General features: G+C 61.7%; 62 protein-coding genes (2 of these 62 running past the window's edge). 38 read left to right on the plus strand and 24 right to left on the minus strand.

Features of this window, described 5'->3' with window-relative positions:
• The 8 genes in view from flgC to ACR3EK_RS16470 are tightly spaced (at most 24 nt apart) and all read left to right on the plus strand, a layout consistent with a single transcriptional unit that may run on beyond the window.
• Positions 1 to 215, plus strand: the 3' portion of a protein-coding gene (gene flgC / locus ACR3EK_RS16435; protein WP_480633932.1) for a flagellar basal body rod protein FlgC. 172 nt of this gene lie to the left of the window's left edge; 215 of the gene's 387 nt are visible here — the last part of the coding sequence; its start codon lies beyond the left edge, outside the window; the stop codon is at positions 213 to 215.
• A 12-nt stretch (positions 216 to 227) separates the two neighbouring features.
• Positions 228 to 518 carry a flagellar hook-basal body complex protein FliE gene (gene fliE / locus ACR3EK_RS16440; protein WP_170359884.1) on the plus strand — a complete coding sequence of 97 codons (291 nt, stop codon included), beginning with the start codon at positions 228 to 230 and terminating at the stop codon, positions 516 to 518.
• Between the two features lie 3 nt (positions 519 to 521).
• Positions 522 to 794, plus strand: coding sequence for a flagellar biosynthetic protein FliQ (locus tag ACR3EK_RS16445; protein ID WP_093963653.1), 273 nt, complete (start codon positions 522 to 524; stop codon positions 792 to 794).
• Positions 794 to 1,504, plus strand: a complete 711-nt coding sequence (locus tag ACR3EK_RS16450; protein WP_480633933.1) for a flagellar hook-basal body complex protein — start codon at positions 794 to 796, stop codon at positions 1,502 to 1,504. The genes ACR3EK_RS16445 and ACR3EK_RS16450 overlap by 1 nt, the downstream gene beginning before the upstream one ends.
• A gap of 24 nt (positions 1,505 to 1,528) precedes the next feature.
• Positions 1,529 to 2,314 carry a flagellar basal-body rod protein FlgG gene (gene flgG, locus ACR3EK_RS16455; protein WP_170343153.1) on the plus strand — a complete coding sequence of 262 codons (786 nt, stop codon included), beginning with the start codon at positions 1,529 to 1,531 and terminating at the stop codon, positions 2,312 to 2,314.
• A complete protein-coding gene (flgA, locus tag ACR3EK_RS16460) occupies positions 2,314 to 2,730 on the plus strand; it encodes a flagellar basal body P-ring formation chaperone FlgA (RefSeq protein WP_480633934.1) in 417 nt (138 codons plus the stop codon). Before flgG ends, flgA begins: the two co-directional genes overlap by 1 nt.
• A 2-nt stretch (positions 2,731 to 2,732) precedes the next feature.
• Positions 2,733 to 3,461 (plus strand): flagellar basal body L-ring protein FlgH, encoded by a 729-nt coding sequence (gene flgH / locus ACR3EK_RS16465; RefSeq protein ID WP_170367527.1) that lies wholly within the window; start codon positions 2,733 to 2,735, stop codon positions 3,459 to 3,461.
• 12 nt (positions 3,462 to 3,473) lie between these two features.
• Positions 3,474 to 3,992, plus strand: a complete 519-nt coding sequence (locus tag ACR3EK_RS16470; RefSeq protein WP_480633935.1) for a flagellar basal body-associated FliL family protein — start codon at positions 3,474 to 3,476, stop codon at positions 3,990 to 3,992.
• Positions 3,993 to 4,009: 17 nt separating this feature from the next.
• Here the strand turns inward: ACR3EK_RS16470 and ACR3EK_RS16475 are convergent, their stop codons facing one another.
• From ACR3EK_RS16475 to ACR3EK_RS16510, 8 genes are all read right to left on the minus strand, one after another.
• Positions 4,010 to 4,408, minus strand: coding sequence for a hypothetical protein (locus tag ACR3EK_RS16475; RefSeq protein ID WP_480633936.1), 399 nt, complete (start codon positions 4,406 to 4,408; stop codon positions 4,010 to 4,012).
• On the minus strand, positions 4,405 to 5,493 hold the full coding sequence (gene flhB, locus ACR3EK_RS16480) for a flagellar type III secretion system protein FlhB (RefSeq protein ID WP_480633937.1): 1,089 nt from the start codon (positions 5,491 to 5,493) through the stop codon (positions 4,405 to 4,407). The genes ACR3EK_RS16475 and flhB overlap by 4 nt, the downstream gene beginning before the upstream one ends.
• Positions 5,490 to 6,263, minus strand: a complete 774-nt coding sequence (locus ACR3EK_RS16485) for a flagellar biosynthetic protein FliR (protein ID WP_480633938.1) — start codon at positions 6,261 to 6,263, stop codon at positions 5,490 to 5,492. The genes flhB and ACR3EK_RS16485 overlap by 4 nt, the downstream gene beginning before the upstream one ends.
• Entirely contained in the window at positions 6,260 to 8,287 is a 2,028-nt protein-coding gene (flhA, locus tag ACR3EK_RS16490) for a flagellar biosynthesis protein FlhA (protein ID WP_217361050.1), read from the minus strand. The genes ACR3EK_RS16485 and flhA overlap by 4 nt, the downstream gene beginning before the upstream one ends.
• A gap of 63 nt (positions 8,288 to 8,350) precedes the next feature.
• A complete protein-coding gene (locus tag ACR3EK_RS16495) occupies positions 8,351 to 9,055 on the minus strand; it encodes a lytic transglycosylase domain-containing protein (protein WP_480633939.1) in 705 nt (234 codons plus the stop codon).
• Positions 9,056 to 9,127: 72 nt separating this feature from the next.
• The gene (locus tag ACR3EK_RS16500) at positions 9,128 to 9,556 is read right to left on the minus strand and encodes an Lrp/AsnC family transcriptional regulator (protein WP_093963783.1); all 429 of its coding nucleotides are present in this window, start codon (positions 9,554 to 9,556) and stop codon (positions 9,128 to 9,130) included.
• 56 nt (positions 9,557 to 9,612) lie between these two features.
• A complete protein-coding gene (locus ACR3EK_RS16505) occupies positions 9,613 to 10,932 on the minus strand; it encodes an MFS transporter (RefSeq protein WP_480633940.1) in 1,320 nt (439 codons plus the stop codon).
• The gene (locus ACR3EK_RS16510; RefSeq protein WP_170343144.1) at positions 10,932 to 11,186 is read right to left on the minus strand and encodes a metal-sensing transcriptional repressor; all 255 of its coding nucleotides are present in this window, start codon (positions 11,184 to 11,186) and stop codon (positions 10,932 to 10,934) included. Before ACR3EK_RS16510 ends, ACR3EK_RS16505 begins: the two co-directional genes overlap by 1 nt.
• A 132-nt stretch (positions 11,187 to 11,318) precedes the next feature.
• Between ACR3EK_RS16510 and ACR3EK_RS16515 the strand changes: the two genes are divergently transcribed.
• From ACR3EK_RS16515 to ptsN, 7 genes are all read left to right on the plus strand, one after another.
• Entirely contained in the window at positions 11,319 to 11,933 is a 615-nt protein-coding gene (locus ACR3EK_RS16515; RefSeq protein ID WP_480633941.1) for a ribonuclease D, read from the plus strand.
• Complete coding sequence (locus tag ACR3EK_RS16520) at positions 11,930 to 12,898, plus strand: KpsF/GutQ family sugar-phosphate isomerase (protein WP_480633942.1); 969 nt, start codon at positions 11,930 to 11,932, stop codon at positions 12,896 to 12,898. The genes ACR3EK_RS16515 and ACR3EK_RS16520 overlap by 4 nt, the downstream gene beginning before the upstream one ends.
• 12 nt (positions 12,899 to 12,910) lie before the next feature.
• Positions 12,911 to 13,510, plus strand: a complete 600-nt coding sequence (lptC, locus tag ACR3EK_RS16525) for an LPS export ABC transporter periplasmic protein LptC (RefSeq protein WP_480633943.1) — start codon at positions 12,911 to 12,913, stop codon at positions 13,508 to 13,510.
• Between the two features lie 39 nt (positions 13,511 to 13,549).
• A complete protein-coding gene (locus tag ACR3EK_RS16530; protein ID WP_170342617.1) occupies positions 13,550 to 14,005 on the plus strand; it encodes an LptA/OstA family protein in 456 nt (151 codons plus the stop codon).
• Complete coding sequence (gene lptB / locus ACR3EK_RS16535) at positions 14,005 to 14,763, plus strand: LPS export ABC transporter ATP-binding protein (protein ID WP_093963638.1); 759 nt, start codon at positions 14,005 to 14,007, stop codon at positions 14,761 to 14,763. The genes ACR3EK_RS16530 and lptB overlap by 1 nt, the downstream gene beginning before the upstream one ends.
• Before the next feature lie 252 nt (positions 14,764 to 15,015).
• Entirely contained in the window at positions 15,016 to 15,579 is a 564-nt protein-coding gene (hpf, locus tag ACR3EK_RS16540; protein WP_170342438.1) for a ribosome hibernation-promoting factor, HPF/YfiA family, read from the plus strand.
• 56 nt (positions 15,580 to 15,635) lie between these two features.
• Positions 15,636 to 16,100, plus strand: coding sequence for a PTS IIA-like nitrogen regulatory protein PtsN (ptsN, locus tag ACR3EK_RS16545; RefSeq protein ID WP_170343139.1), 465 nt, complete (start codon positions 15,636 to 15,638; stop codon positions 16,098 to 16,100).
• Between the two features lie 60 nt (positions 16,101 to 16,160).
• Here ptsN and dalA read toward each other — a convergent pair whose 3' ends face one another.
• Positions 16,161 to 16,679, minus strand: a complete 519-nt coding sequence (gene dalA / locus ACR3EK_RS16550) for a divisome-associated lipoprotein DalA (RefSeq protein ID WP_093963636.1) — start codon at positions 16,677 to 16,679, stop codon at positions 16,161 to 16,163.
• 169 nt (positions 16,680 to 16,848) lie between these two features.
• Between dalA and ACR3EK_RS16555 the strand changes: the two genes are divergently transcribed.
• Both ACR3EK_RS16555 and ACR3EK_RS16560 read left to right on the plus strand, forming a co-directional pair.
• Complete coding sequence (locus ACR3EK_RS16555) at positions 16,849 to 17,448, plus strand: L,D-transpeptidase (protein WP_170365582.1); 600 nt, start codon at positions 16,849 to 16,851, stop codon at positions 17,446 to 17,448.
• A gap of 138 nt (positions 17,449 to 17,586) precedes the next feature.
• Positions 17,587 to 17,769, plus strand: a complete 183-nt coding sequence (locus tag ACR3EK_RS16560; protein ID WP_005979327.1) for a hypothetical protein — start codon at positions 17,587 to 17,589, stop codon at positions 17,767 to 17,769.
• A gap of 74 nt (positions 17,770 to 17,843) precedes the next feature.
• On the opposite strand, the gene hemH is transcribed toward ACR3EK_RS16560, so the two are convergent.
• The gene (gene hemH, locus ACR3EK_RS16565) at positions 17,844 to 18,893 is read right to left on the minus strand and encodes a ferrochelatase (protein WP_170359912.1); all 1,050 of its coding nucleotides are present in this window, start codon (positions 18,891 to 18,893) and stop codon (positions 17,844 to 17,846) included.
• A gap of 55 nt (positions 18,894 to 18,948) precedes the next feature.
• Positions 18,949 to 19,779, minus strand: a complete 831-nt coding sequence (locus ACR3EK_RS16570; RefSeq protein ID WP_480633944.1) for a methyltransferase domain-containing protein — start codon at positions 19,777 to 19,779, stop codon at positions 18,949 to 18,951.
• A gap of 40 nt (positions 19,780 to 19,819) precedes the next feature.
• Between ACR3EK_RS16570 and ACR3EK_RS16575 the strand changes: the two genes are divergently transcribed.
• Genes ACR3EK_RS16575 through ACR3EK_RS16590 form a run of 4 tightly spaced genes read left to right on the plus strand, consistent with a single transcriptional unit; the run spans position 19,820 to position 22,104 of the window.
• Positions 19,820 to 20,524, plus strand: coding sequence for a double zinc ribbon domain-containing protein (locus tag ACR3EK_RS16575; protein WP_480634045.1), 705 nt, complete (start codon positions 19,820 to 19,822; stop codon positions 20,522 to 20,524).
• 37 nt (positions 20,525 to 20,561) lie between these two features.
• Complete coding sequence (gene grxC / locus ACR3EK_RS16580; RefSeq protein WP_170461159.1) at positions 20,562 to 20,819, plus strand: glutaredoxin 3; 258 nt, start codon at positions 20,562 to 20,564, stop codon at positions 20,817 to 20,819.
• Positions 20,819 to 21,649, plus strand: coding sequence for a carbon-nitrogen hydrolase family protein (locus ACR3EK_RS16585; protein WP_480633945.1), 831 nt, complete (start codon positions 20,819 to 20,821; stop codon positions 21,647 to 21,649). Before grxC ends, ACR3EK_RS16585 begins: the two co-directional genes overlap by 1 nt.
• A gap of 14 nt (positions 21,650 to 21,663) precedes the next feature.
• Positions 21,664 to 22,104, plus strand: coding sequence for a MarR family winged helix-turn-helix transcriptional regulator (locus tag ACR3EK_RS16590; protein WP_170343133.1), 441 nt, complete (start codon positions 21,664 to 21,666; stop codon positions 22,102 to 22,104).
• A gap of 3 nt (positions 22,105 to 22,107) precedes the next feature.
• On the opposite strand, the gene ubiG is transcribed toward ACR3EK_RS16590, so the two are convergent.
• Positions 22,108 to 22,854, minus strand: a complete 747-nt coding sequence (gene ubiG / locus ACR3EK_RS16595; RefSeq protein ID WP_480633946.1) for a bifunctional 2-polyprenyl-6-hydroxyphenol methylase/3-demethylubiquinol 3-O-methyltransferase UbiG — start codon at positions 22,852 to 22,854, stop codon at positions 22,108 to 22,110.
• Between the two features lie 48 nt (positions 22,855 to 22,902).
• On the opposite strand from ubiG, the gene pip reads away from it, so the two are divergent.
• The 6 genes from pip to infB all read left to right on the plus strand — a co-directional run bounded on the left by pip (position 22,903) and on the right by infB (position 30,225).
• Positions 22,903 to 23,880 carry a prolyl aminopeptidase gene (gene pip, locus ACR3EK_RS16600; RefSeq protein WP_480633947.1) on the plus strand — a complete coding sequence of 326 codons (978 nt, stop codon included), beginning with the start codon at positions 22,903 to 22,905 and terminating at the stop codon, positions 23,878 to 23,880.
• Positions 23,877 to 24,698, plus strand: coding sequence for an ABC transporter substrate-binding protein (locus tag ACR3EK_RS16605; protein WP_480633948.1), 822 nt, complete (start codon positions 23,877 to 23,879; stop codon positions 24,696 to 24,698). The genes pip and ACR3EK_RS16605 overlap by 4 nt, the downstream gene beginning before the upstream one ends.
• A gap of 182 nt (positions 24,699 to 24,880) precedes the next feature.
• Complete coding sequence (rimP, locus tag ACR3EK_RS16610) at positions 24,881 to 25,471, plus strand: ribosome maturation factor RimP (RefSeq protein ID WP_170342422.1); 591 nt, start codon at positions 24,881 to 24,883, stop codon at positions 25,469 to 25,471.
• Positions 25,471 to 27,090 carry a transcription termination factor NusA gene (gene nusA / locus ACR3EK_RS16615; protein WP_093963624.1) on the plus strand — a complete coding sequence of 540 codons (1,620 nt, stop codon included), beginning with the start codon at positions 25,471 to 25,473 and terminating at the stop codon, positions 27,088 to 27,090. Before rimP ends, nusA begins: the two co-directional genes overlap by 1 nt.
• A gap of 22 nt (positions 27,091 to 27,112) precedes the next feature.
• Positions 27,113 to 27,736, plus strand: a complete 624-nt coding sequence (locus tag ACR3EK_RS16620; RefSeq protein WP_170343128.1) for an RNA-binding protein — start codon at positions 27,113 to 27,115, stop codon at positions 27,734 to 27,736.
• A gap of 8 nt (positions 27,737 to 27,744) precedes the next feature.
• On the plus strand, positions 27,745 to 30,225 hold the full coding sequence (gene infB / locus ACR3EK_RS16625; protein ID WP_170359920.1) for a translation initiation factor IF-2: 2,481 nt from the start codon (positions 27,745 to 27,747) through the stop codon (positions 30,223 to 30,225).
• Positions 30,226 to 30,276: 51 nt separating this feature from the next.
• Here the strand turns inward: infB and ACR3EK_RS16630 are convergent, their stop codons facing one another.
• The 6 genes from ACR3EK_RS16630 to ACR3EK_RS16655 all read right to left on the minus strand — a co-directional run bounded on the left by ACR3EK_RS16630 (position 30,277) and on the right by ACR3EK_RS16655 (position 35,927).
• Positions 30,277 to 31,104 (minus strand): alpha/beta hydrolase, encoded by an 828-nt coding sequence (locus ACR3EK_RS16630; RefSeq protein ID WP_480633949.1) that lies wholly within the window; start codon positions 31,102 to 31,104, stop codon positions 30,277 to 30,279.
• A 3-nt stretch (positions 31,105 to 31,107) separates the two neighbouring features.
• The gene (locus ACR3EK_RS16635; RefSeq protein WP_480633950.1) at positions 31,108 to 31,995 is read right to left on the minus strand and encodes a tryptophan 2,3-dioxygenase; all 888 of its coding nucleotides are present in this window, start codon (positions 31,993 to 31,995) and stop codon (positions 31,108 to 31,110) included.
• A gap of 64 nt (positions 31,996 to 32,059) precedes the next feature.
• A complete protein-coding gene (tdh, locus tag ACR3EK_RS16640; RefSeq protein WP_480634046.1) occupies positions 32,060 to 33,088 on the minus strand; it encodes an L-threonine 3-dehydrogenase in 1,029 nt (342 codons plus the stop codon).
• 20 nt (positions 33,089 to 33,108) lie between these two features.
• A complete protein-coding gene (locus tag ACR3EK_RS16645; RefSeq protein WP_480633951.1) occupies positions 33,109 to 34,059 on the minus strand; it encodes a PLP-dependent cysteine synthase family protein in 951 nt (316 codons plus the stop codon).
• On the minus strand, positions 34,059 to 35,243 hold the full coding sequence (locus ACR3EK_RS16650; RefSeq protein ID WP_480633952.1) for a glycine C-acetyltransferase: 1,185 nt from the start codon (positions 35,241 to 35,243) through the stop codon (positions 34,059 to 34,061). Before ACR3EK_RS16650 ends, ACR3EK_RS16645 begins: the two co-directional genes overlap by 1 nt.
• A gap of 117 nt (positions 35,244 to 35,360) precedes the next feature.
• Positions 35,361 to 35,927 carry a helix-turn-helix domain-containing protein gene (locus ACR3EK_RS16655; RefSeq protein ID WP_170406960.1) on the minus strand — a complete coding sequence of 189 codons (567 nt, stop codon included), beginning with the start codon at positions 35,925 to 35,927 and terminating at the stop codon, positions 35,361 to 35,363.
• 117 nt (positions 35,928 to 36,044) lie between these two features.
• On the opposite strand from ACR3EK_RS16655, the gene ACR3EK_RS16660 reads away from it, so the two are divergent.
• Positions 36,045 to 37,220: an acetyl-CoA C-acyltransferase family protein gene (locus tag ACR3EK_RS16660; protein WP_170373225.1), complete on the plus strand. Its 1,176-nt coding sequence runs from the start codon at positions 36,045 to 36,047 to the stop codon at positions 37,218 to 37,220.
• 94 nt (positions 37,221 to 37,314) lie between these two features.
• On the opposite strand, the gene ubiB is transcribed toward ACR3EK_RS16660, so the two are convergent.
• Positions 37,315 to 38,844, minus strand: coding sequence for a 2-polyprenylphenol 6-hydroxylase (ubiB, locus tag ACR3EK_RS16665; protein WP_480633953.1), 1,530 nt, complete (start codon positions 38,842 to 38,844; stop codon positions 37,315 to 37,317).
• Positions 38,845 to 38,847: 3 nt separating this feature from the next.
• Positions 38,848 to 39,600 (minus strand): bifunctional demethylmenaquinone methyltransferase/2-methoxy-6-polyprenyl-1,4-benzoquinol methylase UbiE, encoded by a 753-nt coding sequence (gene ubiE, locus ACR3EK_RS16670; RefSeq protein ID WP_480633954.1) that lies wholly within the window; start codon positions 39,598 to 39,600, stop codon positions 38,848 to 38,850.
• Between the two features lie 86 nt (positions 39,601 to 39,686).
• On the opposite strand from ubiE, the gene mutM reads away from it, so the two are divergent.
• The 7 genes from mutM to recF all read left to right on the plus strand — a co-directional run bounded on the left by mutM (position 39,687) and on the right by recF (position 46,312).
• Positions 39,687 to 40,538, plus strand: coding sequence for a bifunctional DNA-formamidopyrimidine glycosylase/DNA-(apurinic or apyrimidinic site) lyase (mutM, locus tag ACR3EK_RS16675; protein WP_170526195.1), 852 nt, complete (start codon positions 39,687 to 39,689; stop codon positions 40,536 to 40,538).
• 66 nt (positions 40,539 to 40,604) lie between these two features.
• Complete coding sequence (locus tag ACR3EK_RS16680) at positions 40,605 to 41,381, plus strand: enoyl-CoA hydratase (protein WP_480633955.1); 777 nt, start codon at positions 40,605 to 40,607, stop codon at positions 41,379 to 41,381.
• A 230-nt stretch (positions 41,382 to 41,611) separates the two neighbouring features.
• Positions 41,612 to 41,875 carry a 30S ribosomal protein S20 gene (gene rpsT / locus ACR3EK_RS16685; RefSeq protein WP_093963612.1) on the plus strand — a complete coding sequence of 88 codons (264 nt, stop codon included), beginning with the start codon at positions 41,612 to 41,614 and terminating at the stop codon, positions 41,873 to 41,875.
• A 238-nt stretch (positions 41,876 to 42,113) separates the two neighbouring features.
• On the plus strand, positions 42,114 to 42,341 hold the full coding sequence (locus tag ACR3EK_RS16690; protein WP_170343116.1) for a hypothetical protein: 228 nt from the start codon (positions 42,114 to 42,116) through the stop codon (positions 42,339 to 42,341).
• 76 nt (positions 42,342 to 42,417) lie between these two features.
• Positions 42,418 to 43,809: a chromosomal replication initiator protein DnaA gene (gene dnaA / locus ACR3EK_RS16695; RefSeq protein WP_170342394.1), complete on the plus strand. Its 1,392-nt coding sequence runs from the start codon at positions 42,418 to 42,420 to the stop codon at positions 43,807 to 43,809.
• A 221-nt stretch (positions 43,810 to 44,030) separates the two neighbouring features.
• Positions 44,031 to 45,152, plus strand: coding sequence for a DNA polymerase III subunit beta (dnaN, locus tag ACR3EK_RS16700; protein ID WP_170342392.1), 1,122 nt, complete (start codon positions 44,031 to 44,033; stop codon positions 45,150 to 45,152).
• A gap of 59 nt (positions 45,153 to 45,211) precedes the next feature.
• Positions 45,212 to 46,312 (plus strand): DNA replication/repair protein RecF, encoded by a 1,101-nt coding sequence (gene recF, locus ACR3EK_RS16705; protein ID WP_480633956.1) that lies wholly within the window; start codon positions 45,212 to 45,214, stop codon positions 46,310 to 46,312.
• A 5-nt stretch (positions 46,313 to 46,317) separates the two neighbouring features.
• Here recF and ACR3EK_RS16710 read toward each other — a convergent pair whose 3' ends face one another.
• Positions 46,318 to 46,884, minus strand: coding sequence for a carboxymuconolactone decarboxylase family protein (locus ACR3EK_RS16710; protein ID WP_170343112.1), 567 nt, complete (start codon positions 46,882 to 46,884; stop codon positions 46,318 to 46,320).
• A gap of 97 nt (positions 46,885 to 46,981) precedes the next feature.
• Here ACR3EK_RS16710 and ACR3EK_RS16715 point away from each other — a divergent pair, with 97 nt between their 5' ends.
• Positions 46,982 to 47,554 carry a TetR/AcrR family transcriptional regulator gene (locus ACR3EK_RS16715; protein WP_170420956.1) on the plus strand — a complete coding sequence of 191 codons (573 nt, stop codon included), beginning with the start codon at positions 46,982 to 46,984 and terminating at the stop codon, positions 47,552 to 47,554.
• Between the two features lie 125 nt (positions 47,555 to 47,679).
• Entirely contained in the window at positions 47,680 to 50,097 is a 2,418-nt protein-coding gene (gene gyrB, locus ACR3EK_RS16720; protein ID WP_170343110.1) for a DNA topoisomerase (ATP-hydrolyzing) subunit B, read from the plus strand.
• Positions 50,098 to 50,274: 177 nt separating this feature from the next.
• On the opposite strand, the gene ACR3EK_RS16725 is transcribed toward gyrB, so the two are convergent.
• A complete protein-coding gene (locus tag ACR3EK_RS16725) occupies positions 50,275 to 51,189 on the minus strand; it encodes an SdiA-regulated domain-containing protein (protein ID WP_480633957.1) in 915 nt (304 codons plus the stop codon).
• Positions 51,190 to 51,384: 195 nt separating this feature from the next.
• Between ACR3EK_RS16725 and ACR3EK_RS16730 the strand changes: the two genes are divergently transcribed.
• Positions 51,385 to 52,143: a DUF4956 domain-containing protein gene (locus tag ACR3EK_RS16730; RefSeq protein WP_480633958.1), complete on the plus strand. Its 759-nt coding sequence runs from the start codon at positions 51,385 to 51,387 to the stop codon at positions 52,141 to 52,143.
• Here ACR3EK_RS16730 and ACR3EK_RS16735 read toward each other — a convergent pair whose 3' ends face one another.
• Complete coding sequence (locus tag ACR3EK_RS16735; RefSeq protein ID WP_480633959.1) at positions 52,144 to 53,085, minus strand: metallophosphoesterase family protein; 942 nt, start codon at positions 53,083 to 53,085, stop codon at positions 52,144 to 52,146.
• Positions 53,075 to 53,993, minus strand: partial view of a hypothetical protein gene (locus tag ACR3EK_RS16740; protein ID WP_480633960.1) — the 3' portion only. Its footprint extends 515 nt past the window's final position; the window shows 919 of its 1,434 coding nt (coding positions 516-1,434); the start codon falls outside the window, past its right edge — the gene reads right to left on this strand; it ends in the stop codon at positions 53,075 to 53,077. Before ACR3EK_RS16740 ends, ACR3EK_RS16735 begins: the two co-directional genes overlap by 11 nt.

A 53,993-nucleotide genomic window follows, 5' to 3' on the forward strand; every position in this document is an offset into this window, starting at 1 on the left:
GTCGGGTCAGGCTGGACCGGCGGGCGTTGCCCCGGATCTATGATCCCAGTCACCCGATGGCGGACGCCAGCGGATACTACGCAGGGTCCAATGTCGATCTTATGGTCGAGATCGCCGACGCGCGTGAAGCGCAACGCAGTTACGAAGCAAACCTCAAGATGTTCGACCAGACCCGACAGATGTCGGCCAGCCTCATGGAATTGTTGAGAAAATAAAGGAAAGCCAGAATGGATATCCGATCGATCACCGCGGCTCAGAGCTATGCGCATGCCCGCCCGGCCACCCAAGCGGATCCGGGAACAAGTGGCGCGGCACAAGGGCTGCGCGCAACTTTTCAGGACTTTGCGGAAACCCTGAAACACAGCGAAGAGGTCGCCAATGCGGCCATGATTGGTCAGGCCGACCCACATGCCCTCGTGCAGGCACTGGCTCAGACCGAACTTGCGGTCGAAACAGCGGTTGTGGTGCGCAATAAGGTCGTTGAGGCCTACCAGGAAATTCTCCGGATGCCGGTCTGAACGATGCTCAGCGAAGGTCTGTTCTATGACGTCGTACGTCAGGCCCTGTGGATTGCCGTGATCACGTCAGTTCCGATTCTGACGGTTGCGCTGGTCACGGGTTTGGCCGTGGGCCTGTTCCAGGCCTTGACATCCATCCAGGAGATGACCCTGACCTTCGTTCCCAAGTTGGTGGCCATCGTCATCGTGTTCTGGGTCTCGATGGGCTTCATGACGCAGACGCTGGTCACATTCTTCACCTCGACACTGGTTCCGCTGATTGCAGGAGGTCGCTGATGGATACAGCCTACGTCACCCTGTCCCGTCAAACCGGGCTGATGAACGAAATGCGTCTGGTCGCGAACAATATCGCCAATGCGCACACGACGGGTTACCGCCAGCAGGGTTTGGTGTTTTCCGAGTTTGTGAGGGACCTTCCCGGCAGCCCCTCTCTGTCCATGAGCCGTGCTCAGGCGCGCAACACGTCTTTTGCGCAGGGCGTGATGACGGAAACCGGTGGGCAATTCGATTTTGCAATCGAAGGCAGTGGGTTTTTCTTGGTTGAAACTCCGTCCGGCAACCGTCTGACCCGGGCGGGCAGCTTTTTACCGGACGCCAATGGCGATCTGGTGACGATGGATGGGCACCGCGTGCTGGACAGCAACGGGGCCCCGGTCTTCATCCCACCGGACGCAGCAACCATTGATGTGGGCGGCGACGGGACGCTCAGCGCGAATGGACAGGCTTTGGGGCAGATCGGGGTGGTTCAGCCCGCGGAAGGCACCGAGTTGGTGCGGGAAGGCAGCACCCTGTTCAAACCGGAAGGCGAGGTCGAGCCGGTCGAGCGACCGGTGGTTCTCAACCGGTTTCTGGAGGGTTCGAACGTCAACGCCATCGGCCAAGTGGGCCGGCTGATCGAAATCCAGCGTGCCTACGAACTGGGGCAGAGTTTTCTGGACGCCGAAGATGAAAGGGTCCGCGGCGCCTTGAAGACCTTGATGCGCTGATCTGAAACTGCAGGAGAAACCGAAATGCGAGCCCTGAAAATTGCCGCGACTGGAATGGCGGCGCAACAAATGCGGGTCGAGACGATCTCGAACAACCTGGCGAACATGTCGACCACGGGCTACAACGCCCGGCGGGCTGAATTTGCGGATCTGCACTATCAGCAGATGGCTCGCGCCGGCACGGTGAACGCCGCGGACGGGACTGTCCTGCCGACGGGAATACAGCTTGGTCTGGGTGTTCGTCCCGCGGCCGTGACCGTCGAGTTGGCCCAAGGCGCGTTGTCCGCGACGGGCAGTGACCTGGACATCGCGATCGAAGGGCGCGGATATCTCGAGGTGGTTCTGCCAAACGGCCAGTCGGCCTATACCCGTGACGGCAGTCTGAAGCGATCGGCCGAAGGCCTCATCGTCACGTCGGACGGGTTTGCGGTTGCCCCCGAAATTACCATCCCGGACGACGCGCGGTCGATTTCCATCAACGCGTCCGGCGAGGTCTACGCCTACTTTGACGACACCGCGGAAGGGCAGCTTCTGGGGGAATTCACACTGGCCAGCTTTTCCAATGCCAAGGGCCTCGAGGCCATCGGCAGCAACCTGTTCAAGGAAACCGAGGCTTCAGGCGCTCCGATCGTGGGCACCCCAGGCGAGGACGGGCTCGGAATGCTGCGTCAAGGCTACTTGGAAGACAGCTCGGTCGATGCGGTACGTGAGGTGACCGATCTGATCGAGGCGCAGCGCGGCTATGAAATGAATGCCAAGGTGATTTCGGCCGTCGACCAGATGATGGGCGCGACGACACAGGTACGCTGATGCGGGTCGTGGGCTTCATATCCCTGTGGCTTCTTCCGGTTGCCGCCTTCGCTGACATAGTCGTGCCGACCAGAACGATCCGGGCCAAGGAGATCATCGAATCCGCTGATCTTCAGGTGAAATCCGGTGAGGCGCCCGGCGCGGTAAATGATCCTGCAGACCTGATCGGGAAGGAAGCCAAAACCGCTTTGTATCCCGGTCGGCCAATTCTGAAGGCAAGTGTCGGCGCTCCCGCCCTGGTCGATCGGAACGATCTGGTGACGCTTGTCTTCGTGAAAGGCGGACTGTCCATCGCGGTCGAAGGGCGCGCGCTGGGCCGCGGAGCCGCCGGTGATCGCATCCGAGTCATGAACCTGTCGTCACGAACGACGGTAACCGGAAAAATCCGTTCCGACGGCCAAATCGAGGTATTTTGATCATGAAACTGTCCAGATCCCTGTTGCTGGCCATCCTGTCCCTTTCCGCCTGCGGGCGTTTGGACCATCTGGGCAAACCGCCCAGCCTGTCGCCAACTACGGAAACTCCGGAACACGTGGCGATGTTGTGGCCGGGTTTGCCGTTGCACACTCAATCTCAGCGCGCCGTGGACGGCGCGTCTCTGTGGAGTGGGGGTCAGCAGTCTCTGCTGGGTGATCAGCGCGCCATCAAGAAGGGCGATATTCTGACTGTCGTGATCGAGCTTGATGAAAAGGCCGAAATCTCGAACGATACAAACCGGTCGCGCGGCAGCTCGGAAGATCTCAAGGTTCCCGGCCTCTTGGGGTTGCCCCAGCGCGCAGCGAAACACCTGCCAGATGGTGCGTCACTGGACGAGGCGGTTTCGATCGATTCCGCGTCAGTCAGCAAGGGCAAGGGGTCGGTGAAACGCAAGGAAAAGCTGACACTGCGCGTCGCCGCAACGGTGATCGATGTCCTGCCGAACGGCGTCCTGTCGATTTCCGGAACACAGGAACTGAGGGTGAATTTCGAACTTCGCGAGCTGCTGGTGTCTGGCTATGTGCGTCCGCAGGACATCTCGCGCCAGAACGAGATTACCTATGACAAGATTGCGTCTGCACGGGTGTCCTATGGCGGCCGCGGCCAGATCACGGATGTTCAGCAGCCACGATACGGGCAACAGGTGCTGGACGCGCTGTTGCCGTTCTAAGGTGTTCAAATGATGAAGAAACTGCTCCCCGTTCTCTTTTTGATTGCAGGTCTCGGGGCCGGCGCTGCGGCTGGGCTATTTTTGACACCGGGACCAGCGGAAACCGTGGCCGATGCCAAAGTACCGGAGCCTCACGCCGAGGAGACCGCCAAGGCAGACAAGGCGAACAAAACCTCCGGCCATAGTGAGACATCGGGCAAGGCTGGTCCCTATGAGTATCTCAAGTTGACCAAACAGTTCGTCGTTCCGGTCGTCGAAGAAAACGAAATCTCTGCTCTGGTGACCATGTCGCTGAGCCTGGAAACCCGGCCGGGCATCTCGGAGGAGTTCTACGAAATCGAACCGAAACTGCGGGACGGGTTTCTTCAAGTGCTGTTTGATCACGCGAATATTGGTGGGTTCGACGGCGAATTCACGCAATCGGACAATCTTGAGGTGCTGCGAAGGTCTCTGTTGGAGGTTGCCCGAAAGGACCTTGGCGATGACGTGTCCCGTGTTTTGATCATGAGCGTGAGCCGCCAGGGCACCTGACGCCAAAAGGGCGGGCTTCAGCTTTCGGTTTGCTGGTTCATCAGTTTCCTGGCGCGTGCAATGCGCAGCGCGGTTTCTTGATCGCGCTGCAACGTCTCAACCGCCTGCTTGCGGCCGAATGCTTGGCGAAGGTCCTCAATCATTGCCAGTTTCCGGGATCTGACGCGCGCCAATTCAGTGTTGAGGTCACGCCGGGTTCTGGACTCCCACCCGTGCCACAAGACGTCCGCGCCAGCGATGTGGTACCCAGGGGTTTGAGCGGCGTCCGACGCCGTTTGGGCGACCTGCGCGTTTAGCGCGTTGATCTGTGCCTGAATGCGGCTTTCGGCCTCAAGTATCGGTTTCAGTTTCTGAAACTCTCTTTCGAAAGAAGCCGCGGTGACCGCCGCTAGATCCCTTAGCTTCGCGCGTGTCATCCGACCGCTCCCTTCGCGCGTTTTCGCATGGCTTCGGCAAATCGGATGGCCGCAGCGACCGGGCGATAAAGGTCTTCCGTTATCTCCTTTCCGATCTCGACGGTCGCATGCAGGGCCCGCGCCGTCGGCGGATCCGAATGAATCGGAACTCCTGACTCCATCGCTGTTCGGCGGATTGTCGCGGCAACTTCGTCAACGCCCTTTGCGACGCAGACGGGTGCGGTTCCACGAGCGCGGGTCCATTTCAATGCCACTGCAAAATGGGTGGGGTTGACGATGACCACGTCGGCCTTTGGAACCTCGGCCATCATCTGGTTGGTCGCAATCTCTTGCGCGCGCTGGCGTCTCTGCTGTTTGACATGCGGATCGCCTTCCGAGTCCTTCGTCTCGTCCTGCAGTTCTTTGCGCGACATTCGATTTTTGCGCATGTGCTCGGAATACTGCCACAGGTAGTCGATGACCCCGATGGTCAGCGTGACGGCGACGACGATGAACAGGAACCGAAACAGTAGGTTCATCATCAGCGGGATGGAGGCTCGTGCGGGGCTGGCTGCAGCCGTCAGGATGTCCGCCAGGTTGGATTTCAAAAACACGGCAAGGCAGATGCTGTAGATCACCAGCTTGATGAAGCTTTTGAGGAACTCAAAAAGTCCGGCACGACCGAACTTGTTCTTGGCATTGGATGGGATTGAAATGCGGGACATCTTCGGCGTCAGTTTGCTTGGGGCAAACACAAGGGCGCGCTGTGCCAAGAGGTTCAGCAACACAAACGCCGCTGGAACCGCCAACAGAATACCCGCGGAAACGGCAACCTTTGTCATCAGCCCGCCGACCGGTGCAGCCGCGCTGCCAGACGTCAACAACAGTGACAGTTCCGGGGCCTGATCAATCAGAACCATCAGGGATGATCCCAAGTGTTCGGTCGAAAACTGCCCGACCGCCAAAAGAGCGATTGTCAGGCCGGAATAGGCGGCAACGGCGGACAGGTCATTTGATTTGACGACCTCACCCTTTTCCCGAGCCTTCTGCAGTTTCTGCGGTGTCGCCTCGAAGGACTTGTCAATGTCGTCGTCCGAGCCGCTCAATCCGGTGCTCCGTTCGGATCTAGCAAGTACTGGAACAGGACGTCAGACCAGACCGCAAGGATGATCGGCGTTCCCGCGAACAAAAGGAACAAACCGGCAAAGGTGATTGCCGGCGCGCCCACAAAGGCGACCATCAGTTGAGGCATGGCCCGGTTGATGACACCCAGAGCCAAGTTGTAGATCAATGATGCAATGACAAACGGCATGGCCAGCCCAAAGGCCAATGCAAAGCTGCGCGATACCTGCGACACCCCCCAACGGGAAAGATCGGTCGCTGTTGGGGCCGCGCCCACCGGGAATAGTGAATAGCTTTCGATCAGGAATTGGGCCGCCCGGATGTGAACGCCCATCAGTGTGGCAAGGGCCAACCCGGACAGGGTCAAAAAATGTCCCATCGCCGGGGCCGGATCGGCAGCCGCGCTACCCAGGATCTGCGATAACGACGTGGCTTGCGCGGCCATCGACCCGGCGGTTTGAAGGGCGAGTACCAGTAGCCGAAGTCCGATCCCCAGGGTCAGGCCGATCAGGATTTCGGTCAGTATCAATTGAACCAGCGGCATCAGGCCACTGTCGGGCTCGGCAATGGAAACCGACGGCGCGACGACCAGCGTGAATGCCATTGCGACCCCCAGCTTTACGCGGGTTGGAATGCTGCGCTCCCCGAAGGCTGGCAGCAGGGAAACCACCGCTGAAACCCTGAGAAAAACCACAAATGAGGACCACAGAACGCCTCCCAGCTGAGCCAGCAAGTCCGGCGGCAGCCCAATCACGCCGGCACCGTTCCGACCAGAGCCGGCCGCGCTTCGAGCCCAATTTCCTCGAACGACAGGACAGGATTCGAGATTCCCCGCGCGTGCATGATGGTACGCAGCAACCTGCGCCGCCGCGTCGAGGTTACCAACGCCGGGAACACACCCTGATCCGCGCTGCGTGTTATCGTCGTGACGACGCCATCGGCCAGTTTGTTGAACAGATTGGGGGGCAGCGCCACATCCAATCCAGCATTCGGAGTGTCGATCTGGTAGGTGGAGAAGGTCTCCTCCCATTCCGGCGCCAACTGGATCAGGGGGATCGAGCCGTCGCCGCGCTTCAGGTCCGCCACCAGTTGGAAGCCCAGTCGCTGGCGCACGATCTCACAGATCGCCTCAGGCTGCGTCGTGGTCATCCGCGCTTCGGCCACGCTTTCCAGGATCAGCGCCATGTTGCGGATCGAAACCCGTTCTTCGAGCAGCAGCCTCAAAACCGCGTGCAAGGTGTCGATCGGAACCTTGTCGGGGATCAGCTCATCCAGCAGCTTTCGGTTCGCCTCGGCCCGGACCGGGTCGCTGAGGCGGGTCATCTCGGACAGGTGCCGACGCAGGGATTTCAGGGTCAGCAGGCGCGGGAAGTTCTGCTTGATGATTTCCAGCAGATGGGTGGCCAGAATCTCGGGCGGGGTTACGATGGTTGCACCGCTCAGGGCGGCGGCCTCTTGATCCTTGGGCAGGATCCATCGGGCGGGTGCGCCGTAGACCGGTTCGGTGACGTCATTGCCTTCCGGCAACAGGTCCAGCCCGTCCTGCACCAGTGCCAGGATCAGGTCGGGGTGAAGCACCCCCCGGGCCTGTTCGACGCCCTGAACACGAATGACGTAAGTGCCCGTCGGCAAGTCGGCCCGGTCTGTCAGCCGGATCTCCGGCAGGATCAATCCAAAGCTCGACGCGACGTAGGTCCGCATGTTGGCGATCCGAGCGTCCAATCCGGTGCCGGGGTTCAACACCATGCTGACCAGATCCGGGGCAAATTCGAGGTGAACGTCGTCGAGGTCAAGGACGTCTCCGATGCCTTGTGTTGCCTTGGGCTCGGCGTCCGAAGCCGGCATATGTGCCGACTCTGTGGCAGCTGATTGTTTTTTGTGAACAACAAAGGCCGCATAACCCAGGATCACGCCGCCGAGAATGAACGGCAGAAAAGGCAGCCCGGGCACCAGCGCAAACAGCACCATCAGGATCGCAACGGTTGCCAGCGCAGCCGGATGACGCCCCAGTTGCGAGAACAAGGCAGTATCGGTTGCACCCTGCGTACCACCGCGGGCCAGCAACAGGGCGGATGCGATAGAGATGATGACCGCCGGTATCTGCGTGACCAACCCGTCACCAACGGTCAGGATCGCATAGGTTTCAAACGCCGAGGCGACCGGCATACTGTGCACGATCACCCCCATGATCAACCCCATCACCAAGTTGAGCAGGGTAATCAGCAGCCCGGCAATTGCATCGCCCTTGACGAATTTGGATGCCCCGTCCAGCGACCCGAAAAAGGTGGTTTCCTGTTGCTCAAGCTCGCGCCGTTCCTTGGCTTGCTGATGGTCGATGGCGCCGGCAGACATGTCGCTGTCGATGGCAAGCTGTTTGCCCGGCATACCGTCAAGGGCAAAGCGGGCCCCGACCTCGGCCATGCGCGCCGCACCTTTGGTAATCACCATGAAATTCACGATCAGCAGCACGCCGAACACCACGAGGCCCAGGAAGATGCTGCCGCTCATGACGAATTGGGCAAAGCCCTCGATGACGTCACCGGCGGCGTTGGGCCCGGTATGACCCTGCCCGATGATCAGCTTTGTCGACGACACGTTGAGCGACAGGCGCAGCATCAGCGAAGCCAGCAGGATCGTTGGAAAGGACGAGAAATCCAGTGGCCGCTCAATGAACAGGGTCAGGGTGAAAATCAGGATGGCCAGCGCGAACGAGGCCGCAAGGCCAATGTCCAGCACCCAGGATGGCATTGGCAGGATCATCATGACGATCACCGTCATCAAGGCCAACGCCAGTAGAACGGTGGGTGAAAACAGGGATCGGGCGTCAAGCTTTGGCACGCGTCACTCCTGATCGAACGCGATGAACGCAGCAGCAGCGGCGGAGGAGGGAACCAATGAGCCCAAGCGGCCCGTCCCGGTTCGGCCACGACCGGGCGGGATCAAAGGCGCGGCCGCCCGGGAAAAAGGATCGCGGCCCGGGGGTCCCGGTTGCGCCAGCCGCACGCCGTCGAGATTGGCGAGGATGGTTTCAAACCGGTCCGTATAAGCCTGTGCGAGGTCCGGCGTGCGCGAGTGATAGGCACCAACCGCATGCCCCCACGAACCATGTTCGGCATGGAGCGTCTTCAGGAACTGCGCGGCGTAGGCTGCGTTCTGATCCGGATCAAACATAGCGTCTATGGACCGGAAAGCTTTGCCATGCCAGCGGTAGTTGATCTGGAAACAGCCTATATCAAAACTGCGCGCACCCGCTTTGAACACGTCGAAGACAAAGGCCTTGGCCTCGGTCTCGGTGGCGAACCAGTACCCTTTGCCCTCGACATTGACGGTCCAGGGCCAGGGTGTCAGGCGGCCGTTCATCTTGCGCCCGGTCTCGGTTCGAGTGACGGCCAACAGGATATCCTGCGGGACACCTTCGGCCACTGCCGCCCGGCGCGCGGCCCGGTCGCAGACTTCAGTCGCGTGGCCATCCGACCATGCCAGGGCAGCAGGCGCGGCGGCGGCCAGCCAAACGGCGATCGAGATGAAAAACTTGAGCTCTGGCATTCTGCCGGTCCGGGGATTCTTGTGTCCGGGCCAAGCTAGCCAGTTTTGGGTTTACAGAGGGTTATCGGGACCTCAGCCCCGATCGATGCGGCGGCCGAACACAACGCTGGTGTTGGTCCGCAGCACTCCCGGGATCGCCGCTAGCTCATCAACCAGAATGTCCAGATCCTCGATCCGCGGCGCTTCGGCGGACAGCAACAGATCGAATTCTCCATTGATCGACAGGCACAGCTTGACCTCTGGATAGGCTTCCAGCCGCTTGATAATGCGGGCGGTTTCTTTCTGCTGTACCTCCAGCAGGACAACGACCTGGACCTTGGGCGTGTCCTCGGCCTGGCGCAGGATCACCGAATATCCGGCGATCACACCGTTTCTCTCCATCCGGCTGATACGTTCATGCACCGTAGTCCGGGCCACCCCGAGCGTTGCCGCGATATGGGTGGTCGAGGCGCGCGCGTTGTGTTGCAGCGCGGCAATGATGCGGCGATCAAGCTGGTCCATCGATGCTCCGTGTTCCGAAGGGATGGTTCGGGTGTATGCCAGTTTGGCGCCTGCGCTCAAGGCTGATGCGGGTATCGGGGGTGAAGGTCGTCGATGATGATCGGGTGGGCGTGCTCTGCCGATCCGGACAGGTGCGGATGGTCGACCGGCAGGTCCGGATGCTGGTGGATGACCGCGCCCGGCTCGGCGCGAGGCCATGCCAACAGAGCTCCGACCAGACCGCACAGTGACAGAACGGTCAACAAAGCCATGGCCACTGTCGCACCGAACGCTGTCATGACCCATCCGGCCAGCGGGTAGAGAACCAACCAGCAGGCATGCGACAGGGTGAATTGGGCGGCGAAGACGGCCGGGCGGTCTTCGGCGTGGGCCGACCGGGTCAGCAGGCGCCCCGACGGGGTCAGGGTTGCCGAGTATCCGAAGCCGACCAGTGCCCAGATTGCGGACAGCCCGGCAAGGTTCAAAGGTACAGCTGCAGACAGGATTGCAGCAAACGCCATGGAAGCGGTGGCAATTGTGGCACCCGCCAGCATCACTTTGCGGTCCTCGAACCGCCGCAAAACCGCCGGCAAGGCAAATGCCGCCAGCATGGACCCGCTCCCAAATCCGGCCAGCGCGATGGCCACGGCACTGTCGGACAGCCCCAGGCTTGCACGCACGATGACGACGGTATTGACCAGGACCATCGCGCTGAGCGCTGCGGCGCTCCAGCTCAAAGCAAGCAACCCCCGAAGGCGCGGTGTGGCCAGATAGATCCGCAGACCGCGGGTCGTGCGGTCGAAGAACTCGCGCGGCCGGACGGGCGTGGGAGAGGGAAGGGTAACCGACATGACCAACAAGGCCGAGGCGACAAAGCCGAGGCTTGTTCCCAGAAACAGGCTGTCGAAGCTGACGAAGATCAGCAGGAACGCGGCCAGCATCGGGCTCACCAGACTTTCCAGATCATAGGCCAGGCGCGACAACGACAGCGCCTTGGTATAGTCCTGCTGGTCGGTAAGAACGTCTGGTATCGTGGCCTGAAACGCCGGGGTGAACCCGGCCGAAGCAGATTGCAGAACGAAGATCAGAACGTAGACCTGCCAGATTTCGGTCACGAACGGCAGGCACAGCGCCACTGCGGCGCGGACGAGGTCCAGCGTCACAAGGAGTTTTCGTCGGTTCAGCCGTTCCGCAAAGGCCGCCGCCACCGGTGCGACCGTAACATAGGCAACCATCTTTATCGTCAGTGCCGTACCCAGAACCAGGGCCGCAGAGCTTCCGGCAAGATCGTAGGCCAGAAGCCCCAGGGCCACCGTGGCAAGACCGGTGCCCGTCAAGGCCACGATTTGCGCAGCAAGCAGGTGACGATAGACCCGGTTTTGCAGAACGCTCAGCATCACAGGTACTTGGTGATGGCCTTGAAGGCGTCGACCGAGTCGGCGTCGCCCGAAGCAAGGCAATGGTCGACATGATCATGGATCAGTGTCCGCTTGGCATTCGTGATCGCCTTTTCCACGGCAAAAAGCTGCTGAGCGATGTCCGGACAGGGCTCCTGGTCGTCCAGCATTGCGATGACCTTGGCCAGATGCCCATGTGCGCGTTTCAGGCGCGCGATGATCTGCGGGTGTGTTGAATGCTTGTGAGGGTTCATGCATTAACCCTATCCCCCCCATGGGGATGCATCAAGCCTGCCGGAGATCAATCGCGGCATCGGTCCGGATGGCGTTGAGTTTGCAGGCCAAACACCCTATTTCGGGGACGATACCGAACGAAGGAAACACGTGTGGCGAACCATCTGTACAAGAACGACCTGCCCGATGGGCTGGATCTGGGCCCGATCGTGGCCATTGATTGTGAGACCATGGGTCTCAACCCGCACCGGGATCGCCTGTGCGTGATTCAGATGTCCGGGGGTGACGGCGATTGCCATATCGTGCAGGTCGAAAAGGGCCAAACCTCGGCGCCAAACCTGAGTGCCATGCTGGAAAACCCGGATGTGCTGAAGCTGTTTCATTTCGGGCGGTTCGACATTGCCGCGATGTATCATGCCTTCGGGGCGTTGGCCGCTCCGGTATATTGCACCAAGATCGCCAGCCGCCTTGTGCGCACCTATACCGATCGTCATGGACTCAAGAACCTGTGTCAGGAGTTGCTGGGCGTCGATATCTCGAAACAGCAACAGATGAGCGACTGGGGTGCGGAGACCCTGACCGAGGCCCAACTGGATTATGCGGCCTCCGACGTCCTGTATCTGCACCGTTTGCGTGATGCCTTGAACGCGCGGCTGGCGCGTGAAGGGCGCACCGAGATGGCGCAGGCCTGTTTTGACTTCCTGCCGATGCGTGCCAGACTGGATCTGGCCGGATGGCCTGAAACGGATATTTTTGAGCACTCATGACAGACAATGAATCCTTTCTGAAGGTTGCCCGTCAGGTAATCACCGACGAAGCCCGGGCGTTGGATGTTTTGGCCGACAGCCTTGACGACCGGTTTGCCGAAGCCGTTCAGCTGATCCTGCAGGCCACAGGGCGGATCATCATCAGCGGCATCGGCAAGTCTGGACACATCGGCCACAAGATCGCCGCAACCCTGGCCAGCACCGGTACGCCGGCCTATTTCGTTCATCCGGCCGAGGCCAGCCACGGCGATCTGGGGATGGTGTCGAAAGGAGACGTGGTTCTGGCGATCTCCAATTCGGGCGAGGCGCCGGAACTGGCCAATCTTCTGGCCTTTACCCGGCGGTTCGGCATCCCTTTGATCGGCCTGTCCAGCAAGCCCGAAAGCTCGTTGATGAAACAGGCGGACGTGCATTTGCTGATCCCCTCTCTGGGCGAAGCCTGCGGTTATGGGATGGTGCCGTCGATCTCGACCACGCTGACGCTGGCCATGGGCGATGCGCTGGCGATTGCGCTGATGAAATATCGTGACTTCAAACCAGAGGATTTCCGCGCCTTCCATCCGGGCGGCAAACTGGGCGCGCAGCTGAGCGCAGTACGCGATCTGATGCACAGTGGCGATGCGGTGCCGCTGGTTTCTTCCGATACACCGATGAGCGACGCGTTGATCGAGATCAGCCAGAAAGGCTTTGGCGTGGTCGGGGTGACGGACGCGGACGGCAAGCTTGCCGGCATCATCACCGACGGCGACCTGCGGCGCCACATGGAGGGGCTGCTGGACAATACGGCCGCTCAGGTCATGACCCGCAATCCGACCACGATCGCACCAGATTCGCTGGCCGAAGAAGCCGTGGCGATCATGAACGCGCGCAAGATCACCTCGTTGTTCGTCGTCGACCCCGAACAACCGGGATTGGCGCAGGGCCTTCTGCATATTCACGATTGCCTGCGCGTCGGGCTGGGCTGACAGGAGGCGCAGGTGGACCGCTATTCCCGAATGGTGCAGTTCCTGAAGGTTCTGTTGCCGCTGGCGGCGATTCTGCTGCTGTCCACGGTATTCCTGCTGTCGCGCAGCATCGAAACAAACGTCTCGGGTCCGTTTTCCCAAGAGGATATCGACGAACGGCTTGAGGGGCAGCTTGTGACCCGCCCGAACTATCGCGGGACCACCCGCAAGGGCGAAGATGTCCAGGTCGAGGCGGTACGGGCCAGCCAGGGAACTGCCGACAGCGATCCAAGAGCAACGGAATTCCGTGGCCGGTTCGGCCTGTTGAACGGTGGGGTGATCACGCTGGATTCCAACTCGGGGTCGATCCGACCGGACAAGGCGACGGCCACCTTCACGGGGGACGTGGTGATCACCACCACGGACGGTATCCGGGTGACAACAGACCTGTTGAATACTTCTTTGGACGAGATCCGGGGCGATACGCCAGGTCAGGTGCAGGGAACGGGGCCAATCGGAAATTTCTCGGCCGGGCGGATGACATTTGGCGCTGAAAAAGAGGGTGGACCGGTCCATATTCTTTTTACAGATGGCGTTAAGCTGTTATATGAGCCGAAAAAAGCCGAAAGATAGACTGTGTTTGATTTTCGTTTCGTCCTCGTTTGTTTCGCCCTGGCCGTGGGTTCGGTGCCAGCGTCCGCGCAGGAAGCGCAGGTGGCCTTTGGGTCGGTGAAGGCCGATCCCAGTCTGCCGGTCGAAGTGACGTCCGAGACGCTGAACGTCAATCAAGAGGACGGTTCGGCCGAGTTTCTTGGCAACGTCATTGTCGTGCAGGGCGAAATGCGCCTGTCCGCCGGTCGCGTGTTGGTGATCTACAACCAGGATCGGTCGGGGATCGAACGCATGGAGGCGTCGGAAAACGTCGTGCTTGTCAGCCCGCCGGATGCCGCCGAGGGGGACTGGGCGGAATACACCATCGACTCGGGTGTGATCGTGATGAAGGGCAACGTTCTGCTGACGCAGGGGCCCAGCACGATCAGCGGCGACCAGATGATCGCGAACCTGACCAGCGGAACCGCGACCATGTCGGGGCGGGTCAAGACGATCCTTCAGCAGGGCGGCAATTGATGGCGGGCCCGCAACTGTCCGTTGCCGAAGGGTCTCAGGGTCTGAAGATTCAGAAACTGCGCAAATCCTATCGCAAAAAGACCGTGATCCGGGACGTGTCGATGACGCTGGACCGGTCCGAGGTCGTGGCGTTGCTAGGGCCGAACGGCTCGGGCAAGACGACCACGTTCTATTCCGTTGCCGGGCTGGTGTTCCCCGAGGCCGGAACGGTCACTTTGGACGGTCAGAATGTGACCACGCTGCCGATGTATCGCCGGGCGCGCATGGGCATCGGGTATCTGCCGCAGGAAATGTCGATCTTTCGCGGCTTGAGTGTCGAGGACAATATCTCGGCCGTGCTCGACATTGCGGTGAAGCATGTGCACCGCCGCAAGGAACGTCTGGAAGAGCTGCTTTCGGACTTTTCGATCGAGCATTTGCGGCGGGCGCCTGCACTTGCATTGTCGGGCGGTGAGCGCCGTCGCGTCGAGATAGCCCGCTGTCTGGCCGCCGACCCCAAGTACCTGCTGCTGGACGAGCCGTTTGCCGGCGTCGACCCGATCAGCGTGGGCGATATCCGGCATCTGGTGGCGGATCTGAAGAAGCGTGGAATCGGCGTACTGATCACCGACCACAACGTGCGGGAAACGCTGGAAATTGTGGACCGCGCCTATATCCTGCACGACGGGCAGGTGCTGATGTCCGGATCGCCCGACGAGGTGGTGGAAAACGAAAATGTCCGCCGCGTGTATTTGGGTGAAAACTTCAAGATTTCATAGGCTTAGCTGTGATTGCGCCAGGCGCATGACAGAATTCGCGTATATACACTCCTGTTTTGATTGACTCTTCTGCCGCCTCTTGGCTCAATTGGGACATGGCATTTTCGCGGTTCCAGACTGGATCTCGATCTCCCTTCTCCGAAGGGCCCTACCGAGGACAACCGCGAAACATGTCTCTACCCCCCACCCGATAAAAACAAGCATGTCACCTGACGTGACGTCATAATGGGTGTGAATTGTGAAGGAGATCACATGCGTTACCAAATCAGCGGCAAACAGATCGACATTGGTGCAGCCTTGCAGACACACGTGCAGGACGCATTGGGCGAGGTCGTGAGCAAATATGCTCAGCGACCGACGGATGCCAACGTCGTCTTTTCCCGTTCAGCGCATGAGTATGTGTGCGAAACCACCATACATATGTCCACGGGCCTGACAGCCCAGGCCAAGGCACATGCAACCGAAATCTATGCAGCATTCGAGGCGTGCTGCGAAAAGATGGAGAAACAGCTGCGTCGCTACAAGCGTCGCCTCAAGGACCACCATCGTGAACGGGCTCAGCCGGTTGAACTCTTCGGAGCGTCATCTTATATCCTCGCCTCGAACGAATCGGACGTGGCCGACGAACCCGACTCATTGCAGCCCATCATCGTGGCTGAGATGGAAACCAAGATCCCATCGTTGAGTGTCGGCGAAGCTGTCATGCAAATGGAATTGGCCGGCGCCCCGGTGCTGGTGTTCAGGAATGAAAACAAGGACGGATTGAACGTCGTGTATCGCCGGGATGACGGCAATATCGGCTGGATCGATCCGTAACAGGCAAGAATTGGGCGGGGCCCCCGGATTCTGGGGGCGTCGCCGTGGAGCAAAACATGGATTTGTCGAGCATACTGAAGCCCGAAGCGGTGCGCGTGCTATCTGCAGCGTCCAGCAAAAAACGGTTGTTTCAGGAAATCGGTGACGTCGCTGCGGGCGCACTCGGACTTGATCCGCAGACCATCGTAGACTGCCTGCTGGAGCGGGAAAGCCTTGGGCCGACCGGCGTTGGCCATGGTGTTGCCCTGCCACACGCCCGTTTGTCCGAGATCGACTCGGTTGCCGGCGTGTTCGTCATGCTGGAAAAGCCCATCGACTTCGGATCGGTCGACCGTCAGCCCGTGGATCTGGCCTTTGCGCTGTTCGCCCCGGAAGACGCCGGTGTCGAGCACCTCAAGGCCTTGGCGCTGGTATCGCGCACGCTGCGCGACGGCGCGGTCTGCTCGAAGCTTCGGGCCAACCCGGATCCGGTCAAGCTGTATGCGATCCTGACCACAGCCCAGTCCATGCAAGCTGCCTGAGACCTGTTAGAAAGAAAAAAGCCCCCGGTTTTCGGGGGCTTTTTTCGTCTGGGGCCATGCTTAACCGCCGGTTCCCATCTCGAGCGTCCACCAGATCTTCCCGCCGTTTTCCTGGTGCCATGCAAACCCCATCTGGGTTGCTTGCGGGTCCATGATCACCGATCGCGGACCCGGTTCCTGCATCCACGCGGCCAGGGTTTCGGTTTCGGTCTCGTAGGTCTCGGAAATCGCTTCACCCAGGAAACGCCCCGCATAACCGGCACGGGCCACCCGGTCGAGCGGCGAAGATCCGTCCGAGCCGAAATGCCAGGGCCGGTTCTGCCGCGACATGTCCTTGGCGTGCGTCGCCGCCGCTGCGTTCAACTGCGCGTTCAACTGCACCGACTGCAGTCCCGACGCCTGCCGCAGGGCGTTTACGGAATCAAGCATGCGGAACTGCAGTTTTTCGGGATTTCCCCGGATCTTGTAGGCTTTGGGCAGCGGGCGCCCATCCGCACCAAGGGTTGAAGTGCCGCTCACGTCGGTACATGCCGCCAGCGCGACAAGGCAAATCAAGAGCAGGGAAAATATGCGCGTCATGATGTGTCCGGTTTGCTTGTTTCCAATTGGCAATACCCTGCCAGCGGCCCATGAGCAAAGGCTCAAATGCACGAACCCGCATGATTCTGCCGGTTTGATTTGCGACTGAAGCATTCTGGCAATAACATAGAGCGGATTCTTGCACATCTTTCGCAGAGGACCTGTCACCATGGTCAAGAAACGCGTTTTCTCTTCGTCCCGCCGCGGATTCCTCGCAGGCGCATCGTCTTTGCTCGCCAGCCCGGCGATCGCCCAATACATCCCGGGCGACCCATTGCGCCCTGCACCCGAGCCTGAACCGGCCGTTCGCCGCAACGTGTCGGGGTTCAAGGCGCAGCAGTGGCAGCCCTACTTCTCGAACACCCGGAACGGGGCGATTCTGGTCGACACCGTTTCCCGCGCTTTGCACTACTGGTCGGAAGATCAGACCGTCTACAAGCTGTACCCGTCCTCGGTTCCGCTGACCGAAGAACTGACCCGCCGCGGTCGCACAAGTGTCATCCGCAAGGTCGAAGGGCCCAGCTGGTCGCCGACGCCGTCGATGAAGAAAAGAAACCCGGAATGGCCGGATTACATCCCTCCGGGGCCCGATAACCCGCTGGGAACGCACGCGTTGTATCTCAGCTGGAAGTATTACCGGATCCACGGAACCCACGATACGCGGAAAATCGGCCGCCGGTCGTCGAACGGGTGCATCGGGTTGTTCAACGAGAACATCGCAGAGCTGTACGCCATGGCGAAGGTCGGGACGCAAGTGTTGCTAATTTGACGACATTTTCGCGCGCCAACCCGCTTGCACTGCAAGTTGCAATTGCATTCGTTCTGCTTTGCTGATTAGAAAAAACCACGAGGTAAGTCTTAGGTGTGTGGTTCCGCAATTGGGATCGCGCAAACTCTGGAGGTTAATATGAAGAAACTTGTACTCGCTGCTGCACTGACCGCTGCTGCTTCGACCGCATATGCTGGCAACCTGGAAGAGCCGGTTGTTGAGGCACCTGTTGTCGTCGAAGAAACCCAGGGCTCGTCGCAGGGCATCATCCTGCCGCTGATCCTGCTGGTCGTTGTTGCCGCAGCTGTTGCCGCAGGCTAAGTCCAACGGACTACGACAAAAAAGAAAGGCGGTGGATTTCCACCGCCTTTTTTCGTGCTTGTTTCCGGGCCGGTTCAGTCCAGCCAGCCTTTGAGGTTGTCCTCGACAACCTTGCCCAAGGCCGCGATATGCGCGTCCTCGTCGTTGAGGCAGGGAATGTAGGTAAAGCTTTCGCCGCCGGCGTGCTCAAAGCTTTCGCGGATCTCTTCGTTGATCTCTTCCAGCGTTTCAATGCAGTCCGACGAAAATGCCGGGGCGATGACGGCTATGTTCTTTTTGCCCTGCCGAGCCAGTTCCGCGACATGGTCGACAGTGTAGGGCTTCAGCCATTCCTCGGGCCCGAATCGTGACTGGAAGGTGGTCACCAGTTGATCATCCGCCCAGCCCAGCCGTTCTTTCAGCAGGCGTGACGTCTTGGCGCACTGGCAGTGGTACGGATCACCCTGCATCAGATAGCGTTCCGGCATGCCGTGATAGGAGCACACCAAAACGTCCGGCTTGGTCTCCATCGCGGCATAGGCCGTCTCGACCGACTGCGCGAGGGCGTCGATATAGGCCGGCTCGTCGAAATAGGCGGGCACCGTGCGGCTGGCGGGCTGCCAGGCCTCGTCCATCAGTGCGCGAAAGAACTGGTCGTTCGCGGTGGCGGTCGTAGCGCCGGCATATTGCGGATAGAGCGGGAAGAACAGGATGCGGTCGCAGCCCTCGGCCACCATCTGGCGGACCTTCGACTTGGTCGAGGGGTTTCCGTAACGCATGCAGAAATCCACCATGACCTTGTCGCCATACCGGTCCTGCATCGCCGCACGCATCTTGCTGGTCTGGTCCTTGGTGATGGTCATCAGCGGGCTTTCGCCCTTGTCGTGGTTCCAGATCGACTTGTACGCAGCGCCCGAGCTGAAGGGACGTTTGGTCAGGATGATGGCCTGCAGGATCGGCTGCCATTTCCAGGCCGGATAGTCGATCACCCGCCGGTCGGACAGGAACTCGTTCAGATAGCGGCGCATCGGCCAATAGCTGTAGTCGTCCGGGGTGCCGAGATTGGCCAGAAGAACGCCGACGCGGCCCATCTTCACTTTTGGGTGGTCTGCCGGAGCGTGTTCCGGGCGGGTGGCATCGAACATGGTGAGCTTCCTGAATTCTGGTTTAGAGGCTGAAATAATCGGTTCGGTCAGCGGGTCAATCGGACAGTTTGCCTTCTTTCGTGCCAAGGGCGTCGGCCAGTCTCATCTGGGCCTTGCCAGGGCGCAACGGCTTGGGCTGGCTGGCATCCGGCGCCCAGCCCGTCAGGCAGATCAGCTCGAACGTGGCACTCAGCCGGCCTTCGGGAGATGTGAAATGCGCGGCGTAAATCTCTTGGGCCCGGGAAAAGACCGCGCGGCGCGACGGGTGTTTCAACCGCTGGGTCATGGCGTTGGTTTCACCCATCGCGCGCAGGTCCCGCATCAGGTGCCACAGGTCGCGATACGTCGCCGTCAGGGGCACTTTGTCCGCAACAGGCAATGCAAAACCCGCACGCTGCAGCAGCGCGCCAAGATCTCGCAACTCGGCCATCGGCGCGACACGGGGGCTGAGACCGCCGGTCACCTCGACCTCGGCCTGACCCAGCGCGGCCCGCAATTCGTATAGCGTTTCACCGCCCAGACACACCACCAACAACAACCCGTCGGGCTGCAGCGCGCGGGCACATTGGATCAGCTGTCCCACCGGATCGTTGGCCCAATGCAGGGCCATCGCATGGACCACCAGATCATGCGCAGCGGGTTTGAGGTCCAGCACGTCGGCATCGGCCACGACCCGGGCGCCCGGCAGGACCGGCGCCCAAATCTCGGGGTAGGGGGCTACGATCGCTGGCGCAGTAAAGGATTTGTTAACCATGGAAAGGCGATCCTGCACCTCGTCCATGGCGGCGTGGTGCAGAAAAAGGGCTTCGTCGCTGATCCGCGCGCGGTGTGCCGCAAGCGTTTTGCGATCGAACAGCGAGGGTGCATTGGGTGCTGGCAAATCCATAAGCCGCAATTATCGCATATGGCAGCGGATTCAAACCGCGATCGAGGTCGTGTATCCGCCACGCTGCATCGGCTGCGGCGAGATGGCGGCCTCGGATTTCGGCCTGTGCGGGCCGTGCTGGCGCGAGACCCCGTTCATCGGCGGGACGGTCTGCCACAGTTGCGGTGCGCCGGTGCCTGGCAGCGATGATGGTCACCGAATCGACTGCGACGATTGTTTGCGCCGCCCACAACCGTGGGCCGAGGGGCGCGCGGCATTGCTGTATCAGGGACGGGCGCGGTCACTGGTTCTGGCCCTGAAGCACGGGGATCGTTCCGAACTGGCAAAACCTGCGGCGCGTTGGATGGCGCAGGCCGGTCGCACCCTGTTTCGACCGGATACGGTGATCGCCCCGGTGCCGCTGCATTGGTCGCGGCTGCTGAAGCGCCGATACAACCAGTCCGCTCTTTTGTCGCTCCAACTGGGAAAGGAGGCGGGCCTGCCGGTCTGTCCGGATCTGTTGATACGCAAGCGGCGTACCCCACCGCTGGAAGGGAAAACGGCCGCCGAGCGGGCCGAAACGCTGCGCGATGCGATCGCCGTGTATCCGCGCAGGGCGGACCGCTTGAAGGGGCGCCATGTGTTGCTGGTCGATGACGTGATGACATCGGGTGCGACCCTGGCGGCCTGCACCCATGCCTGCCGAGAGGCCGGTGCGGCTCATATTTCCGTGTTGGTACTGGCGCGCGTTGCCAAGGATGCCTAATTCCCCCTAGATTGCGCGAAATCCAAGGGAACGGACCATGAAACCGGTTGTCATCTATACCTCGCCGCTGTGCGGCTTTTGCCACGCGGCCAAACGGCTGCTAAATCAGAAAGGCGTCGCTTTCGAGGAAATCGACGTTTTGATGAACCCCAAACACAAGCCCGAGATGATCCAGCGGGCAGGCGGACGGCGCACGGTGCCTCAGATCTTCATTGGTGACACCCATGTCGGTGGCTGCGACGATCTGTACGAACTCGAACAGGCCGGCAAGCTGGACCCGCTGTTGGCCGCTTGATGAGAACCGCCCTACTGCAGATCACCTCGTCGGACGACCCGGCCGCGAACCTGGACATGGTGCGCGCCATGATGGCCGAGGCCGCGGGCGGGGGCGCGGGGTTCATCCTGACGCCCGAGGTCACCAACTGCGTCTCGACCAGCGGAACGCGCCAACGCGAGGTATTGCAGCACGAGGAAGACGACATCACACTGGCGGGCCTGCGCGAACAGGCGGCGGAATTGGGCGTGTGGCTGCTGATCGGATCGCTGGGGCTGAAGACTCATGACGCCGACGGGCGGTTCGCCAACCGATCCTTCATGATCGACCCGCAGGGCGGGATCGTGGCGCGCTATGACAAGATCCACATGTTCGACGTGCAGGTCACCGAGACCGAGACCTTTCGCGAATCGGCCAGCTATCGCCCCGGGTCGCGCGCGGTGATCGCCGAGACCGCCTTCGGCAAGGTCGGCATGACCATCTGCTACGACATCCGGTTCCCGCATCTGCACGCCGCGCTGGCGCAGGGCGGGGCCACGATCCTGACGGTTCCGGCGGCGTTCTCTCCGGTGACCGGCGCGGCCCATTGGGAACCGCTGCTGCGCGCCCGCGCCATCGAGACCGGCTGTTGGGTCATTGCCCCCGCGCAGACCGGGGAACACCCCAAGACCCGCGGCAAGACGCGCCAGACCCACGGGCACAGCATGGTCGTATCGCCCTGGGGCGAGGTGCTGATCGACGCAGGCACTCAGACCGGCATTCACTTTTTTGATCTGGATGATAGGTCTGTTACAGAGGCACGGCGGCGCGTGCCGTCCCTGACACATGTCCGCCCGTTCGACGGGCCCTGATCCAGAACCGGGTAATGACTGACGAAACCAACGCCCTGGCGGTCGCGCTGTTCAGCGAGATTCTGACCGCGGACCAATTGCTGCGGAACCGGCTGAGCCGGGTGCTGCCCAAGGGCATGGAAATCTCGCATTTCTCGGTGCTGAACCACCTGGTGTTCGTGGGGGGCGAGCGGACGCCCGCCCAACTGGCCAGCACATTCCATGTGACCCGTGGAGCGATGACCAACACCTTGGCCAAGCTGGAATGGGCCGGATACATCCACATCCGCCCCGATTGGGACGATGCCCGCCGCAAGATGGTGGCGATCAGCCCGGCCGGCCGCCGGGCGCGGGATCAGGCGATCTCGGCCATCGCGCCTCTGATCAACCGGGTCGTGGGCGAGCTGGGCCTTGAGCGTGTGCGCACGACCCTGCCGGTTCTGCGCGACCTGCGCATGAAGCTGGAAGAGGAATAGGCCTCAGCCCGACTTCACGCTGGCGGTGACATAGTTCACGCTCAGATCCCGGTCCGAGATCGACCAGCTCCAGGTGATCGGGTTAAATACGAATCCCTTGCGGTCCACCGGGTCCAGACCGGCCTGGCGCAGCAGGTTGAACAGCTCGTCCGGGGTGATGAACTTGGACCATTCATGCGTGCCGCGCGGCAGCCAGCGCATGACGACCTCTGCCCCGAAAATCGCCATCGCATAGGATTTCGGGTTGCGGTTGATGGTCGAACAGATTTCCAGCCCGCCCGGTTTCAACAGCTGTTGCGTGGCGGTCAGATAGGCCAGCGGATCGGCCACATGCTCGACCACCTCCATGTTCAGAACCACGTCGAACTGTTCGCCCGCGTCGGCCATCGCCTCGGCGGTGGTGTGGCGATAGTCGATCTGAAGGCCGGATTGCTCGGCATGGATGCGGGCCACGGGCAGGTTGCGCTCGGCCGCGTCGGCGCCCACGACCTCGGCGCCCAGCCGCGCCATCGGCTCGCTCAGCAACCCGCCGCCGCAGCCGATATCCAGCAGGCGCAGGCCCGCGAACGGTTTCGCTGCCGTCAGGTCCCGGTCAAATTCGCCCGCGATCTGCTGTGTGATATAGTCCAGACGGCACGGATTGAGCATGTGCAGAGGTTTGAATTTCCCGTGCGGGTCCCACCATTCGGCGGCCATGGCCTCGAATTTTGCGATCTCGGACGGGTCCACCGTGTTCGGATGCGCTTGCATTCCTGTCTCCGTGTGCTCTTTTACGCTGTAGGACTATATAGGGCCATAATGGACAAGTACCCGGACCAAAAGCGCGCAGTGCAATATCTTTACCCGCCGGTCGATCCGTTCGACCAGCGCGTGGTGGATATGGGCGATGGGCACCGCATCTATGTGGAACAATGCGGCAATCCCGACGGGATTGCGGTGGTGGTTCTGCATGGCGGCCCCGGTGGCGGCTGCAGCCCGGCCATGCGGCGCTATTTCGACCCCGAGGTCTTCCGGGTGATTCTGTTCGACCAGCGCGGCTGCGGCCGGTCGCGGCCCACGGCCTCGGTCGAGAACAACACGACGTGGCACCTGGTGGCCGATATCGAGCGCCTGCGGAAACTGTTCGAGATCGACGACTGGATCGTATTCGGCGGCAGCTGGGGCGCCACGCTGGCGCTGATCTATGCCCAAACCCACCCCGACCGGGTGACCCGCCTGGTTCTGCGCGGCGTGTTTCTGGCCACGCAGGCGGAGCTTGGCTGGTTCTATGGCGGCGGGGCCGGCAAGTTCTGGCCCGAGCAATGGGCGCGCTTCACCTCCCTGCTGCGCGACTCGGAACTGTCCGACACAATCGGCGCCTACAACAAGCGGCTGTTTTCGGGCGATCGCGCGACTGAGATCCTGTACGCCCGCGCCTGGTCGCACTGGGAAAACGCGCTGGCCTCGATCCACACGAACGGGGCCGTCGGTGAAAGCCCCGGCGAATATGCGCGCACCTTCGCGCGGCTCGAGAATCACTATTTCATCAACAAGGCGTTTCTGGAACATGACGGCCAGATTCTGGACCGGATGGACCGGATCGCGCATATCCCCGGCCATATCGTGCAAGGCCGGTACGACATGATCTGCCCCCCGCAGGCGGCTTGGAGCCTGGCCGAGAAATGGCCCGAGGCCGAGCTGAAGATGGTGCGGCAGGCCGGTCACGCCCTGTCGGAGCCTGGGATCAGCGCCGAACTGGTGCGCATCATGGACCGAATCGCGCAGGAGGTGGCATGACCCGCATCGACCGCCGTGCTCTGTTCACCTCGGGTGCCGCCGCAGCCCTGCTGGCCGCGACGGGGGCCTCGCTGGCGGATACGCCGAAATCGGGCGGCGTGCTGCGCATCGCCGTGCCGCGCGATGACAGCCTGGACCGGCTGGCCCGGGGTGCGGTGTTCGACACCCTGACCGAGATCGCGCCGGACGGCACTCTGCGCGGCGAGCTGGCGACCGCATGGCAGACCGATTCCGAGGCCCGGGTCTGGACCTTCGACCTGCGTGCGGATGCAGTGTTTCACGACGGTGCGGCGCTGACGGCCGGGGATGTTCTGGCGGTCATGTCCGAGGTCGGGCGCGCCGAAGCCCTGGCGCCGGACCGCATCCGGATCGAACTGGCCGTGGCCAACCCCGGCCTGCCTTTCCTGCTGGCCGATACCCGGTTCGTCATTACCCGCGACGGGCAGAGCGTTTCGCCGCTGCAGCAGGCGAACGGCACCGGGAGTTACCGGGTCGAACGGGCCGAAGACGGGCGCCATTTCCGCGGCCGCCGGGTCGCGGGCCACTACAAGGATGGCCGTGCCGGCTGGCTGGAGGCGGTCGACATCATCGTGATCCCCGACCCGGCCGTGCGGGCCGAGGCGCTGCGTGACCGCTATGTGGACGTGTCGGTGCTGCCGGCGGCGCAAGGGCTGCGCGGTCTGGGTGGCGTGCGGTTCTTCCCCAACGAATCAGAGATGTCGCTGGCAATCTCCGGCACCGTGGGTCTGCCACGCCGGATCGGGCGGGGCGCGCCGTTGGACGATGGGCGCATCGCGGAACGCTGGTGGATGGCCTGAGACCGACCTGAAAACTGACGCGGATTGTCCGTTGGTTGACGGCAGGGGTTGCAGACTCGGGGCGTCCTGCGTATATGCAGTTGCAACAGCGGCGTGTCGGACTTCTGGTCCGAGGCTCCACCGGAAAATTCGACGGGCCGCGCGCCCGTTTTTTTGTGCCCGATTGAAGGGTAGAGCACCATATGACAAACGACCTGATAGCCAAGGCGGCGATCGACCGACGACTGGCCGAGATCATCACTCCGGTGATCGAGGATCTGGGATATGAGTTGGTCCGCATCCGCCTGATGAGCGGCAAGCAGACCACGCTGCAGATCATGGCCGACAAGCCCGATGGCGGCATCGAGGTGGATGACTGCGCCGAGATCTCGAACGCGGTCAGCGCCACGCTGGACGTCGAGGACCCGATCCTTGACGCCTATACGCTCGAGGTGTCCAGCCCTGGCATCGACCGCCCGCTGACGCGGCTGAAGGACTTCGAGATGTTCGAGGGCTACGAGGCCAAGCTGGAAACCACCGAGCTGATCGACGGCCGCCGCCGCTTCAAAGGGGAACTGGCCGGTGTCGAAGGGGATGAGGTTCTGATCAACATCCCCAACGGCGAAGAGACCGTGACAATCGGTCTGCAATTCGACTGGCTGAGCGATGCCAAGCTGGTCCTGACCGATGACCTGATCAAGGAAATGCTGCGCCAGCGCAAGGATGCCGGCGCCCTGAACGAAAACGCTTTCGACGAGATTGAGACCGAAGGGTCCGAAGAGGAGACGAACTGATGGCAATCACCTCAGCAAACCAGCTTGAGCTGTTGCAGACCGCCGAGGCTGTGGCCCGCGAAAAGATGATCGACCCCGGTCTGGTCGTCGAAGCGATGGAGGAATCGCTCGCCCGTGCCGCCAAGAGCCGCTACGGCGCGGAAATGGACATCCGTGTGTCCATCGACCGCAAGACCGGCAAGGCGACCTTTACCCGGGTCCGCACCGTGGTCGCGGATGACGAGCTTGAGAACTATCAGGCCGAGATGACCGTCGAGCAGGCCAAGCAATACATGGAATCGCCCGAGATCGGTGACGTCTTCGTGGAAGAGGTCCCGCCGGTGGAAATGGGCCGGATCGCCGCTCAGTCGGCCAAGCAGGTGATCCTGCAGAAGGTTCGTGAGGCCGAGCGTGACCGCCAGTACGAAGACTTCAAGGATCGTGTCGGCACCATCATCAACGGCGCCGTCAAGCGCGAGGAATTCGGCAACGTGATCGTCGACCTGGGCGGGGCCGAGGCGGTTCTGCGCCGCAACGACAAGATTGGCCGCGAAAGCTATCGCCCCAATGACCGGGTGCGCGCCTACATCAAGGAAGTGCGCCGCGAAACGCGCGGTCACCAGATCTTCCTGTCGCGCACCGCGCCCGAGTTCATGGCCGAGCTGTTCAAGATGGAAGTGCCGGAAATCTATGACGGCATCATCGAGGTCAAGGCCGTGGCCCGTGACCCCGGTTCGCGTGCCAAGATCGCGGTCATCTCGTATGACAACTCGATCGACCCCGTCGGCGCCTGCGTTGGTATGCGCGGCAGCCGCGTGCAGGCCGTCGTGAACGAGCTGCAGGGCGAAAAGATCGACATCATCCCGTGGAACGAAGACCAGCCGACCTTCCTGGTGAATGCGCTGCAACCCGCCGAGGTTTCCAAGGTGGTTCTGGACGAGGAAGCAGGCAAGATCGAAGTCGTCGTGCCCGAGGAACAGCTGTCTCTGGCGATCGGTCGCCGTGGTCAGAACGTGCGTCTGGCCAGCCAGCTGACCGGTCTGGACATCGACATCATGACCGAGGCCGAAGAATCGGCGCGCCGTCAGAAGGAGTTCGAAGCCCGCACGCAGCTGTTCATGGACAGCCTGGACCTGGACGAATTCTTTGCCCAGCTGCTGGTCTCGGAAGGCTTCACCAACCTGGAAGAAGTGGCCTATGTCGAGCTGGACGAACTGCTGGTGATCGATGGCGTCGACGAAGGCACTGCAAACGAGCTGCAGGCCCGTGCGCGCGAATTCCTTGAGGCACAGGCCAAGGCGGCGCTGGACAGCGCCCGCAGCCTGGGTGCCGAGGACAGCCTTATTGAATTTGAGGGCCTGACACCCCAAATGGTTGAGGCGCTTGCCAAGGACGGCGTCAAGACGCTGGAAGACTTTGCAACCTGCGCTGACTGGGAACTGGCCGGAGGCTGGACCACGGTTGATGGCCAGCGGGTCAAGGATGACGGTATTCTCGAACCCTTTGGCGTGACGCTGGAAGAGGCGCAGGATCTGGTGATGACCGCCCGGGTCATGTTGGGCTGGGTCGACCCCGCCGATCTGGAGCAGCCCGAGGCAGACGTCGAGGACGAAGCAGCAGACGAGGAGGCCGAGGCCTGATTCCAGGCCTCGGGTGGCACACATGGGTCGCGGTGGCGTCCATAAGGAACGGTCCGAAGGGCCAGAGCGGAAATGCATCGCCACGGGCGAGGTGCAGCCTCGGTACGGGCTGATCCGCTTTGTAACCGGCCCGGATGGGCAGGTTTTCCCGGATGTCGCGTCCAAGTTGCCGGGTCGGGGCGTTTATGTCTCGGCGGATCGCAAGGCGCTGGACACGGCCGTCGGCAAGAAGCTGTTTGCACGCGGGTTCAAGGCGCAGGTGACTGTACCGCAGGACCTTGTGGACGAGGTGGAGCGTCAATTGTCGCGCCGCGTGATCGAATTGATCAGCCTGGCGCGAAAGTCCGGCGATGCGGTCGCCGGGTATGAAAAGGTCAAGTCCTGGCTTGACCGCGAAGAGGCCTGGGTTCTGATTCAGGCGGTCGATGGTTCCGGGCGCGGCAAGTCCAAGCTGAGCACGCCGCATTTCGGGAAATACATCGGCTGGCTGACCGCAGACGAGCTTGGGGCGGCATTTGGGCGCCAAACGGTGATTCATGCGGCGCTCGCCTCTGGCGGACTCGCCAAACGTGTTGTAGAGGAAGCGCAGCGCCTGCGTGGCTTGCGCGATATGGATGACGGCGGCAAGGGCCGCGCGGAAGGGTAAGAAGCTTTATGAGCGATAGTGACGGCAAAAAGACATTGGGTCTTCGTGGCGGGGCACGCCCCGGGAATGTGAAACAGAGTTTCAGCCACGGACGCACCAAGAATGTCGTGGTGGAAACCAAACGCAAGCGCGTGGTGGTTCCCAAGCCGGGAGCGTCCAAGCCCAGCGGTGGCGCTGCGCCGTCGGGTGATCCTTCGCGCCGGCCGGCCGGGATTTCCGATGCCGAGATGAATCGGCGCCTGAAGGCATTGCAGGCGGCCAAGGCCCGTGAGGTCGAGGAAGCCGAACGCCGCGAGGCCGAGGAAAAGGCGCGCGCCGAAGAGCGTGAACGCCGCCGCGCCGAACAGGAGGCCAAAGAGCGCGAACAGCGCGAGGCCGAGGAGAAAGCCCGGCAGAAAGCCGAGGAAGAAGAGCGCAAGCAGAAAGAGGCCGAAGAAGCCGCTCAGCGCGCCGCAGCAGAAGCCGCGGCCGCGAAAGAGGCGCCCAAAGCCAAGGCCCCCGCGGCCAGCAAGCCTGCGCCAGCGGAAACACCGCGCAAGGCGGATCGAGAACAGCGTCAGACCCGCGGCAAGGGCCGTGACGATGGCCGCCGTTCGGGCAAGCTGACCCTGAATCAGGCGCTTTCGGGCGGTGAGGGTGGTCGGCAGCGTTCGATGGCATCGATGAAGCGCAAACAGGAGCGTGCGCGGCAGAAAGCCATGGGCGGCTCGGTCGAACGGGAAAAGGTGATCCGCGAGGTTCAACTGCCCGAGGCGATCGTCGTATCGGAACTGGCCAACCGTATGGCCGAACGCGTCGCCGATGTCGTCAAGTCGCTTATGAACATGGGTATGATGGTCACGCAGAACCAGACCATCGACGCCGACACTGCCGAACTGATCATCGAAGAATTCGGCCACAAGGTCGTGCGGGTTTCGGATGCGGATGTCGAGGATGTCATCTCGGATGTCGAGGACAAGGATGAAGACCTGCAGCCCCGTCCGCCGGTCATTACCATCATGGGTCACGTCGACCACGGCAAAACCTCGCTGTTGGACGCGATCCGCGACGCCAAAGTCGTTGCGGGCGAGGCCGGTGGCATTACCCAGCATATCGGCGCCTATCAGGTGCAGACCAACGACGGCACTACGCTGACCTTCCTGGATACGCCTGGCCACGCGGCCTTTACCTCGATGCGCTCGCGCGGTGCTCAGGTAACGGACATCGTGGTGCTGGTTGTCGCGGCGGATGACGCTGTGATGCCGCAGACGGTCGAGGCAATCAACCACGCCAAGGCCGCCGGTGTTCCGATGATCGTTGCGATCAACAAGGTCGACAAGCCCGAGGCCAACCCGGACAAGGTGCGCACCGACCTGCTGCAGCACGAGGTGATCGTCGAGAAGATGTCCGGCGAGGTTCAGGATGTCGAAGTGTCGGCCATCACGGGCCAGGGTCTGGACGATCTGCTGGAAGCCATCGCGCTGCAGGCCGAGATTCTGGAGCTGAAGGCCAACCCGAACCGCGCCGCGCAAGGCGCCGTGATCGAGGCGCAGCTGGACGTGGGCCGTGGCCCGGTCGCGACCGTTCTGGTCCAGAAGGGCACGCTGCGCCAAGGCGACATCTTCGTCGTGGGCGAGCAGTACGGCAAGGTCCGCGCGCTGATCAACGACAAGGGCGAGCGCGTCCAGGAAGCCGGGCCTTCGGTTCCGGTCGAGGTTCTGGGTCTCAACGGTACGCCCGAGGCCGGTGACGTTCTGAACGTGACCGAGACCGAGGCGCAGGCCCGCGAGATCGCCGAGTACCGCGCGCAGGTTGCCAAGGACAAGCGCGCCGCCGCCGGTGCCGCGACCACGCTGGAACAGCTGATGCAGAAGGCCAAAGAAGACGAGAACGTGGCCGAGCTGCCCATTCTGGTCAAGGCCGACGTGCAGGGCTCGGCCGAGGCGATCGTCCAGGCGATGGAGAAGATCGGCAACGACGAGGTGCGCGTGCGCGTGCTGCACTCGGGCGTCGGCGCCATCACCGAAACCGATATCGGCCTGGCCGAAGCGTCGGGTGCTCCGGTCTTTGGCTTCAACGTCCGGGCCAACGCATCGGCGCGCAACACCGCCAACCAGAAGGGCGTCGAGATCCGCTACTACTCGGTAATCTACGATCTGGTGGATGACGTCAAAGCCGCCGCCTCGGGCCTGCTGAGCGCCGAGATCCGCGAGAAGTTCATCGGCTATGCCGAGATCAAGGAAGTGTTCAAGGTCACCGGCGTCGGCAAGGTTGCCGGCTGTCTGGTCACCGAGGGCGTTGCCCGCCGTTCGGCCGGCGTGCGCCTGCTGCGCGACAACGTGGTGATCCACGAAGGCACGCTGAAGACGCTGAAACGCTTCAAGGACGAAGTGGCCGAGGTTCAGTCGGGTCAGGAATGCGGTATGGCGTTCGAGAACTACGACGATATCCGCCCCGGCGACGTGATCGAGATCTTCGAGCGCGAGGAAGTCACCCGCACGCTGGATTGATCCGGTCGAAATCGAAAGAAACGGCGGTCCCCAGGGCCGCCGTTTTCGCTTTCAGGGGTGGTCGTTCAGAAACGTCCCGTCATTGAGGATGATGTCGAAATGGTGCGTGCCCGGCTGCAGGTCAAAGTTGACCGCATGCCCGGCCTTGCGCAACGCTTCGGCATAGTCGCGGCTCTGGCGGATGAACTCGGCCGTGTCCCGCTCGCCCACCGTGACCCGGTAGCGCGGCCCGGGCGCGGGCAGGTTCAGGATGGGGGACAGGTCGTGCAGCTCGACCGGGGTCAGTTGCAGGGGATCGTTGACCGGGGTCAGACTGATCGGTTCCAGATCGTAGACGCCGCTGATCAGGATGACTTCGCGCACCCGCAGGCCGATCCGGGCGAATTGGTCGGCCGAGGTCGCCATGACCATCGCCGCCAGATGCGCGCCGGCGCTGTGCCCGGACAGGGTGACATGCGAGGCATCGTACCCCAGCGACTTGGCCCGGGTGGCCAGCCACATCAGCGCGGTCCGGCATTCATCGACCATCTGGCCCAGCCGCGCGTCCGGGGCGAGCGTGTAGTTCACCGTCGCAAAGGCCTGCCCGCCTTGGACCAGCGCGGGCGCCATCATCGCCGAGTCGCGCTGGCTGAGCGCCTGCCAATAGCCGCCGTGGATAAACACATGCAGCGGTGCGCCGGGCGCGCGGGCGGGAAAGAAATCCAGCACCTGCGCGGGAGTGTCGCCATAGCCGAGGGTCTCTTGCACCGTCAGTTGCGCCCGCGCCTGCGCGCTGAGCACTGAATAGGCCGCCAGATAGGGCGCAAGGTCGCCGCCGATCATCGAACTGGGCGCGTATTCGCGCTCCAGCTCGGCTTGGGTAAATCCGCGATACAGCATGGCTCAGCCCTGTCCGCCGTACATCAGGTCGGTGCGCACGTCATAAAGGTCATGGAAGAATCGCAACTCCAGCGCCTTGCGCAGGAAGGCCACGCCGCTGGAGCCGCCGGTGCCGGGCTGCATGCCGATCACACGTTCGACGGCAGTCGCATGGTCGAACCGCCACCGCTGGAACAGCGATTCCACATCCATCAGCTTTTCGGCCAGCGCATACAGGTCCCAGTATCGGCCCGTGTTCCGGTAGATCTCGGCCCAGATCTTCACGATGCGCGGATCGCCGGAATAGGTCTTTGAATAGTCCCGGTCCAGCAAGTCCTGCGGCACGTCAAACCCCTGCCGCGCCAGCATGTGCAACACCTCGTCATACAGCGACGGTTTGACCAGGGCGCCGGTCAGCATCTCCATCACTTCGGGGTCGTGCTCATGCACCTTCAGCGTGGCGGTGTCCTTGTTGCCCAGGATGAATTCGATCTGGCGATAGCCGTAACTCTGGAAGCCGGATGAATTGCCCAGCGCCTTTCGGAAGGTCATATAATCGGCCGGGGTCATGGTCAGCAGGGTCTCCCATGCCGCGATCAGCTGGCGCTGGATCGCCTTGATCCGGTCCAGGTTCTTCATCGCGGGGCCGAACTCATCCTGCTGCAGGAACCGGCGCACCTCGACCAGCTGATGGTGCATCAGTTTCAGCCAAAGCTCGCTGACCTGGTGGATGATGATGAAGAGCATCTCATCGGGTTGGGCCGGGTCCTGAAAGGTTTTCTGCAGCTTCAGCAGGGTCTTGAGTTGCAGGAAATCGCCATAGCTTTTGCGGTGCGTGTCCGCGAAATCGGTTACCAGCGTGTCTTCGATTCCCCGTTCCAGCGGGCGGTCGCCCTTGGCTTTGTCGGCCATTTAATTTCCTCCCCGGCATGTGTGCGCACCTGTCTAGAAGGTGCGTTTGCAACTATCCAGAGGGTCAGGTCCAGTCCAGCACCACCTTGCCCGATTTTCCCGACTTCATGGCGGCAAAGCCCTGCGCAAAGTCATCGGCGGCAAAGCGATGGGTGATGACCCGGCTGACATCCAGCCCGTTCTGCAGCATCGCGATCATCTTGTACCAGGTCTCGAACATCTCGCGGCCGTAGACGCCCTTGATGGTGATCGCCTTGAACACGATGCGGCTCCAGTCGACGGGTGATTTTCCGGGCGGAATGCCCAGCAGGGCGATCTTGCCGCCCATCACCAGCGCCTCGACCATCTGGTCCAGCGCCGCCTGCGAGCCCGACATTTCCAGCCCCACGTCGAAACCCTGGCTCATGCCCAGGTCGGAAATCACCGATTGCAGCTCTTCCTCAGCCACGTTCACCGCCCGGACCGAAGGCACGACATGCTGCGCCAGCGCCAGCCGGTCGGGGTTGATGTCGGTGATCACCACATGCCGGGCGCCGGCGTGGCGGGCCACCGCGGCGGCCATGATCCCGATCGGGCCGGCGCCGGTGATCAACACGTCCTCGCCCAGCAGGTCGAAGCTCAGCGCGGTGTGCACGGCATTGCCCAGCGGGTCGAGAATCGCGCCGATTTCGTCGGGGATGTCGTCGGGCAGGGGCACCACGTTGAAGGCCGGCAGCTTGAGATATTGGGCAAAAGCGCCCTGTTCGTTCACCCCGATCCCGCGGGTGCCCGGGTCCAGGTGGAACTTGCCCGCGCGGCTTTGGCGGCTGTCGGTGCCGATCAGGTGACCCTCGCCCGAGCAGCGCTGGCCGATCTTCAACCCGGTCACGTTGCGTCCCAGCTCGACGATCTCGCCGGCGAATTCGTGGCCGGTGATCATGGGAACGGGCACCGTGTGCGACGCCCATTCATCCCAGTTCCATATATGGATGTCGGTGCCGCAGATCCCGGTCTTTTTCACGCGGATCAAAACCTCGTCGGGGCCGATCTCGGGGACCGGGGCCTGTACCATCCACAGCCCTTCTTCGGGCCTGGACTTCTCCAGCGCTTTCATCGTGTTGGGTCGCATCCGGATCACTCCCACAAATCGGTCGACAGGTATTTCAAGCCGCTGTCACACATCACGATGGCGATGCAGCCACCGCGTTCGGGGCCACGCAGCAGGTCGATGGCGGCAGCCAGGTTCGCCCCGGCGGAAAAGCCCGCAAAGATGCCTTCGGTGCGGGCCAACAGGCGGGCGGCGTTGCGCGCTGATGCGCCGGTGACGGACAGATGACCGGCCAATTTCGCTCCGTTCAGATGCGTCAGAACCGACATCGCATAACCACCGCCCTGGATCGGATGATCGGGCGCACGGACGGGTTCACCGGCCAAGGCACGAGCGCCGTCGGGCTCGACCGCATAGCACCGCACCCCAAGGGGTGACAGGTAGTCAGAGACCCCGGCAAGTGTGCCGCCAGAGCCGGCAAAATCACAAAAGGCTGTCACGGCACCTGCTGATTGGGCCCAGATTTCCGGACCCGTCCCGGCGGCATGGGCCTTGGGGTTGCCCGCGTGGCCGAACTGATCGGCGCGGAATGCGTTGCGCTCGGCGGTGATGCGGCGGGCGGCGTCATCCACCAGCGCCAGGTCGGCGCCCGAGACTTCGCCCGGTTTGCCGCCTTCGGCCTGAGGGACGATCACCACCTCGGCGCCCAAGGCGCGCATCATGCGGGCGCGTTCGACCGAGTTCCCTGCGCTCATGACCGCCACGAACGGGTGCCCCAGAATGCCGCAGACAATCGCCAGGCCGGTGCCCATGTTGCCTGAGGTCAGCTCGACCACCGTCTGCCCCGGGATCAGGCTGCCGTCGGCGCGGGCCTGTTCGATGATGGACCGGGCGGCCCGATCCTTTTTCGAAAAGCCCGGCAGCAGATAGTCCAGCTTTGCTAGAATACGGCCGTCCAGATCCAGAATTTGGCAAACCCGGGACAGCTCGATCAGGGGCGTATCGCCGATCGCGTCGATGACCGAGTTCAGAACCATCAGATGACCCCCAACGCCTTTCCGACCTTGCCGAAGGCGGCCAGAGCGCGGTCCAACTCGTCGCGGGTCAGCGCCGCGTTCATCTGGGTGCGGATGCGGGCCTGGCCACGCGGGACCACCGGGAAGAAGAAGCCCGAGACATAGACGCCTTCGTCGAACAGGCGGGCGGCCATGTCCTGCGCCAGCTGCGCCTCGCCCAGCATCACGGGGATGATCGGATGTTCACCCGGCAGCAGGTCGAACCCCAGCCTCTCCAGCCCGGCGCGCCAGTATTTCGCGTTGCCGAACAGTTGCTTGCGCAGCATGTCGCCCTCTTCGACCAGGCGGATCGCCTCGAGCCCGGCGGCGACGATGGAAGGCGGCAGCGAATTCGAGAACAGATAGGGCCGCGCCCGCTGCCGCAGCAGGTCGATCACTGGCTGCGGCCCGGCGATGTAACCGCCGATTGCCCCCCCAAGTGCCTTGCCCAATGTCCCGGTCAGAATGTCCACGTCCACGCCGAAATGATCCGGCGTGCCCGCGCCGCGCGGCCCCATGAAGCCGGTGGCGTGGCAGTCATCGACCATCACCACCGCGTCGTATTTGTCGGCCAGTTCGCGGATCCTGGGCAGGTTGGCCAGGTAGCCATCCATCGAGAACACTCCGTCGGTGGCGATCATGATGTGCCGCGCCCCGTCCTCGCGCGCCTGTTTCAGCCAGGCCTCGAGGTCGTTCATGTCATTGTTCATGTAGCGATAGCGTTTGGCCTTGCACAGCCGCACCCCGTCGATGATCGAGGCATGGTTCAGACTGTCCGAGATGATGGCATCCTCGGGTCCCAGCAGGGGTTCGAACAACCCGCCATTGGCGTCGAAACAGGCCGCGAACAGGATCGAATCGTCCTTGCCCAGAAACTTGGCCAACCGCTGCTCCAACTCGCGGTGGATGTCCTGCGTGCCGCAGATGAACCGGACCGAGGCCATGCCGAACCCCTTGGGCTCCATCGCGTTCTTCGCGGCCTCGATCAGCGCCGGATGGTCGGCCAGACCCAGGTAATTGTTGGCACACAGGTTGATGACCTGACGTCCGCCCACCGTGATCTCGCCGCTTTGGGGCGAGGTGATCATTCGTTCCGTCTTGTACAGGCCTTCCGCCTTGATCTGCGAGAGGGTGTCCGAAACGTGGGACAGGAATGCATCAGCCATGGCGATCTCCTTCTTCTGAGTCGCGTATCTAACATAACGGACGCGCTTCCCAAATAGGAGATTTTCAGTATGGCGGAAAAAAATCCGTGAAGGCGGAAATTGGCCGATATGTGCGGATCAGGCGTTCTTGACGATCAGGAACACGCGGGCGGGTCCGTCCGGCGCCGCGATGGCGTGGGCCACATCGGCCGCATACCGGGCCGTGTCGCCCTGGCGCAGTTCCATCGTCGCGGCGCCCGAGGTGACGCGGACGGTCCCTTCCAGCACGGTCAGCTGTTCGCGCGCACCGCGGGCATGGGGCTGGCTGTTCAGCGCTCCTTTTGCGTCGAACCGGATATCATAGACCTCGTGCCCGCCGGCCTCCTCGGGTGGCGAGAGGATGCGGATCCGGCAGGATTGGCCCATATTGTCGATGCTGGGCACCTCGGCGCTGCGCAGTACTTCGATCTGGTCGGTGGTCTCGGACTCTTCCAGCAGACCGGCGAAATCGACCTGCAGCGCACGGGTCAGGTTCCACAGGGTCGAGATCGTGGGGCTGCTTTCGCCGCGTTCGATCTGGCTGACCATCGACCGGGACACGCCGCTGAGATTGGCCACCGCTTCCAGTGACAGTCCCTTGGCGCGCCGGGCCTCTTTCAGGCGGGCGGGCAGGCGTGTCAGGATATCGTCTGAGTTTTCCGTCATGGCGGAATTTCTTGCGCGTCCAGGCGTGAATTGTCAATTCCGCCGATGACGGAACGTCCCGCGCGACAGGCCCATGCTGCGGGTGCATACTGCGCGCAAATCCAAGAGGAGAGAGACATGACCGACATCGTGATTCTGGACGGTGCCCGCACCGCAATCGGTACGTTCGGAGGGTCGCTGGCCGCGACCCCGCCGATTGATCTGGCCACCGTCGTGACCAAGGCCGCGCTTGAGAAATCCGGCGTCGAAGGCGACCGGATCGGGCATGTGGTGTTCGGACATGTCATCAACACCGAGCCGCGCGACATGTACCTGTCCCGCGTCGCGGCGATGCAGGCGGGCATTCCGAACGGCACCCCGGCGATGAACGTGAACCGGCTGTGCGGGTCGGGCGCGCAGGCCATCGTATCGGCAGTTCAATCGCTGATGCTGGGGGATGCCGAATTTGCCGTGGCCGGCGGCGCCGAGAGCATGTCGCGCAGCCCTTACATCGTTCCGCAGGCGCGTTGGGGCGCCAAGATGGGCGACATCAAGTCGCTGGACATGATGCTGGGCGCGCTGAACTGCCCCTTTGGCACCGGGCATATGGGCGTCACCGCCGAGAACGTTGCCGATGAACACCAGATCACGCGCGAGGAGATGGACGCGTTTGCGCTGGCCAGCCAGCAGCGCGCGGCGGCTGCGATCGAGGCGGGCTATTTCGACAGCCAGATCGCGCCGGTGCAGGTCAAGGTCAAGCGCGACATGGTCGATTTCAAGGTCGACGAGCATCCCAAGGCCACCACGGCCGAGGCCCTGGCTGGGTTGCGCCCGGTGTTCCAGAAGGACGGGCGTGTGACCGCGGGCAACGCCTCGGGCATCAATGACGGCGCGGCGGCGATGGTTCTGGCCACGGCCGATGCCGCCGAGAAAGCCGGCCTGACGCCCAAGGCGCGCATCCTAGGCTATGCCCATGCCGGCGTTCGCCCCGAAGTGATGGGGATCGGCCCGGTTCCGGCCGTGCGCAACCTTTTGGAGCGGACCGGCCTGTCGGCGGGCGATTTCGACGTGATCGAAAGCAACGAGGCCTTTGCCGCCCAGGCGCTGGCAGTGAACAAGGAACTGGGGCTCGATCCAGCGAAGGTGAACCCAAATGGCGGGGCCATCGCCCTGGGTCATCCGGTGGGGGCCACCGGGGCGATCATCACGCTGAAGACTTTGTACGAGTTGGAGCGCATCGGTGGGTCGAAAGGGTTGATCACCATGTGCATCGGTGGCGGGCAGGGGATTGCCATCGCCATCGAACGGCTCTGATCCGAGGCTGGGCCGGGGGGCTGTCTGCCCCCTATCGCGCCGGGGCGCGATTCCCCCCGAGGATATTTTTGGCCAGATGAAGCGACGGCGCCTGTCAGCCCAGGCCCGAAAGGATCAGGACGGCCACTGCCCCGGCTGCCGCTCCGATTGCGGCGGGAATGGCCTTGGGCCAGAAATCTGATCCGGAGGGATCATCCTTGCGGGTCTGGGCGATCAGGGCATTTTCGACCAGATCAGGTAGGCGGGGACCGAACCGTGCAAGAACCAGCGCTGTTTTTCCAAAATCACGCAGGGCGGCGCGGGGGCCGATGGACTGCTTGATATAGTCCTCGACCACGGGGCGGGCGACCTCCCAGATGTTGATATGCGGGTCGAGCGAGCGGGCGACGCCTTCGACCACCACCATGGTGCGTTGCAACAGGATCAGTTCGGTGCGGGTTTCCATGCCGAAGCGTTCGGTCACCTCGAACAGGTAGTTCAGCAGGCGGCCCATCGAGATATGGGTGGCATCCATGCCGAAGATCGGCTCGCCCACCGCGCGCAGGGCGCGGGCGAATTCATCGACGTCCTGGTCGGCCGGGACGTAGCCGGCCTCGAAATGCACCTCGGCCACGCGCTTGTAGTCGCGGCGGATGAAGCCGAACAGGATCTCGGCATAGACGCGGCGGGTGTATTCGTCGATATGGCCCATTATGCCGAAGTCATAGGCGATGATGTCCCCGTTCGCGGCGACCTTGAGGTTGCCCTGGTGCATGTCGGCGTGGAAGAAGCCGTCGCGCAGGGCGTGCAGCAGGAACAGGCGCAGCACGCGCTCGGCCAGATCGCGGCGGTCGTGATTGGCGGCGTCCAGCGCGGCGTTGTCGCCCAAGGGGATGCCGTCGGCCCAGCTGAGCGTCATGACCCGGCGCGCGGACAGGGACCAGACCACGGGCGGTAGCCAGAAGCCTTCGTCATTCTGCGTGTTGGCGGCAAATTCTGAGGCCGCCGAGCTTTCGAGCCTGAGATCCAGTTCGCCGCGGACGACGCCGTCGAAATGCTCGATCACTTCCATCGGGCGCAGTCGGCGCGCACCGGGGGCGAAAAGCTGGACGATCCGGGCGGCGAAATAGAACGCATCCACATCCTTGCGGAACGCGCGTTCGATGCCGGGGCGCAGGACCTTGACGGCCACATCCTCGCCGGTGCTGGCCAATTTCGCCTTGTGGACCTGCGCGATCGAGGCGGCCGCGATCGGTTCGCTGAACTCCGAGAACATCTGATCCAGAGGTTGGCCCAGCTCCTTTTCCACCTCGGCCATGGCCACGTCGCGTGGAAAGGGGGGCAGCTTGTCCTGCAGGACGCGGAGCTGTTCGGCCAGCTCTTCGCCGACGACATCGGGGCGCGTGGACAGGACCTGACCGAACTTGATGTAGGCCGGGCCCAGGGCGGTCAGCGCCCGGGTCGCCGGCGGCATGGATGGGTCGCCCTTGTAGCCCAGCCATTGGAACGGTTTGCCCAGAGTGTGGGCCACGATCCGCAACGCGCGCGGGGCCTCGAACGCGTCCAGCACCACGTTCATGGCGCCGGTGCGCTCCAGCGTGGCGCCTGTGCGGATCAGGCGGATGATGTTGTGGGGGCCGCGCATGCGTCAGATCTTCCAGCCGGAATGCAGGGCCGCGATGCCCATGCTGAGGTTGCGGTATTTTGCGTTTTCGAATCCGGCGCCGCGCACCATGCCCAGAAAGGTTTCCTGATCGGGGAACTTGCGGATCGATTCGACCAGGTATTGATAGCTGTCATAGTCGTTTGCGATCAGCTTGCCCATGCGCGGGATCACGTTGAAGCTGTAGAGGTCATAGAGCTTTTGCAGCCCGTCATTGGGCAACTGGCTGAACTCCAGCACCATCAGTCGTCCGCCGGGTTTGAGCACGCGGTAGGCCTCGTTCAGGGCCTCTTGCGGGCGGGTCACGTTCCGGATGCCGAAGGAAATGGTGTAAACGTCAAAGGTGTTGTCCTCGAACGGCAGCGCCATCGCGTCGCCCACCACCCAGTCTAGGCTGTCGGCCATCTGCGCGGCCTCGGCGCGTTTGCGACCCTCGATCAGCATCGGCTCAGTCAGATCCAGAACGGTGGCATGGCCGTGGCCCGCCCGCTTGAGGAAGCGGAACGAGATGTCGCCCGTACCGCCCGCCACGTCCAGCAGGCGCTGGCCGGGGCGTGGCGCCAGCCAGTCCATCATCGCGTCCTTCCAGACCCGGTGGATGCCCATCGACATCACGTCGTTCATCACGTCGTATTTCGACGCGACCGAGTTGAATACGCCCTGCACGCGCCCGGCCTTTTCGGCCTCCGGGACGGTTTCGAAACCGAAATGAGTGGTCTTGTCGCTGTTGTCGGACATAAGCCTTGCCGTTCGTCGAATTTCGTCTCTGTTATAGGGCCTGGAAACCGGGGCACAATGCGGCCCTTTGGAATAGGAGCCGTCTAATGCCCGAATTGCCCGAGGTCGAGACAGTAAGACGCGGCCTTGCCCCGGCGATGGAAGGCGTGGTGATCGAAAGGGCGGACGTGAACCGCCCCGATCTGCGCTGGCCCTTCCCCGAGCGGTTGGCCGAACGGCTGACCGGCCAGCGGGTCGAGCGTCTGCGGCGGCGGTCGAAATACATCCTGGCCGATCTGAGCGGCGGCGAAACCCTGTTGATTCACCTGGGCATGTCGGGCCGCATGACCGTGTCGGGCGATCCGCTGGGCCAGTTCGTGCATCATCACCCGATGCCACAGAAACATGACCACGTGGTGTTTCACATGGCCAACGGCGCGCGCATCACCTTCAATGACCCGCGCCGGTTCGGGGCGATGGACCTGATGCCCACGGCAACCGCCGAGCAGCACAAGCTGCTGGCCGTTCTGGGGCCGGAGCCGCTGGGCAACGATTTCAACGAGACCTATCTGATCGAGGCCTTCCGCGGCCGGGCCACACCGGTCAAGGCGGCGCTGCTGGACCAGAGAATCGTTGCCGGGCTGGGCAACATCTATGTCTGCGAGGCGCTCTACCGCGCCAGAGTGTCGCCACGTCGCAAGGCGGGTCAGATCTCGGCCGGGCGGATCGGAGCCCTAGTTCCGGTGATCCGGACGGTGCTGGCCGAGGCCATCGAGGCCGGCGGATCCTCGCTGCGTGATTTCCGGCAAGCCGATGGAGAGCTTGGATATTTTCAGCACAGTTTCGACGTCTACGGGCGCGAGGGCCAGCCCTGCCGGACCGAGGGCTGCGGGGCCGAGATCCGCAGAATCACCCAGTCGGGACGCTCAACCTTCTATTGCGCGCAATGCCAAAGATAGCTTGATCCGAGTTTTCCGCGTGGTAAGGAATTGGACCTGAACGGAACAACCGAAAGCTCAGACCTCATGGCTTTTGAGACGATCATCGTCGAAATCGAAGACCACGTCGCCCTAATCAAGCTCAACAGACCCGATGCGTTGAACGCGCTGAACACTCAGCTTCTGGGTGAGCTGTGCGAGGCGCTCGAGGACGCGGACACCAATGACAAGGTGCGCTGCATCGTCATCACCGGATCGGAAAAGGCATTCGCCGCGGGCGCGGACATCAAGGAGATGTCCGAGATGAGCTTTGTCGATGTCTACACCACCAACCTGTTCGCCGACGCCAACGACCGGATCACCGCGATCCGCAAGCCGATCATCGCGGCGGTCGCGGGCTATGCGCTGGGCGGCGGGTGCGAACTGGCCATGATGTGCGATTTCATCATCGCCGCAGACACCGCCAAGTTCGGCCAGCCGGAAATCAATCTGGGCGTCATCGCCGGGATGGGCGGCAGCCAGCGCCTGACGCGGTTCGTGGGCAAGTCCAAGGCGATGGACATGAACCTGACCGGCCGGTTCATGGATGCCGAAGAGGCCGAGCGCGCGGGCCTTGTGTCGCGTGTGGTGCCGGCCAAGAAGCTGATCGAAGAGGCGACCGGCGCGGCCCAGAAGATTGCCGAGAAATCGCTGCTGACCGCGATGGCCGCGAAAGAGGCGGTCAACCGCAGCTACGAGGTGCCGCTGAGCGAGGGCATGCTGTTCGAGCGGCGCGTGTTCCATTCGATGTTCGCGACCGAAGACCAGAAGGAAGGCATGGCCGCCTTCCTTGAAAAGCGCGCGGCCCAGTTCCGCGACAAATAAGCAGCGCCGACAAGACTGCAGGATCAGGCGGGCGTTGCCCGCCGTTTTTCATGGCGGGCAACAAGGCCAAGAATCGGCTTGGCAAAGTCCGAAAACTTGGCTATTGACCGCCACCATACATGCGCGTGCGGCCCGCTTGGCCCGATTCACACTCGTGATTTCTGATCCGGTGCGGGTAATTCCGTGACGTGCAACCCTAGACAAACGTACCGAACAAAGGTCAGAGACACATGGCAAACTCGCCCCAGGCAAAGAAGCGCGCTCGTCAGAACGAGAAGCGTTATGCAATCAACAAAGCACGTCGTTCGCGCATCCGCACCTTCCTGCGCAAGGTCGAAGAAGCTATCGCATCCGGCGACAAGGACGCGGCAACCGCCGCTCTGCGCGCGGCCCAGCCCGAGCTGATGCGCGGCGTCACCAAAGGCGTGTTCCACAAGAACACCGCAGCCCGCAAGATGTCGCGCCTGTCGGCGCGCGTCAAAGCGCTGGGTTGACCTAGCGTCAACATTTGCTGGTTCATTCCGGTTTCGAAGGCGTCGCCCCGTGCGGCGCCTTTTGCGTTGTTGCCAGAATGCCGCGCCTTCACGAGCCCGAGAGATTCTTTCGCCCAAAGACCCGAGTCAATATCAGAGTTTCGTTGCCCGGCCCCACTGCCTCTTGCTACGACAGTTCCAGCGATTCACTCGCTTGGGGGGACAGGCTGTTCCTGCGATCGGACTGACGGGCATCAGAATGATCCAGGGGCGAATGTCGGCAACCGGTGCCAACCGGTTTGACGATCTGCTGCGGATCTCGGCTACTCCGATGATCTTGGCCCTGTCGAAAACTGGAACTGCGTGGCGCAAACCGCGGTTTGGGCGGCTGTACTTTTTGGTCGTCGTCAAACAGGCAAGCGTCGTGACCACTGATATTCCCGCCGATTCCTGGGGTTTCGGCGACCGAATATCTGCGCGCGAGTGAACGCATAAGAACCGGGATACCGGTCACAATCATAAGGCCGATTAGGTCAAAAATATTGGGATGCGTGAGGCGCTGGATGACACAAGAAAAATGGGGACAACTGCGTAACAAATTGCTGAAGGCCGTGGGCCGGAACAATTTTACGACCTGGATTGAACCACTGGAATTTCAGGAATTGAAGGGAGGCGTGGCCGTTTTTTCGGTTCCGACCAACTTCATGGGGAACTACGTCAGTCAAAATTTTGCAGACCTCATTCTGTACGAGCTGAACACGGCCGGAGAGTCGGTTCAGCGCCTGGCTTTCCGGGTGGCCGCCAACTCACCGGCGCGTCCCGCCGCCGCGGTCCAGCCGGTCGAAGACCAGCCCGAGCCGGTCAATATCGAGCTGGCACCGGAAAGCAACGGAACCAATGAGGCGCTCGAGTCGCTGCAGGCCGCGCCATTGGATGCACGTTTTACCTTCGACACCTTCGTCGTCGGCAAGCCCAACGAACTGGCCCATGCCGCCGCGCGCCGTGTTTCCGAAGGCGGCCCCGTCACATTCAACCCGCTGGTTCTGTACGGTGGTGTTGGCCTCGGTAAAACGCACCTGATGCATGCCATCGCCTGGGAGCTGAAGACCAAACGCCCCGAGCTCAACGTGCTGTACCTGTCGGCTGAACAGTTCATGTACCGCTTCGTGCAGGCCCTGCGCGAGCGCCGGATGATGGATTTCAAACACCTGTTCCGCTCGGTCGACGTGCTGATGGTCGATGACGTGCAGTTCATCGCCGGCAAGGATTCGACGCAGGAGGAGTTCTTTCACACCTTCAACGCGCTGGTGGATCAAAACAAGCAGATCATCATCTCGGCCGACCGCGCGCCGGGTGAAATCAAGGATCTGGAGGAACGGGTCAAGTCGCGTCTGCAATGCGGACTGGTGGTAGACCTGCACCCGACCGATTACGAGCTGCGCCTGGGCATTCTGCAGAACAAGGTGCAGCAATACGCGAAGACTTATCCCGACTTGAAGATTGCCGATGGCGTGCTGGAATTCCTGGCCCATCGCATCTCGACCAACGTACGCGTTCTGGAAGGGGCGCTGACCCGGCTGTTCGCCTTTGCCTCGCTGGTCGGCCGTGAGATCGACATGGAACTGACGCAGGACTGTCTGGCCGACGTGCTGCGCGCCTCGGAACGCAAGATCACCGTCGAAGAGATCCAGCGCAAGGTTTCCGACTACTACAACATCCGCCTGTCCGACATCATCGGGCCGAAACGTCTGCGGTCCTATGCCCGCCCGCGTCAGGTGGCGATGTATCTGTGCAAGCAGCTGACCAGCCGGTCGCTGCCCGAGATCGGCCGCCGCTTTGGCGGGCGTGACCACACCACCGTCATGCACGGCGTCAAACGCATCGAAGAGCTGAAGCTGACCGACGGTCAGATCGCCGAAGATGTGGAAATGCTGCGTCGGGCGCTCGAAGCCTGAGCCCCTGCAATTCGAAAAGCCGTCCCGGCTCTGCGCGGGGGCGGCTTTTCTGTGCGCATTTTTCCACGATTTCCACGGAACTGGGGCGCAGGGCCGCTCGGGACCTTGACGGTTTGCGCGTTCCGACCCAGAAATCGGTAAAAAATCCTTGTGCCTCAGGGCTGAACCGCTAACTTGCCAGTCCCGCCCATGTAAGCACTCAAATCAGAGGAATTGAGGGTATGAAGATCAGCATCGAACGCGGCACGCTGCTCAAGGCCGTTTCGCAGGCCCAATCCGTTGTGGAACGCCGCAACACGATTCCAATCCTGGCCAACGTGCTGATCGAGGCCGAGGGCGATCAGGTTCTGTTCCGCGCGACCGATCTGGATATCGAGGTGGTCGACAAGGCCCCCGCGCAGGTCGAAAAGGCGGGCGCAACCACGGTTGCGGCAACGACTCTGCACGAGATCGTGCGCAAGCTGCCCGATGGCGCGCTTGTCACGCTGACCGCCGACAGCGCGGCTGGCCGGCTGACGGTCGAGGCGGGGCGGTCGAACTTCTCGCTGGCGACCCTGCCGAAAGAGGATTTCCCGGTGATGGCGTCCTCGGAGTACCAGTCGAACTTCACCGCTTCGGCGGCTCTGCTGCGGCGGCTTTTCGACAAGTCGAAATTCGCCATCTCGACGGAAGAGACCCGGTATTACCTGAACGGCGTCTACATGCACGTGACGGATGGCCCTGAGGGCGGCAAGGTGTTGCGCTGCGTGGCCACGGACGGGCATCGTCTGGCGCGGATCGACGCGGATTGCCCCGACGGGGCCGCCGATATGCCCGGCGTGATCGTGCCGCGCAAAACGGTGGGCGAGTTGCGCAAGCTGCTGGAAGATGACGACATGGACATCGCGGTGTCGGTCAGCGAAACCAAGGTGCGCTTTGCCACACCCGACATCACGCTGACCTCGAAGGTGATCGATGGGACTTTCCCCGACTACACCCGCGTGATTCCGCAGAACAACACCCGCAAGATGGAAGTCGACGCGGCCGAGTTCGCCCAGGCCGTCGACCGGGTGGCAACCGTGTCGTCCGAGCGGTCCCGTGCGGTAAAGCTGCAGCTGGACGGCGACAAGCTGGTCCTGTCGGTGAATGCGCCCGACAGCGGCGCCGCCGAGGAGGAGCTGGCCGTGGCCTATGGCGACGAACGGCTGGAAATCGGCTTCAACGCCAAGTACCTGCTGGAAATCGCAAGCCAGGTGGACCGCGAGAACGCGGTGTTCCTGTTCAACTCGGCGGGCGACCCGACCCTGATGCGCGAAGGCAATGATCAGAGTGCGGTCTATGTCGTGATGCCGATGCGCGTCTGATCGCGCGGGCGCGGGATGCGTCCGGCGCGCGTGTTTGTACAAGGATGAAGGGAGGGGTCATGGCTTTGGCCCTGACCGAATTGACGGTCTCGCATTTTCGGTCGCACAAGCTGGCGCGCATGGCGCTGGACGGGCGGCCGGTGGCCTTGTACGGGCCGAACGGGGCCGGCAAGACCAATATACTCGAGGCGGTATCCCTGTTTTCACCCGGCCGCGGCATGCGCCGGGCCAGCGCCGCCGAGGTGACGCGCCGGCCCGAGGCGCTGGGCTGGAAGCTGAGCGGTCTTTTGGACGTTCAGGGCCGCCGGTCCGAGATCGAAACCTGGTCCGAGGGGGGCGCAGCGCGGCAGGTTCGGATCGACGGAAAGGCAGCCAGCCAGATCGATCTGGGCAAGCTGGCGCGGGTCGTCTGGCTGATGCCTGCGATGGACCGGCTTTGGATCGAAGGCGCCGAAGGCCGGCGGCGCTTTCTGGACCGGGTGACGCTGAGTTTCGACCCAAGTCATGCCGAGGCCGCCTTGACCTATGAAAAGGCCATGCGCGAACGGAACCGCCTGCTGAAAGAGCAGGTGCGCGACGCGCATTGGTACGCCGCGCTCGAGGCCCAGATGGCTGAAACCGGGCACCGGATCCACTCCGCACGCCTGAATGCTCTGGCGCAATTGCGTGGGGCACAGGAAAAGGCCGAGACCGCCTTTCCCTCGGCGGAACTGGAACTCGTCCAGTCCGAAGGGGACATGCCCGAAAGCGCGCAGGATCTGTTGGAGGCGCTGGCCGAAAGCCGGTTCCGCGACCTGGCGGCGGGGCGCACATTGGTCGGGCCGCACCGGTCGGATCTCTATGGGGTTTTTGCCGCCAAAGGCGTTGCGGCCAGTGAGTGTTCGACCGGAGAGCAGAAGGCGCTGCTGGTGTCGTTGATTCTGTCCAACGCGCGGGCGCTGGCCGCGCAGGTCGGAGCGCCGCCGATCCTGTTGCTGGACGAGGTGGCGGCCCATCTGGACGCGGACCGCCGGGCGGCGCTGTATGATGAAATCTGCGCGCTGGGGGCGCAGGCCTGGATGACCGGAACAGGCCCCGAGTTGTTCGCCGAACTGGGCGACCGGGCGCAGTCTTTCGTGGTCAATGACGCGGGTGACGGCTCGACCGTCACCCCCGCCTGAGCGGATCAGGCCGGCTCGCCAACCTTGCGTTCCCACAGGAAGGGACGCATCACCTCGTCCACCGGCGTCTGGGCCATGTGGTTGACGTAGTTCGACATGGTTTTCTGCGCCAGGCCCAGGATCACGTCCAGAACGGCGCGGTGCGAATAGCCCGCATCAAAAAACGCCTGCAACTGCGCGTCGGTGACGTTGCCGCGCTGGTTCATCACCTGCACCGTGAACGTACGCAGTGCTTCGAGCTTGGGCGAGGGCAGCGGGGTTTCATTGCGCAGCGCTTCGGTGATCTCGTCGGACACCTTCATCATCTTGGCGATGCCGGTATGGGCCGGAACGCAATAGTGGCATTCGTTTTCCACGTTGATGGTCTGCCAGACGACCGTTTTCTCGTCATTGTCGAAATCGGTCTGCAGGAACAGGTGGTGCAGAACCTGATAGGCCTCAAGGTGCTGTGGGCTTTCGGCCATGACCTTGTGCAGGCCCGGCAGGCGGCCAAACGCGGCCTGCGATTTCTCGAGCAGGGGTTTTGAACCTTCAGGGGCGGTGTTGAGGTCATGCGAGGGAAAATCGGCCATTTCGGGTCTCCTTTTCTGGCGGCTGAGTCCGAAATAGGCTTTATTGAGCGATCACTCAAGTATATATTTGAGTAATCGTTCAAGAATTGGAGATCACATGCCCCGCAAACCTGCCTATGACCGTGACGCGCTGATCGCACAGGCCCGAGACCTGTTCTGGCGCCAGGGCTGGGCGGGCACGTCCCTGAAGGATCTCGAGCGTGCGCTGAAGTTGAAGCCAGGCAGCTTTTACGCCGCCTTCGGGTCAAAGGACGCCTTGTATGCCCTGACGCTGGAACGCTATGCGGATGAAGGTGTTGCCCGGCTTGAAGCCTTGGCCGAGGAGCTTGGGCCGCTGGGTGCGCTCAAGACCCAGCCGCGTTTGGTGGTCGAGGCCGCGAACGCGCCTGCAAAGGCCTGCATGCTGGCCAAGACCTATGCCGAGTTGAGCGCAAAGGACCATGATCTGGCGCAACTGGCCGCGACCCATCTGTCGCGGATGAAGGCCTGTTTCGCCGATCTGTTCCGGCAGGCGCAGGCGCAGGGGCAGATCGGTCTCGACCATGATCCCGAGCGGCTGGCGACGCGCTATCAGTCCGACCTTTTGGGCCTGCGCCTGTCGGCCGAGCGCGGCGATGTCGATGCCCGCCAAATCGCTGCTGATATCGCCGCCGATCTGGATAGATTGTGACCGTCTGAGGTCGGCCGATCAGCTCGGCTCGCGGCTGAAAGAACCGGCACAAAATCTGGGGGGATGACGTGACATTCCCCACCAGAGAACGTATAACTTACCAAAATAATATAGGTACTGACGGCATGTCCGAAGACGCACAGGCAAATCAGGAATACGGCGCAGATTCCATCAAGGTTCTCAAGGGGTTGGAGGCTGTCCGCAAACGCCCCGGTATGTATATCGGTGACACCGACGACGGGTCCGGTCTGCACCACATGGTGTACGAGGTCGTGGACAACGGCATTGACGAGGCTCTGGCCGGTCACGCCGACCATGTGACCGTCAAGATTCACGCCGATTCCAGCGTCTCGGTCAGCGACAATGGTCGCGGGATTCCGGTGGACATCCACCCCGAAGAAGGCGTCTCGGCGGCCGAGGTCATCATGACCCAGCTGCACGCCGGCGGGAAATTCGACTCGAACTCGTACAAGGTGTCGGGCGGTCTGCACGGCGTGGGCGTTTCGGTGGTGAACGCTCTGTCCGATTGGCTGGAGCTGCGCATCTGGCGCAACGGCAAAGAGCATTTCGCCCGGTTTGAGGGCGGCGAAACCTCGGAGCATCTGAAAGTGGTCGGCGAATGCGGCGACCGGACCGGGACCGAGGTGCGGTTTCTGGCTTCGACCAATACGTTTTCGAACCTAGAGTATTCGTTCGAGACGCTGGAGAAGCGGTTGCGCGAACTGGCCTTCCTGAACTCGGGCGTTCGGATCATCCTGATTGACGAGCGGCCGGCCGAGCGGCTTGAGACCGAACTGTTCTACGAGGGCGGCGTCAAGGAATTCGTGAAATACCTCGACCGGTCGAAAACTCCGGCCATGCCCGAGCCCATCTATATCAAGGGCGAGCGCGACGATATCGGGGTCGAGATCGCGATGTGGTGGAACGACAGCTATCACGAAACCGTCCTGCCATTTACCAACAACATCCCCCAGCGGGATGGCGGCACGCATGTCGCTGGCTTCCGTGGAGCGCTGACCCGCACGATCAACAACTACGCACAGTCCAGCGGGATCGCGAAAAAGGAAAAGGTCAGCTTCACCGGCGATGATGCGCGCGAAGGCCTGACCTGCGTGCTGTCCGTCAAAGTACCTGACCCGAAGTTTTCCAGCCAGACCAAGGACAAGCTTGTCAGCTCGGAAGTGCGACCGGCTGTCGAAGGGTTGATGAACGAGAAACTGGCCGAGTGGTTCGAGGAGAACCCCAACGTGGCCAAAACCATCGTCGGCAAGATCATCGAGGCCGCCTTGGCGCGCGAAGCGGCGAGGAAAGCCCGCGAACTGACCCGACGCAAGACGGCGATGGACGTCAACTATCTGGCCGGCAAGCTCAAGGATTGCTCTGAGAAGGACCCGGCCAAAAGCGAAGTTTTCCTGGTCGAGGGGGACTCGGCCGGCGGATCGGCGCAGACCGGTCGCGATCGTCTGACGCAGGCGGTTCTACCTTTGCGCGGCAAGATTCTGAACGTCGAACGTGCGCGGTTCGACCGAATGCTGTCCAGCCAGGAAATCGGCAACCTTGTGATGGCGCTTGGCACCGGTATCGGCCGGGACGAGTTCGACATCTCGAAGCTGCGCTACCACAAGATCGTCATCATGACCGATGCTGACGTGGACGGTGCACATATCCGGACCCTGTTGCTGACGTTCTTCTACCGCCAGATGCCCGAGTTGATCGAGGGTGGATATCTCTACATCGCGCAGCCGCCGCTGTACAAGGTTTCACGAGGAAAGTCCGAGGTTTACCTGAAGGATCAGGCGGCGCTTGACGACTATCTGATCAACCAGGGTGTCGAGGGCGCCGTGCTCAAGTTGGGCTCGGGTGAAGAGATCGTGGGTCAGGATCTGACCCGTGTGGTGGACGAGGCGCGTCAGCTCAAGCGCGTGTTGGATGCCTTCCCGACGCATTACCCGCGGCACATCCTTGAACAGGCCGCCGTTGCCGGGGCGTTTGTGCCCGGGGCGGTGGATGCCGACCTGCAGGGCGTGGCCGACAAGGTCGCGGCGCGGCTGGACCTGATTGCGCTGGAATACGAGCGCGGCTGGCAGGGCCGGATCACTCAGGATCACGGTATCAGACTGGCGCGCATCCTGCGCGGCGTCGAGGAAGTCCGCACGCTGGACGGTCCGATGCTGCGTTCTGGCGAGGCACGCAAGACAGGCAGCTTTACCCAGAGCCTGCAGGACGTCTACAACCTGCCGGCCACATTGGTCCGCCGCGACCGGTCGCAGGTCATCCACGGCCCGCTGGATCTGCTGCGCGCCATTTTGGAAGAGGGCGAAAAAGGCCTGTCGCTCCAGCGCTACAAGGGCCTGGGTGAGATGAACCCCGATCAGCTGTGGGAAACTACGCTGGATCCGGATGCGCGGACATTGCTGCAGGTGCGTGTCGATGACATGGTCGAGGCCGATGACTTGTTCACCAAGCTGATGGGCGACGTGGTCGAGCCGCGCCGTGAATTCATCCAGAAAAACGCGCTGAGCGTGGAAAACCTGGATTTCTAGTCGCTTCTCAAGACGGCTGAACCGGCCCAACTGACGGCAGCTTTTTTTCAGGACCCTCCTACGGCCAAAAAACGCGGCCTGGGAGCGGTTCTGAGTGGCGCGGATCAAGGAAGTTGGACCCAATGCGGGCTTTCTTGGCTAAGTCATCCGTACGGGGTGAGTTCCGTGCAGTAGCGATCAAAACTCAGGGATATTGAAAACATACAGGCGCGATTTCTCGGCATCGTCCGTGAGGATGTAGAGAAGCCCTTTGGCCTCATCCAAGGCGATCCCTTCGGGGTGCTTTACGACCTTTCGGTCTCCATTTTTCATATACGTCAGTTCGATCGTATCTGCTTTTCTCGTCTCTGGATCGTACAAAAAGATCTGGCGTCCCTTGTCGCTGAGAATCCACAGCACGCCTGACACGGACCAAGCCAAACCGCTTACATCCAGTTCATCGTCATTCACGCGATCCGAGAGAAAACCAGATCCACGATCCAAAGGGATGACTTCCTGAATTTCAGTCAGGTCTGGTGACACGACCAGCAACAGACGCGGTTGTCCTTCAATGACGACGAATACTCGCCCAGTGTCCGGATCGACGGTGATGCCCTCAGGCCCCTTGTTCAGTGGGTTGCCGACAAGCAGTTCGACAGCGGCCGGGTACCCCTTGAGGGAGGCAAGTGGAACCCTTGTCAGTTGGATAGGGTCGGTTGGTTGAACGACCAATATTGATCGATCGGTTTCCTGAAGGAGCAAAACCGACCCATCTCTTCGCGATGCGACGCCCTCCAAATCTGATCCGGCCAAAGACGGCAACTGGAAGGAGTTTCCCAATACACCGTCGATTCCAAGGAGGTGCAGTTTGGGCTCAGCGTCGCTTACAGACCACAGGAAGCCTTCAGCGTTGGACAGCGACAAACCGGAAGGTTCTGAAAACCCCCCTGATTTGTCCGCCACCTTGAATCTGTCGACCAAAATCAGATCAGCACTTTTTGCAAAGGCAGCTCCGGTCCAAGGCAAAAACGCTGCCGCTAGTAAGCTGGCTGCAAGAGCGGATCTTCCAAATTTGCACAAGCGCCGTGAAACTTCAGGTTTTGACGGATACACGTGCTTTCTGCCCTTCGGTTTTCTCGTGTGTGGAACACACTTCTTTATCGCATTCGTATCACAACTTGTCTGCGATGTCGGAAGAATGCGCTTTGAACTCTTTACCTGATCCTCCTTGTTGGGATTGACTTGTAAGGGGCGCGATTTGCGCGTGATGACGTGTACTGTCTGGGCACAAGCAGGAAGGACGATGAATTGAATACGATTTTCCCGTTTGTGACTGTGTTGTTGATGCTGCTGTTGCCCGCTACGGCAATGTCGCAAATCGACCCGGCAACGATGCTTGCCGGGGCATCGGAATCGGAAATTCTGATCGAACGCAGATGGATCCAGTTTCGCGGCAAACAGGAACTGTATTTCTTTTCTCTTGATGTGCTGGTCACGATCATTCTGGCCGGCTTGATCGTCTTTCATCCGGTGCGGCGTAAAGCCCGTAGAAGTGTCGGCGACATCGTCATGCCCAGGCTCTTCTTCCTCTATGCGCTGATCGGCATGGCGGTGGGATTCCTGGTCGTCCAGCACGGGTCAATGATCGGGTTCGTTATCTTCGGCATCGGCGCATTGCTCAGATTTCGCTCCAATTTGGATGATCCGATAGACACTGTCGAATTGATCGTCGTAACCGTTCTTGGGCTTGCGGTCGGATTGGGCCTGCCGCTGATGGCCACACTGGTGGCGGTTGTCTGTTGGTGTTTCATTTGGCTCGGAGGGCGAAACAAGGGCGTTGAAATATCGCTCAAAGCTTCGGATGAAGAGCACTCATTGAACGTCAGCAGCTCCATTGAAGCCATGGCCGCAGACGCCGGCTGGAAGCTGATCAGAAAACACCATGTACCCGGCAAATCCCGAATTTCATTGCTTTTCATTACCTCGGGTGGACTTTCCGAGGCCCGCATCGAAGAGATGATAAACGATTTGGTCCCCGAAAAAGTCGAGTTGAAACTCAGCTTCTAGTCATTTCACAAGGTCTAAACGTTTCAACACCGCATTCGGGGATCTGATCTCTGTCGGGAGCGACTTGAAGTCGACAGACCTTTCGAAATCCGGCCCTCGATATACTGCTATCCCAAACTCTCCGTTCGGCTGGAAGGTGACATGCGTGAAACTGTGAGGTGATCTGGCGCGATCACCGATTAGCCGCCGCGGGCCACCGCCCAAGCAAGCTTGCGAAACATAGGCCACGCCGTCTTTCCAGCCAGGGTAAAAAGCATGATGGTGTCCAGACAGGTGCAGAACGACGCCGCTTTGCAGATAGATTCTTTCAAGCGTCGGGTCACCGATGATTTCGCGTTCGCGCTGGATCGCAAACGGCCACAGCGGGAGGTGGCTGAACGTGACAATCGGGTCTCCACCTGCCCCAAGTTGCACAAGTTGGTCCGGCTGATCGCCGGATAGTGGCCCAAGGGTCGTGGCATCCAAAGACGCAAAGGTTATCCCCTGCATTTCAAACGCGTAGAAGAACGGATAGTCATCCGACATCAGGAAGTTGACGTTTGGTTTTCTCGGGCCCCATTCCTCGGCGTATATTTTTCTCTCGCGCTCGAACCCGCGATAGGCCGACGCATCATGGTTTCCCGGCGTGACCGCAAATGGAATTCCGGCAGCCTCCAGCGGGTCGGATACCGCCATGTGAAACGCCTTCCACATCTCTCTGACCTGCTTGTCTGAAAGGTTTGGGATGCGTTGCCCGGCGACCATGTCGCCCGTCGAAATCACCAGATCGGGATCAATCTCGATTATCCGCTTGATCGCCTTTTCGATGCGCGCATCGTATCTGACCGAGCCATAGCTGCCGTTCAGATCCGATATGACGATCACATCCAAAGCGGCCGCTTTGCAGGCGAGCACGACCGTCCAAACGAACGCCGCGACAGTGATCGAACGCTTACGGATCATTGCAGTCCAGGCCCTCCGCCTCGGTATTTTTGTTCAAAAAGAATGTGACAGGGTCCAAGTCAAACACCAGATCGCCTTTGGCACAATTGCTCTTGAGGATGGATGTTGCCAGCGCGGTGTTTTTGACGACCTGCGCAATCTGACGGTCCGACAACCCAAAGCTTTGTGACAACCAGCCGTAAACCGGGCCTTGCGTTTGAAGGTCACTGTTCAACGCAACCAGCCGCCGGTATGTGTTTGGAGAGAAATGCCGCATTTTCTCCAGCATCTGAGTGGATTTCGCGAAGTTGGCATATTCGACCCGCCCACCGGCATCGTTGTCGTTCAGATTGCTGCGACGGATCAATATCGCATCGGCGGGAACGTCTCCATCATTCGGCTGATGGTGTTTCGTTTTCCTGTTTTTCAGTTTTCCGTCTTCGACCCAATACCAGTAGGGTGTGAAATCAATATTCCCCACACGGTCCTGCTGGCTGAAGATGAAGTCGAGCAGTACAATCTCGGTAAGCTCCTGCATCCAGAATGCCATCTGTTGGTCGCTGACATCGGGCCCGAGGTCCTTGTTGATCTGCCGGTCCTTTCGGCCTTCCCTGACACCCTCTGCAATGGCCTCGGGCAAGGGTTTTGACGACCGCAAGGCCAGGAAAGCGGGTGTTTCCTGAAAATCGCGATTTTGGCCTTTGCCCCAACCGGACTTGCGGGTGCCGTTGATTTCCGAGCCGTAGCGATGACCGGGGCTATCAAGCAGGACACCGTATATCTGCGTTCGATCCGCGGTGAACAGATCATCCGTCGGTTGGTACGAGTTCGGGTCGGCATCCGCTGCCACGAAGACCCGCCAGCCTTCATGGTTCATGCGCCCGCCATGAGATCCACCGGAAATCGCAAGGCCGGGCTCTGCAACCTCG

The organism is Ruegeria sp. BC8 (assembly GCF_056535705.1).

Excerpts from the sequence above, each read along its gene's own strand:
- flgA (WP_480633934.1), top strand. The coding sequence starts at position 2,314 with ATGCGGGTCGTGGGCTTCATATCCCTGTGGCTTCTTCCGGTTGCCGCC.
- dnaA (WP_170342394.1), top strand. The coding sequence starts at position 42,418 with ATGACACAAGAAAAATGGGGACAACTGCGTAACAAATTGCTGAAGGCC.
- mutM (WP_170526195.1), top strand. The coding sequence starts at position 39,687 with ATGCCCGAATTGCCCGAGGTCGAGACAGTAAGACGCGGCCTTGCCCCG.
- ACR3EK_RS16555 (WP_170365582.1), top strand. The coding sequence starts at position 16,849 with ATGGTCAAGAAACGCGTTTTCTCTTCGTCCCGCCGCGGATTCCTCGCA.
- ACR3EK_RS16495 (WP_480633939.1), bottom strand. The coding sequence starts at position 9,055 with ATGCCAGAGCTCAAGTTTTTCATCTCGATCGCCGTTTGGCTGGCCGCC.
- ubiB (WP_480633953.1), bottom strand. The coding sequence starts at position 38,844 with ATGCGCGGCCCCCACAACATCATCCGCCTGATCCGCACAGGCGCCACG.
- dnaN (WP_170342392.1), top strand. The coding sequence starts at position 44,031 with ATGAAGATCAGCATCGAACGCGGCACGCTGCTCAAGGCCGTTTCGCAG.
- ACR3EK_RS16590 (WP_170343133.1), top strand. The coding sequence starts at position 21,664 with ATGACTGACGAAACCAACGCCCTGGCGGTCGCGCTGTTCAGCGAGATT.
- ubiE (WP_480633954.1), bottom strand. The coding sequence starts at position 39,600 with ATGTCCGACAACAGCGACAAGACCACTCATTTCGGTTTCGAAACCGTC.
- ACR3EK_RS16470 (WP_480633935.1), top strand. The coding sequence starts at position 3,474 with ATGAAGAAACTGCTCCCCGTTCTCTTTTTGATTGCAGGTCTCGGGGCC.
- rpsT (WP_093963612.1), top strand. The coding sequence starts at position 41,612 with ATGGCAAACTCGCCCCAGGCAAAGAAGCGCGCTCGTCAGAACGAGAAG.
- ACR3EK_RS16450 (WP_480633933.1), top strand. The coding sequence starts at position 794 with ATGGATACAGCCTACGTCACCCTGTCCCGTCAAACCGGGCTGATGAAC.
- flgG (WP_170343153.1), top strand. The coding sequence starts at position 1,529 with ATGCGAGCCCTGAAAATTGCCGCGACTGGAATGGCGGCGCAACAAATG.
- ACR3EK_RS16520 (WP_480633942.1), top strand. The coding sequence starts at position 11,930 with ATGACAGACAATGAATCCTTTCTGAAGGTTGCCCGTCAGGTAATCACC.
- ACR3EK_RS16635 (WP_480633950.1), bottom strand. The coding sequence starts at position 31,995 with ATGGCCGACAAAGCCAAGGGCGACCGCCCGCTGGAACGGGGAATCGAA.
- ACR3EK_RS16505 (WP_480633940.1), bottom strand. The coding sequence starts at position 10,932 with ATGCTGAGCGTTCTGCAAAACCGGGTCTATCGTCACCTGCTTGCTGCG.
- pip (WP_480633947.1), top strand. The coding sequence starts at position 22,903 with ATGGACAAGTACCCGGACCAAAAGCGCGCAGTGCAATATCTTTACCCG.
- ACR3EK_RS16630 (WP_480633949.1), bottom strand. The coding sequence starts at position 31,104 with ATGCTGTATCGCGGATTTACCCAAGCCGAGCTGGAGCGCGAATACGCG.
- dalA (WP_093963636.1), bottom strand. The coding sequence starts at position 16,679 with ATGACGCGCATATTTTCCCTGCTCTTGATTTGCCTTGTCGCGCTGGCG.
- lptB (WP_093963638.1), top strand. The coding sequence starts at position 14,005 with ATGGCGGGCCCGCAACTGTCCGTTGCCGAAGGGTCTCAGGGTCTGAAG.
- ACR3EK_RS16620 (WP_170343128.1), top strand. The coding sequence starts at position 27,113 with ATGGGTCGCGGTGGCGTCCATAAGGAACGGTCCGAAGGGCCAGAGCGG.
- hemH (WP_170359912.1), bottom strand. The coding sequence starts at position 18,893 with ATGTTCGATGCCACCCGCCCGGAACACGCTCCGGCAGACCACCCAAAA.
- ACR3EK_RS16690 (WP_170343116.1), top strand. The coding sequence starts at position 42,114 with ATGATCCAGGGGCGAATGTCGGCAACCGGTGCCAACCGGTTTGACGAT.
- ACR3EK_RS16570 (WP_480633944.1), bottom strand. The coding sequence starts at position 19,779 with ATGGATTTGCCAGCACCCAATGCACCCTCGCTGTTCGATCGCAAAACG.
- ACR3EK_RS16710 (WP_170343112.1), bottom strand. The coding sequence starts at position 46,884 with ATGGCCGATTTTCCCTCGCATGACCTCAACACCGCCCCTGAAGGTTCA.
- nusA (WP_093963624.1), top strand. The coding sequence starts at position 25,471 with ATGGCAATCACCTCAGCAAACCAGCTTGAGCTGTTGCAGACCGCCGAG.
- ACR3EK_RS16475 (WP_480633936.1), bottom strand. The coding sequence starts at position 4,408 with ATGACACGCGCGAAGCTAAGGGATCTAGCGGCGGTCACCGCGGCTTCT.
- hpf (WP_170342438.1), top strand. The coding sequence starts at position 15,016 with ATGCGTTACCAAATCAGCGGCAAACAGATCGACATTGGTGCAGCCTTG.
- ACR3EK_RS16650 (WP_480633952.1), bottom strand. The coding sequence starts at position 35,243 with ATGGCTGATGCATTCCTGTCCCACGTTTCGGACACCCTCTCGCAGATC.
- ACR3EK_RS16560 (WP_005979327.1), top strand. The coding sequence starts at position 17,587 with ATGAAGAAACTTGTACTCGCTGCTGCACTGACCGCTGCTGCTTCGACC.
- ubiG (WP_480633946.1), bottom strand. The coding sequence starts at position 22,854 with ATGCAAGCGCATCCGAACACGGTGGACCCGTCCGAGATCGCAAAATTC.
- ACR3EK_RS16655 (WP_170406960.1), bottom strand. The coding sequence starts at position 35,927 with ATGACGGAAAACTCAGACGATATCCTGACACGCCTGCCCGCCCGCCTG.
- grxC (WP_170461159.1), top strand. The coding sequence starts at position 20,562 with ATGAAACCGGTTGTCATCTATACCTCGCCGCTGTGCGGCTTTTGCCAC.
- ACR3EK_RS16735 (WP_480633959.1), bottom strand. The coding sequence starts at position 53,085 with ATGATCCGTAAGCGTTCGATCACTGTCGCGGCGTTCGTTTGGACGGTC.
- ACR3EK_RS16660 (WP_170373225.1), top strand. The coding sequence starts at position 36,045 with ATGACCGACATCGTGATTCTGGACGGTGCCCGCACCGCAATCGGTACG.
- flhA (WP_217361050.1), bottom strand. The coding sequence starts at position 8,287 with ATGACGGTGATCGTCATGATGATCCTGCCAATGCCATCCTGGGTGCTG.
- ACR3EK_RS16585 (WP_480633945.1), top strand. The coding sequence starts at position 20,819 with ATGAGAACCGCCCTACTGCAGATCACCTCGTCGGACGACCCGGCCGCG.
- ACR3EK_RS16715 (WP_170420956.1), top strand. The coding sequence starts at position 46,982 with ATGCCCCGCAAACCTGCCTATGACCGTGACGCGCTGATCGCACAGGCC.
- ACR3EK_RS16680 (WP_480633955.1), top strand. The coding sequence starts at position 40,605 with ATGGCTTTTGAGACGATCATCGTCGAAATCGAAGACCACGTCGCCCTA.
- ACR3EK_RS16605 (WP_480633948.1), top strand. The coding sequence starts at position 23,877 with ATGACCCGCATCGACCGCCGTGCTCTGTTCACCTCGGGTGCCGCCGCA.
- infB (WP_170359920.1), top strand. The coding sequence starts at position 27,745 with ATGAGCGATAGTGACGGCAAAAAGACATTGGGTCTTCGTGGCGGGGCA.
- ACR3EK_RS16445 (WP_093963653.1), top strand. The coding sequence starts at position 522 with ATGCTCAGCGAAGGTCTGTTCTATGACGTCGTACGTCAGGCCCTGTGG.
- flgH (WP_170367527.1), top strand. The coding sequence starts at position 2,733 with ATGAAACTGTCCAGATCCCTGTTGCTGGCCATCCTGTCCCTTTCCGCC.
- ptsN (WP_170343139.1), top strand. The coding sequence starts at position 15,636 with ATGGATTTGTCGAGCATACTGAAGCCCGAAGCGGTGCGCGTGCTATCT.
- fliE (WP_170359884.1), top strand. The coding sequence starts at position 228 with ATGGATATCCGATCGATCACCGCGGCTCAGAGCTATGCGCATGCCCGC.
- ACR3EK_RS16510 (WP_170343144.1), bottom strand. The coding sequence starts at position 11,186 with ATGAACCCTCACAAGCATTCAACACACCCGCAGATCATCGCGCGCCTG.
- tdh (WP_480634046.1), bottom strand. The coding sequence starts at position 33,088 with ATGAAAGCGCTGGAGAAGTCCAGGCCCGAAGAAGGGCTGTGGATGGTA.
- recF (WP_480633956.1), top strand. The coding sequence starts at position 45,212 with ATGGCTTTGGCCCTGACCGAATTGACGGTCTCGCATTTTCGGTCGCAC.
- ACR3EK_RS16500 (WP_093963783.1), bottom strand. The coding sequence starts at position 9,556 with ATGGACCAGCTTGATCGCCGCATCATTGCCGCGCTGCAACACAACGCG.
- ACR3EK_RS16645 (WP_480633951.1), bottom strand. The coding sequence starts at position 34,059 with ATGGTTCTGAACTCGGTCATCGACGCGATCGGCGATACGCCCCTGATC.
- gyrB (WP_170343110.1), top strand. The coding sequence starts at position 47,680 with ATGTCCGAAGACGCACAGGCAAATCAGGAATACGGCGCAGATTCCATC.
- rimP (WP_170342422.1), top strand. The coding sequence starts at position 24,881 with ATGACAAACGACCTGATAGCCAAGGCGGCGATCGACCGACGACTGGCC.